This window comes from Marinobacterium maritimum (assembly GCF_039523155.1).
Taxonomy (GTDB): Bacteria; Pseudomonadota; Gammaproteobacteria; order Pseudomonadales; family Balneatricaceae; genus Marinobacterium; species Marinobacterium maritimum.
This window is the reverse complement of the sequence record NZ_BAAAET010000001.1, coordinates 57510-115180: the sequence shown is the minus strand read 5'-3', so window position 1 is coordinate 115180 and position 57671 is coordinate 57510. Positions and strand designations below refer to the sequence as shown.

At 58.9% G+C, this 57671-nt stretch carries 49 protein-coding genes and 1 pseudogene (2 of these 50 cut by a window edge); 11 read left to right on the top strand and 39 right to left on the bottom strand.

Going from position 1 to position 57671, the window contains the following annotated elements; translation table 11 throughout:
- The 7 genes in view from ABD013_RS00515 to ABD013_RS00485 are tightly spaced (at most 56 nt apart) and all read right to left on the bottom strand, a layout consistent with a single transcriptional unit that may run on beyond the window.
- Window positions 1-814 carry the 5' portion of an acyl-CoA dehydrogenase family protein gene (locus tag ABD013_RS00515; protein ID WP_343800645.1) on the bottom strand. It extends 407 nt beyond the left edge of the window, so only the first 814 of its 1221 coding nucleotides appear in the window; its start codon is at window positions 812-814; its stop codon lies beyond the left edge, outside the window.
- Between the two features lie 24 nt (window positions 815-838).
- Window positions 839-2008 carry an acyl-CoA dehydrogenase family protein gene (locus ABD013_RS00510; RefSeq protein WP_343800641.1) on the bottom strand — a complete coding sequence of 390 codons (1170 nt, stop codon included), beginning with the start codon at window positions 2006-2008 and terminating at the stop codon, window positions 839-841.
- 9 nt (window positions 2009-2017) lie between these two features.
- The gene (locus tag ABD013_RS00505; RefSeq protein WP_343800638.1) at window positions 2018-3193 is read right to left on the bottom strand and encodes a lipid-transfer protein; all 1176 of its coding nucleotides are present in this window, start codon (window positions 3191-3193) and stop codon (window positions 2018-2020) included.
- A 16-nt stretch (window positions 3194-3209) separates the two neighbouring features.
- Window positions 3210-3620: a MaoC family dehydratase gene (locus tag ABD013_RS00500; RefSeq protein WP_343800635.1), complete on the bottom strand. Its 411-nt coding sequence runs from the start codon at window positions 3618-3620 to the stop codon at window positions 3210-3212.
- Entirely contained in the window at window positions 3601-4734 is a 1134-nt protein-coding gene (locus ABD013_RS00495; protein ID WP_343800632.1) for an acyl-CoA dehydrogenase family protein, read from the bottom strand. The genes ABD013_RS00500 and ABD013_RS00495 overlap by 20 nt, the downstream gene beginning before the upstream one ends.
- A 9-nt stretch (window positions 4735-4743) precedes the next feature.
- A complete protein-coding gene (locus ABD013_RS00490; RefSeq protein ID WP_343800628.1) occupies window positions 4744-5715 on the bottom strand; it encodes an OB-fold domain-containing protein in 972 nt (323 codons plus the stop codon).
- A 56-nt stretch (window positions 5716-5771) separates the two neighbouring features.
- Window positions 5772-6554 (bottom strand): SDR family oxidoreductase, encoded by a 783-nt coding sequence (locus ABD013_RS00485; protein WP_343800625.1) that lies wholly within the window; start codon window positions 6552-6554, stop codon window positions 5772-5774.
- Window positions 6555-6627: 73 nt separating this feature from the next.
- Between ABD013_RS00485 and ABD013_RS00480 the strand changes: the two genes are divergently transcribed.
- A complete protein-coding gene (locus ABD013_RS00480) occupies window positions 6628-7482 on the top strand; it encodes an enoyl-CoA hydratase (protein WP_343800622.1) in 855 nt (284 codons plus the stop codon).
- Window positions 7483-7622: 140 nt separating this feature from the next.
- On the opposite strand, the gene ABD013_RS00475 is transcribed toward ABD013_RS00480, so the two are convergent.
- From ABD013_RS00475 to ABD013_RS00415, 13 genes are all read right to left on the bottom strand, one after another.
- Window positions 7623-8867, bottom strand: a complete 1245-nt coding sequence (locus ABD013_RS00475; RefSeq protein WP_343800619.1) for an NADH:flavin oxidoreductase — start codon at window positions 8865-8867, stop codon at window positions 7623-7625.
- 13 nt (window positions 8868-8880) lie between these two features.
- Entirely contained in the window at window positions 8881-10077 is a 1197-nt protein-coding gene (locus ABD013_RS00470) for an acyl-CoA dehydrogenase family protein (RefSeq protein ID WP_343800616.1), read from the bottom strand.
- Window positions 10074-11267: an acyl-CoA dehydrogenase family protein gene (locus ABD013_RS00465; protein WP_343800613.1), complete on the bottom strand. Its 1194-nt coding sequence runs from the start codon at window positions 11265-11267 to the stop codon at window positions 10074-10076. Before ABD013_RS00465 ends, ABD013_RS00470 begins: the two co-directional genes overlap by 4 nt.
- Before the next feature lie 72 nt (window positions 11268-11339).
- Window positions 11340-12719 carry a DUF1329 domain-containing protein gene (locus ABD013_RS00460; RefSeq protein ID WP_343800610.1) on the bottom strand — a complete coding sequence of 460 codons (1380 nt, stop codon included), beginning with the start codon at window positions 12717-12719 and terminating at the stop codon, window positions 11340-11342.
- A 17-nt stretch (window positions 12720-12736) separates the two neighbouring features.
- Entirely contained in the window at window positions 12737-14377 is a 1641-nt protein-coding gene (locus tag ABD013_RS00455; protein WP_343800607.1) for a DUF1302 domain-containing protein, read from the bottom strand.
- 127 nt (window positions 14378-14504) lie between these two features.
- Complete coding sequence (locus tag ABD013_RS00450; protein ID WP_343800604.1) at window positions 14505-15335, bottom strand: SDR family NAD(P)-dependent oxidoreductase; 831 nt, start codon at window positions 15333-15335, stop codon at window positions 14505-14507.
- A gap of 76 nt (window positions 15336-15411) precedes the next feature.
- Entirely contained in the window at window positions 15412-16569 is a 1158-nt protein-coding gene (locus ABD013_RS00445) for a helix-turn-helix transcriptional regulator (RefSeq protein ID WP_343800601.1), read from the bottom strand.
- Window positions 16570-16669: 100 nt separating this feature from the next.
- Window positions 16670-17605 (bottom strand): electron transfer flavoprotein subunit alpha/FixB family protein, encoded by a 936-nt coding sequence (locus ABD013_RS00440; protein WP_343800598.1) that lies wholly within the window; start codon window positions 17603-17605, stop codon window positions 16670-16672.
- An 11-nt stretch (window positions 17606-17616) separates the two neighbouring features.
- Window positions 17617-18366: an electron transfer flavoprotein subunit beta/FixA family protein gene (locus ABD013_RS00435; RefSeq protein ID WP_343800595.1), complete on the bottom strand. Its 750-nt coding sequence runs from the start codon at window positions 18364-18366 to the stop codon at window positions 17617-17619.
- Window positions 18367-18381: 15 nt separating this feature from the next.
- Window positions 18382-19479 carry an alkene reductase gene (locus ABD013_RS00430; RefSeq protein WP_343800592.1) on the bottom strand — a complete coding sequence of 366 codons (1098 nt, stop codon included), beginning with the start codon at window positions 19477-19479 and terminating at the stop codon, window positions 18382-18384.
- Between the two features lie 10 nt (window positions 19480-19489).
- Entirely contained in the window at window positions 19490-20260 is a 771-nt protein-coding gene (locus ABD013_RS00425) for an SDR family NAD(P)-dependent oxidoreductase (RefSeq protein ID WP_343800589.1), read from the bottom strand.
- A 205-nt stretch (window positions 20261-20465) separates the two neighbouring features.
- Window positions 20466-21506, bottom strand: a complete 1041-nt coding sequence (locus tag ABD013_RS00420; RefSeq protein WP_343800587.1) for a 2Fe-2S iron-sulfur cluster-binding protein — start codon at window positions 21504-21506, stop codon at window positions 20466-20468.
- Window positions 21507-21533: 27 nt separating this feature from the next.
- Window positions 21534-22760 carry an acyl-CoA dehydrogenase family protein gene (locus ABD013_RS00415; protein ID WP_343800585.1) on the bottom strand — a complete coding sequence of 409 codons (1227 nt, stop codon included), beginning with the start codon at window positions 22758-22760 and terminating at the stop codon, window positions 21534-21536.
- A gap of 262 nt (window positions 22761-23022) precedes the next feature.
- On the opposite strand from ABD013_RS00415, the gene ABD013_RS00410 reads away from it, so the two are divergent.
- Together ABD013_RS00410 and ABD013_RS00405 are read left to right on the top strand one after the other, a co-directional pair.
- A complete protein-coding gene (locus ABD013_RS00410) occupies window positions 23023-24003 on the top strand; it encodes a WD40/YVTN/BNR-like repeat-containing protein (protein WP_343800582.1) in 981 nt (326 codons plus the stop codon).
- A 2-nt stretch (window positions 24004-24005) separates the two neighbouring features.
- A complete protein-coding gene (locus tag ABD013_RS00405) occupies window positions 24006-26450 on the top strand; it encodes an efflux RND transporter permease subunit (RefSeq protein WP_343800579.1) in 2445 nt (814 codons plus the stop codon).
- Between the two features lie 36 nt (window positions 26451-26486).
- On the opposite strand, the gene ABD013_RS00400 is transcribed toward ABD013_RS00405, so the two are convergent.
- Complete coding sequence (locus tag ABD013_RS00400) at window positions 26487-27353, bottom strand: LysR family transcriptional regulator (RefSeq protein WP_343800576.1); 867 nt, start codon at window positions 27351-27353, stop codon at window positions 26487-26489.
- Between the two features lie 92 nt (window positions 27354-27445).
- Here ABD013_RS00400 and ABD013_RS00395 point away from each other — a divergent pair, with 92 nt between their 5' ends.
- Window positions 27446-27946: a lactoylglutathione lyase family protein gene (locus ABD013_RS00395; RefSeq protein WP_343800573.1), complete on the top strand. Its 501-nt coding sequence runs from the start codon at window positions 27446-27448 to the stop codon at window positions 27944-27946.
- 417 nt (window positions 27947-28363) lie between these two features.
- The gene (locus ABD013_RS00390) at window positions 28364-30298 is read left to right on the top strand and encodes an FAD-dependent monooxygenase (protein ID WP_343800570.1); all 1935 of its coding nucleotides are present in this window, start codon (window positions 28364-28366) and stop codon (window positions 30296-30298) included.
- Between the two features lie 224 nt (window positions 30299-30522).
- On the opposite strand, the gene ABD013_RS00385 is transcribed toward ABD013_RS00390, so the two are convergent.
- Window positions 30523-31404 carry an alpha/beta hydrolase gene (locus tag ABD013_RS00385; protein WP_343800567.1) on the bottom strand — a complete coding sequence of 294 codons (882 nt, stop codon included), beginning with the start codon at window positions 31402-31404 and terminating at the stop codon, window positions 30523-30525.
- Between the two features lie 288 nt (window positions 31405-31692).
- On the opposite strand from ABD013_RS00385, the gene ABD013_RS00380 reads away from it, so the two are divergent.
- A complete protein-coding gene (locus ABD013_RS00380; protein WP_343800563.1) occupies window positions 31693-32022 on the top strand; it encodes a cupin domain-containing protein in 330 nt (109 codons plus the stop codon).
- Between the two features lie 193 nt (window positions 32023-32215).
- Here ABD013_RS00380 and ABD013_RS00375 read toward each other — a convergent pair whose 3' ends face one another.
- From ABD013_RS00375 to ABD013_RS00355, 5 genes are all read right to left on the bottom strand, one after another.
- On the bottom strand, window positions 32216-32560 hold the full coding sequence (locus ABD013_RS00375; RefSeq protein ID WP_343800560.1) for a DoxX family protein: 345 nt from the start codon (window positions 32558-32560) through the stop codon (window positions 32216-32218).
- A gap of 347 nt (window positions 32561-32907) precedes the next feature.
- Window positions 32908-33303: a GNAT family N-acetyltransferase gene (locus ABD013_RS00370; protein WP_343800557.1), complete on the bottom strand. Its 396-nt coding sequence runs from the start codon at window positions 33301-33303 to the stop codon at window positions 32908-32910.
- A gap of 394 nt (window positions 33304-33697) precedes the next feature.
- Complete coding sequence (locus tag ABD013_RS00365; protein WP_343800555.1) at window positions 33698-34147, bottom strand: hypothetical protein; 450 nt, start codon at window positions 34145-34147, stop codon at window positions 33698-33700.
- 97 nt (window positions 34148-34244) lie between these two features.
- Window positions 34245-34661 (bottom strand): hypothetical protein, encoded by a 417-nt coding sequence (locus ABD013_RS00360; protein ID WP_343800552.1) that lies wholly within the window; start codon window positions 34659-34661, stop codon window positions 34245-34247.
- A 641-nt stretch (window positions 34662-35302) separates the two neighbouring features.
- Entirely contained in the window at window positions 35303-36388 is a 1086-nt protein-coding gene (locus tag ABD013_RS00355) for an FAD-dependent oxidoreductase (RefSeq protein WP_343800548.1), read from the bottom strand.
- 305 nt (window positions 36389-36693) lie between these two features.
- Here ABD013_RS00355 and ABD013_RS00350 point away from each other — a divergent pair, with 305 nt between their 5' ends.
- The gene (locus tag ABD013_RS00350; RefSeq protein ID WP_343800545.1) at window positions 36694-37644 is read left to right on the top strand and encodes an IS110 family RNA-guided transposase; all 951 of its coding nucleotides are present in this window, start codon (window positions 36694-36696) and stop codon (window positions 37642-37644) included.
- Window positions 37645-38027: 383 nt separating this feature from the next.
- Here ABD013_RS00350 and ABD013_RS00345 read toward each other — a convergent pair whose 3' ends face one another.
- The 10 genes from ABD013_RS00345 to ABD013_RS00300 form a co-directional block, all read right to left on the bottom strand.
- Window positions 38028-38648, bottom strand: a complete 621-nt coding sequence (locus ABD013_RS00345) for a hypothetical protein (protein WP_343800542.1) — start codon at window positions 38646-38648, stop codon at window positions 38028-38030.
- A 486-nt stretch (window positions 38649-39134) separates the two neighbouring features.
- A complete protein-coding gene (locus ABD013_RS00340) occupies window positions 39135-39578 on the bottom strand; it encodes a nuclear transport factor 2 family protein (RefSeq protein ID WP_343800539.1) in 444 nt (147 codons plus the stop codon).
- Window positions 39575-39964, bottom strand: coding sequence for a nuclear transport factor 2 family protein (locus tag ABD013_RS00335; protein WP_343800536.1), 390 nt, complete (start codon window positions 39962-39964; stop codon window positions 39575-39577). The genes ABD013_RS00340 and ABD013_RS00335 overlap by 4 nt, the downstream gene beginning before the upstream one ends.
- 67 nt (window positions 39965-40031) lie before the next feature.
- Window positions 40032-40925, bottom strand: a complete 894-nt coding sequence (locus tag ABD013_RS00330; protein ID WP_343800533.1) for an SDR family NAD(P)-dependent oxidoreductase — start codon at window positions 40923-40925, stop codon at window positions 40032-40034.
- A gap of 108 nt (window positions 40926-41033) precedes the next feature.
- A complete protein-coding gene (locus ABD013_RS00325; RefSeq protein WP_343800530.1) occupies window positions 41034-42641 on the bottom strand; it encodes a FadD3 family acyl-CoA ligase in 1608 nt (535 codons plus the stop codon).
- 1 nt (window position 42642) lies between these two features.
- Complete coding sequence (locus tag ABD013_RS00320) at window positions 42643-43401, bottom strand: SDR family oxidoreductase (RefSeq protein ID WP_343800527.1); 759 nt, start codon at window positions 43399-43401, stop codon at window positions 42643-42645.
- An 11-nt stretch (window positions 43402-43412) separates the two neighbouring features.
- Window positions 43413-45134: an FAD-binding protein gene (locus ABD013_RS00315; protein ID WP_343800524.1), complete on the bottom strand. Its 1722-nt coding sequence runs from the start codon at window positions 45132-45134 to the stop codon at window positions 43413-43415.
- On the bottom strand, window positions 45131-46861 hold the full coding sequence (locus tag ABD013_RS00310) for an FAD-dependent oxidoreductase (protein ID WP_343800521.1): 1731 nt from the start codon (window positions 46859-46861) through the stop codon (window positions 45131-45133). The genes ABD013_RS00315 and ABD013_RS00310 overlap by 4 nt, the downstream gene beginning before the upstream one ends.
- 216 nt (window positions 46862-47077) lie before the next feature.
- Window positions 47078-48772, bottom strand: a complete 1695-nt coding sequence (locus tag ABD013_RS00305; RefSeq protein WP_343800519.1) for a class I adenylate-forming enzyme family protein — start codon at window positions 48770-48772, stop codon at window positions 47078-47080.
- 40 nt (window positions 48773-48812) lie between these two features.
- Window positions 48813-49889, bottom strand: a complete 1077-nt coding sequence (locus ABD013_RS00300) for an MBL fold metallo-hydrolase (protein ID WP_343800516.1) — start codon at window positions 49887-49889, stop codon at window positions 48813-48815.
- A 152-nt stretch (window positions 49890-50041) separates the two neighbouring features.
- Here ABD013_RS00300 and ABD013_RS00295 point away from each other — a divergent pair, with 152 nt between their 5' ends.
- The 4 genes from ABD013_RS00295 to ABD013_RS00280 all read left to right on the top strand — a co-directional run bounded on the left by ABD013_RS00295 (window position 50042) and on the right by ABD013_RS00280 (window position 55733).
- On the top strand, window positions 50042-51373 hold the full coding sequence (locus ABD013_RS00295) for a spinster family MFS transporter (protein ID WP_343800513.1): 1332 nt from the start codon (window positions 50042-50044) through the stop codon (window positions 51371-51373).
- A gap of 120 nt (window positions 51374-51493) precedes the next feature.
- A complete protein-coding gene (locus ABD013_RS00290; protein WP_343800510.1) occupies window positions 51494-52588 on the top strand; it encodes an aromatic ring-hydroxylating dioxygenase subunit alpha in 1095 nt (364 codons plus the stop codon).
- A 217-nt stretch (window positions 52589-52805) separates the two neighbouring features.
- Entirely contained in the window at window positions 52806-54197 is a 1392-nt protein-coding gene (locus ABD013_RS00285; protein ID WP_343800507.1) for a DUF1329 domain-containing protein, read from the top strand.
- 18 nt (window positions 54198-54215) lie between these two features.
- The gene (locus tag ABD013_RS00280) at window positions 54216-55733 is read left to right on the top strand and encodes a DUF1302 domain-containing protein (protein WP_343800504.1); all 1518 of its coding nucleotides are present in this window, start codon (window positions 54216-54218) and stop codon (window positions 55731-55733) included.
- Window positions 55734-55907: 174 nt separating this feature from the next.
- Here ABD013_RS00280 and ABD013_RS00275 read toward each other — a convergent pair whose 3' ends face one another.
- Both ABD013_RS00275 and ABD013_RS00270 read right to left on the bottom strand, forming a co-directional pair.
- Window positions 55908-56651 carry an enoyl-CoA hydratase-related protein gene (locus ABD013_RS00275; RefSeq protein WP_343800501.1) on the bottom strand — a complete coding sequence of 248 codons (744 nt, stop codon included), beginning with the start codon at window positions 56649-56651 and terminating at the stop codon, window positions 55908-55910.
- A gap of 19 nt (window positions 56652-56670) precedes the next feature.
- Window positions 56671-57671, bottom strand: a pseudogene (locus ABD013_RS00270) (coniferyl aldehyde dehydrogenase); its annotated part runs 448 nt beyond the window's last position; the annotation flags it as partial.

Here is a 57671-nt window from a genome sequence, read left to right as displayed (position 1 = left end):
CCAGAATGGTCATCAGGTCGAAGTGGGTCGGCAGACTGAATTCGCCAAATTTGGACATGGCACTGCGCTCATGCTGCAGCAGGCGTTTGGCCAGGGTCCAGCCGCCGTTCAATGGCCCGATCAGGTTATCCTTGGACACCTTGACGTTGTCGAAGAACACCTCGCAGAAGGAGGACTTGCCGCTGATCAGGTCGATCGGACGGGCCTCCACCCCTTCGGCATGCATGTCCAGCACCAGCAGGCTGATCCCATCCTGCTTCTTGGCGCTACTGTTGTCGGTGCGCACCAGGGCGTACATCCAGTCCGACTTGTCGCCGTAGGAGGTCCAGATCTTGCTGCCGTTGACGACGAAATGGTCGCCCGCATCCACCGCCGAGGTGCGGATGTTGGCCAGATCGGAACCGGCATTGGGCTCACTGAAGCCCTGACACCAGCGCACTTCACCACGGGTCATCGGCGTCAGCAGGCGCTGCTTCTGCTCTTCGGTGCCGAATTCCAGCAGTACAGGGCCCAGCATCCAGATACCCAGGTTGATCTGCGGCGGGCGGCACTTGAGGCGTTTCAGCTCCTGCTGCAGCACCGCATCCTCCTCCGCCGACAGGCCGCCACCGCCATAGGCCGCGGGCCAGGCCGGACAGAACCAGTTGCGATCACGCATGCGCTCAAACCAGAGGCGCTGGTCTTCGTTGGCAAACTCGACTTGGGAGCCGCCCCAGACCAGCTCGCCGCTGGCGGCCGCCCCGCGCAGCGACTCGGGGCAGTTGGCCTCGAGCCAGGCGCGGGTTTCGGCGCGGAAAGTTTCGATAGCACTCATTATTGTTATCTCCTCGTGCCGGTATCAGCGCGCCGTGCGCGGCATGCCCAGACCGAACTGGGCGATCAGTTCACGCTGGATCTCGTTGGTGCCGCCGCCAAAGGTCAGCGTCACCGATGCACGAACTTCAAATTCGAGTTCGCCCAGCAGCAGTGACGCGGCCGAACCTTCACGGATCATGCCGTTGGCACCGACCACATCCATCAGGCGACGCAGGATCTCGATGGCTGACTCGGAGCCGTACACCTTGGTGGTCGAGGCCAGAGCCACATCCATCTGCCCCGCTTCTAGGCCGGCGGCGATACGGAAGTTGATCAGGCGCATCGCTTCCAGCCGCGAGTAGCATTCGGCCAGTGCCGAACGCACCCAGGCCTGATCCATGGCACAACGACCGTTTTCATCCTTCGCCTTGGCCCACAGATAAACCCTGCGGAACAAGCCTACCACCTTGTCGGACCAGGAGCCGAGACCCAGGCGCTCATGGTTGAGCTGGGAGGTGATCAGTTTCCAGCCGCCGTGCAACTCGCCCACCAGCATCTCGCGTGGCACGCGCACATTGTCATAGTAGGTCGCGGCGGTGGGGTTGGAACAGGTCGGGATCACCGTGTGGGAGAAGCCCTCTTCCTGCGTATCCACAATCAGGATGGACACGCCCTTGTGGCGTGGCAGATCCGGATCGGTGCGCGCCGCCAGCCAGACAAAGTCTGCCGACTCGGCACCGGAGGTCCACAGCTTGTTGCCGTTAACAACGAAGTGATCGTCCTCGACACGGGCCGAGGTCTGCAGCATCGCCAGGTCGGAACCGGCATTGGGCTCGGAATAGCCGATGGCGAAGTTGATCTCGCCGCTGGCGATACCGGGCAGGAACTTCTCCTTCTGCAGCTCGGAGCCATGCTCCATCAGCGCAGGTCCCACAGTGCTGATGGTCACGAATGGCAGCGGCGCACCGGCGATGTTGGCCTCTTCGAAGAAGATCAGCTGCTCGGTCGGGCCATAGCCCTGACCACCGTGCTCCTTGGGCCAGCCCACGGCCAGCCAGCCATCCTTGCCCATCTGGCGGATGGTGCCGCGAAACTCGTCACCGCCCTCCTTGCCGCGCAGCGAGCTGCGCAGCTCAGGGGTCATCAGGTTGCTGAAGTAGTCTCGGACTTTCAGCCGCAGCGCATGCTGCTCGGGTGTCAGATCGACAAACATGTGACCTCCTTAGCTTGCGCTCAGAATCAGACCGCTGGTCGGTACGCCGGTACCGGCGGTAACCAGCACGTTCTCGACATCATTCACCTGGTTAACCGAGCTGCCACGCACCTGGCGCACCGCCTCGGCAACACCGTTCATGCCGTGGATGTAGGCCTCGCCCAGCTGGCCGCCATGGGTGTTGATCGGCAGCTTGCCGCCGCGGGCATGATGACCGGCACGGATGAAGTCCTTTGCCTCGCCGCGCTTGGCGAAACCGAACTCTTCCAGCTGCGGCAGCACGAACGGGGTGAAGTGGTCGTAGATCACCGCGGTCTGGATATCATCCGGGCCCAGACCGGACTGGTTGTACAGCTCGCGCGCGACCACGCCCATCTCCGGCAGGCCGGTGATGTCTTCGCGGTAGTAGGAGGTCATGATCTGCTGGCCATCGGCGATGCCCTGGGAGCCGGCCTTGATCAATACCGGCTTCTGCTTCATGTCCCTGGCGCGCTCGGCGCTGGTGATCACCATGGCGACCGCACCATCGGATTCCTGGCAGCAGTCGAGCAGGTGCAGCGGTTCACAGATCCAGCGTGAAGCCTGGTGCTCCTCCAGCGTGATCGGCTTCTCGTAGAAGAAGGCGTTGGGGTTGGTCGCAGCAAAGTCACGCACCGCCACGGCCACACGACCGAAGTCTTCGGAAGTCGCGCCATAGGTATGCATGTAGCGCTGCGCGAACATGCCCACCCAGGCCGCCGGGGTGTGGAAGCCGTGCGGCATGTACCAGCCGTAGTTAACGTTCTCAAAAATTGGCGTGTCGGCAAAACCGTAGCTGCCGGTGCCGAAACGGTACCAGGAGCGTTCGTTCATGGCGCGGTAGACCACCACGGTCTTGGCCACACCGGTGGCCACCGCCATCGCCGCATGCATGATCGGCGCACAGGCGGCACCACCACCGTGCGGGATCTGGGAGAAGAACTTTACGTCCTTGCAGCCCAGCAGGCGGGCGATCTCGTACTCGGGCACCTTGTCCACGGAGTAGCTGCTGAAACCGTCCACTTCGGACGGATCGATACCGGCGTCTTCCAGAGCGGCCAGAGTCGCTTCCATCGCCAGACGCAGTTCGGTACGGCCGGAGTTCTTGGAAAATTCGGTGGCGCCAAGGCCGACAATCGCAGCCTTGTTGCTGATCAGTTCATTCATTGCACTCTCCTCCGGCTCAGGGCAGCGTCACCGCCACCGTACCGGTGACGTGGTTGCCCATGGAATTCTTGCCCTTCAGGGTGACTTCGGCGGTGCGGGTATCCGCATCCAGCGCCGTCACCTCGCCCTTGAAGGTCATGGTGTCACCCGGGTAGTTGGGCGCACCCAGGCGGATCTTCAGGTCCTTGAAACGACCTTCAGGACCGCACCACTCCTCGACAAAGCGCTCCACCAGACCACTGGTGGTGAGGATATTCATGAATACGTGCGGCGAGCCCAGCTCCTGAGCCGCATCCTTGTCGTGGTGGCCCGGAAAGTAGTCACGGGTCGCAATGGCGCCACCGGCAATCAGTGCCACGGTGACAGGGATCTCCAGTGGCGGCAGCTGCTCACCGAGACTGACATCTTCAAAACGTCTGGTTTTCATTGAGGTCATATTTCCATCCCAAGGTATCGTGAGTTGCCAGCCAATCGCCGAGACGCTCAAGCGTTGCACGGCTGCCGCCCAGGCCCAGGCTCAGGGCGCGGCTCCAGTAGAGAAAACGGTGAATCGGGTAGGTCAGGTCGACACCGATGCCGCCATGTACGTGCTGTGCCTTGTGGCCTACAACATGACCTGCCTCGCAGGCCAGCCAAGCGGTTGCCAGCGCTTCGGACGGTGCCGGCAGACCGGCATCGATGCGGTAGCACAGCTGCCAGAGCGCGGAACGCAGCGCTTCGACCGCGACATGGCAGTCCGCCATGCCCATCTGCACCGCCTGGAACTGGCCGATGCGACGCTCGAACTGGGTACGCTCGTTGACATACTCGACGGTGCGGCGAATCTGTTCCCGACTGACACCCAGCTGCAGTGCTGCCTGAGCCGCGATGGCGCGCACTTCCAGCCACTCGGTCGCTGCCAGCGGCAGCACCGCTTCCGCCGGCAGCTGCACCTGGTCGAATTCCAGGTCGGCAGCGCTCTCGCCCTGAGTCAGCACACCCGACACCAGTGTTACCCCGGGGGTGTCAAAGCTGACGCAGACAGGGCGCACGCCCTCATCAGTCTCGACCAGCACCACCGCAGCCGAGGCTTCAGCTGTACCGGGCACCGCATGGGCGATACCGTTGAGCAGCCAGCCGTTGGCGTTCTGCTCGGCCGTCAGGGCCAGGCCGGTAGAACGACTCTGATCACCCACCGACAGTGTCAGCACCTGTTCGGCAGACGCGGCGCCTTCGAGCACACCAGCAAACTGCTCCGGTGCGAACTCGGCCAAAGCCGCAGCCGCCACCTGATGACGCCACAGCTGCACCAGTCCCAGGCCCTTGCCCTGAGCTTCCAGCACCAGCATCAGCTCGGTCATGCCCAGGCCACTGCCGCCTGCGGCTTCGGGGATGTACAGCGAGTGCAGGCCGGTCTCGACACAGGTCTGCCACAGCTCCTGCATCAGCGTGGCGCCGGAGTCATCGAACTCGCGCAGTTTCTCGTCGCTACAAAAGTCCGTGAACAGCCCATCCGCCATGTCGGCGATGGCGCGCTGATCTTCGGTCAATGAAAAATCCATGCGTCCTCCTCAGGCAGACACCGGCCGGAACAGCGGCAGGGTCAGCTCGTCGTCAAAGGTGTGGAACTCGACCTGCACCCGCTGGCCGATCTTCAGTTCGGACGGCTCGATACCCACCAGACCAGCCGGCAGGCGGACACCTTCATCCAGCTGGATCAGACCGATGGGGTTGGGGTAGTCGAACGGAGGCACTTCCGGGTAGTGCATCACCACAAAGGAGTACAGCTCGCCGCTGCCCTTGCTGACGTGGTAACCCAGCTCGAAGCTGTGGCAGTGACTGCAGACCGGGCCCGGCGGGTGCTGCAGCTTGTTACAGCTGTTGCACTGCTGGATACGCAGCTCGCCTGCCTCGCAGCCTTCCCAGAAGAAACGGGTATCGTCACTGATACCCGGCTTGGGGCGCTTGATCTTGGGAACCGCAGATTCACCCTTTTCGACCGGTTTGGGCTGGTTGGCCGGCTTGAACTTGATCACCCGGAACATCAGCTCGCCCACTTTCTCATCGCCCTCGGGCTTCTCGGAGAAGAAGGACATCACCTGGGTAACGAAGAAGCCTGTGCCGAGTGCGGTGGCCTTCTCTTCGCTGACTTCCTTGATCAGGGTGGTGTAGTAAAGCTTTTCGCCCATGCGCACGTAGCGGTCGAAGGTCAGTTCAGAATTCACGGCCACGACTGCCGGATAGCCCTGATCCTCGATCAGCTGCAGCACCTCGTAGGGGTTCTCATCGGTGGAGCCCGGCGGGTAGTTGTTCATGTGCATACCTTCGAGGCACCAGGCCTGAAGCATCGCCGGAGGCGCTACTATTTCACCAAACTCGGTGGTCGCGGCATATTCAGGATCGGTGTAGAGCGGGTTCTCGATTCCCATCGCTTCACACCACTGCCGAACCATCGCCGGGTTCACTTCGTCCCATGCGTAGATGCGGCCATACTCCCGCCCCACCATGGAACGTACTTCCGATAACCATGCGTAATCAGTCAAGATACGTCTCCTTGCTAACAATGGGGCCGCCCGGTCGCGGGCGGCGCCGGGTTGTTTCAGTCGTTGGCCATACCGGCCTGCAAAAATGCGGGTTTCTCGCCGCCACCGTTGAGCAGCAGGTTGCTGCCGCTGGTGTAGGACGCGATGGGCGACGCCATGTAGAGGCAGGCGTTACCGATATCTTCGGGACTGCCCAGACGACCGGCCGGGATGGTATCGGCCACCGCCTGGATGCCGGCGTCGTCGCCGTAGTGCAGGTGCGACTGTTCGGTCCGGATCAGCCCCGGGCTGACGGCCACCACACGCACTTTCGGCGCCCACTCCACCGCCAGCGAGGCCGCCAGCGACAGAATGCCCGCCTTGGCCGCGCCATAGGCTGCCGTACCCGGAGAGGCGCGAAGCGCACTGATACTGCCGATGAAGATGATGCTGCCGCCCTGCTCCTGCTGCTGCATGTGGCGGTTGGCCAGCTGAGCCAGATTGAGCGGTGCAATCAGGTTGAGGCGCAGAATGCCTTCGTGGAAGCGTGGCGAGACGTCACCGGCCAGCGCATGAGGAGCGCCCCCGGCATTGTTGACCAGCACATCGAGGCGACCATATTCGTTAACAACGGTCTGCATCAGTGCTTCGGCGGCGTCGTAGTCACGCACATCCAGCGGCATGAATATCGCCTCACGGCCATTCTCGACCGGCAATTGCTCGGGCTCGCCACGACCGCATACAATGACAGTCGCACCGGCGCCCAGAAACGCACGGGCGATACCGGCACCGATACCCTTGGTGCCGCCGGTGACCAGCACCACCTGCCCGCTGTAATCGAAGTGAACTGACTGCGTCATATACGCCTCCTTTTTTAACCAATGCAGCCAGTCTAATAAGCCCCCCAGCTCTCACTCTTCGTCTGAACGGACGATGTTTATCTGGCGTCAGCTGACACAATCGCCGTCAATATCCATTGTCAGCGAGGCGATTGCCGTGTCCGACTCACAACGTCCTGAAGAAACACTGCTGCTGGAACGTCCCGAGCCGGGAATTGCCCTGTTGCGCCTGAACCGCCCCCAGGCCACCAACGCATTGAGTCTGGAGCTGCAGCAACAACTCAACCGCCGCTTCACCGAGTTGGCCGCTGACGACAGCGTGCGCTGTATCGTGCTGACCGGTGGAGACAAGGTGTTCGCGGCAGGCGGAGATATCACGGGATTGATCGATGCCGACCCGATCGAGATCTACAAGCGTCACACCGAACGGGTCTGGGCACCGATTCAGCACTGCCCCAAACCGGTGATCGCCGCCATCTGCGGTTACGCCTTCGGCGGCGGCTGCGAGCTGGCGATGCACGCCGACATTCTGATCGCGGGCGAAGGCGCCAGCTTCTGTCAGCCGGAGATCCGCATCGGCATCATGCCGGGCATCGGTGGCACCCAGCGCCTGGTAAGGGCTGTAGGCAAAACCAAGGCGATGAGCATGGCGCTCACCGGTCGACCGATTACCGCGCAGGAAGCCTGGGTGGCGGGGCTGGTCAGCGAGGTCTGTCCGGACGATCAGGTGCTGGAAATCGCCCTCAAAACCGCGCGCACCATCACACGCATGCCACCGCTGGCCGTTGAACAGATCAAGGAATGCATCCTGCACGGCATGGATGCGTCGCTGGAAAGCGCCCTGGCGCTGGAGCGCAAGGCCAACGCCGTGCTGTTCGCGTCACGCGACCAGCAGGAAGGAATGCAGGCGTTTCTGGAAAAGCGCCATCCGGAATTTACAGGGGAATAATCACCAGCGAATCAATGACTCTCGTCTGACTTGCACTTGAACCATCTCACACATGGTCTTTGGCTCCCGGCGGCCGCACACCCCGGGAGTCTTTTTTTGCTTACCCAAAGCCTTAGAAGCATCGCTTGCAGGGCAAGCACCTACAAGGTGCTTGTCTCCGAACGCGCCGGCTGCTGGTTTAACGCCAGATCATTCGGTGGATTCTCGATACAACGGGTGCCGCCGGGGTGGTAGATATAGGGCACGCAGCCATTGCAGTTGGTGCAGCCGCTGGTCGTGACCAGTCCCTGCTGGAACTTGCGCACCAGCTCCGGGTCGTGCAACAAGGGGCGCGCCATCACCACAGCCTCGAAGCCTTCCGACATTGCCTGCTCCACATCATTCATGGAGCGGGCGCCGCCCAGGTAGGCCAAGGGAATATCCAGCTCGGCACGGATGCGCCGCGAGTAATCGAGAAAGTACATCGGCCGGAATTTCACCTTAGGCACGCCCTTCTGCGACAGTTTGATCATCGCCAGTGTCAGCTTCTGGTCGGCCAGCACCTTGCTCATCTCGTCCAGGTTCATGTTACTGCCAAACATGAACCAGCCGGATTCGATATTGCGCCCACCCGACAGCACCAGCATGTCGGCCCCCGCTTGCTGCAGTACCCGGCCGGTGACGATGGCATCCTCGACGGTAGCCCCCTTGCGCACGCCGTCAGCCACGTTGATCTTGGCCAAAACCGCCATATCCTGGCCCACGGCCTGTTTCACCGCCTTGAGTACCCGCGCCGGGAAGCGGGCCCGGTTCTCGGCACTGCCGCCGTATTCATCCTTGCGCCTGTTCGACAGCGGCGAGATGAACTGATTAAGCAGATAACCATGCCCCATATGCAGCTCGACGGCATCGAAACCGGCCTCACGACAGATTCTGGCCGCTGCGACAAACTCGTCGGTCACCTGGGCCATATCCTTCTCTTTCATCGCCCGCTGCAGGAAGTTGCCGCACAAAAGCCCCGCCTTGTTGATGCCGGAGGAGGCACTGATGGTGCGTCCCTTCACCTTGATCGAGGTGATAAACGAGCCACCATGAGTCAGCTGCATGGAGATCTTGCCGCCCTCGGCGTGGACAGCATCCGTGAGCACTTTCAGATCCGGGATGATCTCTTCACGCAGCCAGATCTGGTTCGGCAGGGTACGCCCCCGCTCGGACACGGCACCATAGGCGACGGTGGTCAACGCCACCCCGCCCCGGGCCATGTCGCGATGGTGCTTGACCATGGCACGCGTCGGGGTGCCCTCAAGGCTCATCGCCTCGTTGGCACCGGCACGAATAAAACGGTTTCGCAGCGTGATCGGCCCCAGCTGATAGGGGGTAAACGCCTGCTGACGGTAATCGGACATGAGCTTTCCTCGCCTAGTGCCACTTGGGTTCGCGGGGCATCTGCAGGCCACGTTCAGCGATGATATTGCGCTGGATCTGGTTGCTTCCGCCGTAGATGGTGTCTGAGCGCACGAACAGGAACAGCGATTGCAGACGGGTCAATTCATAGGGTGCAGCTGTCAGCAGTTGTCCCTGCTGACCACAGATATCGATAGCCAGTTCACCCAAGCTGCGGTGCCAGGTGGACCAGAACAGCTTGTAGATCAATGCCTCGCCCTGCAGGCTGCCATCACTGCCGCTCTGGCCGGACAGCATGCGCAGGCTGTTGTAGCGCATGATCTTCAGCTTGGCATGGGCCTGAGCGATGCGCTGCCGGATAGCAGGATCTCGGTCCTTGCCGTTCTCCCGGGCGATACGGATCACTTCGTCCAGCTCGTTCTGGAACTGCATCTGCTGGCCCAGCGTGGACACACCGCGCTCGAAACCCAGCAGCCCCATCGCCACCTTCCAGCCGTCACCCGGTTCGCCGACAATATCGCCGGCATCGCACTCGACATCGTCGAAGAACACTTCGTTGAACTCGGATGTACCGGTGATCTGCTCAATGGGGCGTACCTCGACACCCGGCTGCTCCATCTTCACCAGAAAGAAGCCCAACCCCTTGTGGCCCACTGACTCAGGATCGGTTCGGGCAATCACGAAGCAGTAGTCGGACTCATGTGCCAGCGAGGTCCATACCTTCTGACCGTTGATGATCCACTTGTTGCGCTCGGCATCGAAGCGGGCCTTGGTCTTGACGTTGGCCAGATCGGATCCAGCCCCCGGCTCGGAGTAGCCCTGACACCAGAGTTCGGTGCCGGACAGGATGCCGGGCAGGTATTTCGCCTGCTGCTCAGGAGTGCCAAAAGCAATGATGGTCGGGCCAGCCAGCCCCTCACCGATATGACCCACACGCCCGGGCGCACCGGCACGGGCGTACTCCTCGAAAAAGATCACCTGCTGCTCGATGCTGCAGCCACGACCGCCATGCTCCGGCGGCCAGCCGACACAGGTCCAGCCGCCTTCTGCCAGCCTCTGCTCCCAGCGTTTGCGCTCTTCCGGGAAACTGTGCTCGTCACCGGGACCGCCACGGAGTTTCAGTTGGGCGAACTCGCCGGTCAGGTTGGCGGCCAGCCAGTCGGCCACTTCGGTGCGAAAACGCTCGTCTTCGGCGCTGAAGCTCAGTTTCATGCGGCGGCTCCTTTGTCAGGTTGATCAACATCCAGCAACAGCTTGGCCAGGGTTTCACGGTGCTCACTGGCCGTGCCCAGCATCAATTCGCTGGCCTTGGCCCGCTTGAAGTAGAGGTGCACGTCGTACTCCCAGGTAAAGCCGACACCGCCATGCATCTGCAACGCCTCACCGGCATTACGGAAACAGGCCTCTGAGCAGTAGGACTTGGCGATCGCCGCGGCTTCGGGCAATTCGGCGGCCATTGCGCGCCTCTGCCAGGCTTCATCGGCGATGCAAGCGGCGTAATAACAGGCGGAGCGAGCCACCTCGGTCCTCAACATCATGTCGGCGGCCTTGTGCTTGATCGCTTGAAAGCTGGCGATCGGGCGGCCGAACTGCTCACGCTCCTTGGTGTACTGAACCGCCAAATCCTGCACCTGCTGGGCCGCACCCATCTGCTCGGCAGCCAGTGCCACCGTCGCCAGTTGCAACACCTGCTCCAGCACCGCGCCAGACTGTCCATATTCCCCCAGACAGGCGTCCACCGGCAGCAGCAGGCTGTCGATCCGGATGCGCCCCAGATGACGGGTCTGGTCCAGTGTCGGCGTCCACTGGCGCTCGATGGCGTTTGTATTAACAAGGGCACTGGCATCGACGACAAAGAGGCTCACACCGTCACGCCCTGTCGTTCCGGGCTGACGCGCCACCAGCACCAGGATGTCGGCGCTGTGACCATCGACGACCAGATGGTAGTCACCGGACAGACGATAGCCGCCCTCGACCGGTTCGAAGGTTGCGGTCACGGCGTCGCAGCCCGGCTGCTCCTGCCCGATCCAGGCCAGGGTTGCGGTCTCGCCACCCAGTATTCGCTCCAGCCATGGAGCAGACTGTTCCTCGCTTCCGGCCCGCTGCAACGCGGGCACGGCCTGACACACGGTGGCAAAATAGGGCGAGCAGACCAGATAGCGACCCATCTGCTCCATGACCGCCACCAGTTCCACATACCCCAGCCCCATGCCTCCCAGTGACTCGGGCAAAGTAATCGCATGCAGGTAGAGGTCGTCACAGATCTGCTGCCAGAGCGAGAGGTCATAGCCACGCTCGGTGACCATCGCCTCTCGCACGGCGGCTGAGGTTGAGCAGTCGGCGAAGAAGCTCGCGGCGGTCTCGCGGATCATCTGCTGCTCTTCAGTAAAGCGGAACTCCATGGTTCATCGCTCCCTGTTAGTTAAAAGTGTTGGTTGCCAAAATGGGCACCCTGGAGGGTGCCCGTGGGTGGTTTAAAGCCCTGCGCGACGCGCTGCCTGAGGACCGAAGTCCCGATCAGACAGGGTGCCGCGATTAAGCGTGTATGCCTTGGGCTGTTCGTTGACCAGGTTGAACGCCAGATAGCTGCCCGCCTGAAGGTCATGGTAGAAACCCACGCCCGCCTGCCAGGTCTGCGCCTCGTAGGCATAGAAGTAGTTCAGCATCGAGGTGCGCCAGAGGCCGCCACGGGCGTCGTAGTTGTCGGCCATCACCATGAACCAGGTGTCCTCGTCGATGTACATGTGACGCTTGCCATAGATATGGCGGTAGTCACCCTTGAGGTTGGCTTCCAGCACCCAGACGCGGTGCAGCTCGTAACGCATGTGCTCCGGGTTGGCATGGCCCGGCGTCAGCAGCTCGTCATAGCTGATCTCATTGGAGTGCAGGCGGTAGGTGTTGTACGGGATGTACATCTCCTGCTGGCCGACGATCTTCCAGTCGTAGCGCTTGGGCGAACCATTGAAGATGCGTACCTCATCCACGGTGATGGACCCGCCAGTACCCGGGAAGGACATGTCATAGCCGTACTCCGGCGACTGACGCACACGGCGGGTACCCGGGTCGTAGCGCCAGCTCTGGCGCGGTTCGTTGGTGTGGTTCCAGAACTCCATGCCGGTGTTGATCTCGCCGCGATCACGCTCGGGCAGGATGGTTTCGTTCAGGTAGAAGGAGGACTGCCCCTCGGTCGGCCCGCTGGTACCGGTCTTCAGGTGCGGTGCCAGATTGCGTGACTTCACCCGGCCCCAGTTGATGTTGCCGTCTTCCAGCACATAGGCGTTGTCGGAGATCAGCTCCTCGGTCCAGGGCCGATAGGTGAAGATCGACGAGGTCCACAGCAGCTCCAGCCCGCTTTTCGGGAAGGGAAAGAGAATGCCACCGGTAGTGCCTTCGACGCCCTCGCCGTTATCCACCAGTTTGGCATGCTCTGCATTCTGGCGGGTAACCTCGCACACCTTGTCCGGGAAGCGGAAGTCACGACGTGACTCATAGATCGGCATCCGGAAGGTATCCGGATACTTCTCGAACAGGGCTTTCTGCCCCGCCGACAACCTGTCGGCGTACTGATCCATGTTCTGCGCCGTAATCACGAACTGAGGCTTGTCTTCAGGATACGGATCGACCGGATGGTTACCGGTGCCTTCGAAGTTAACCTGGGGGGGGACGCCCAGCCACTTGCCGCTCCATTCAGGAATGGAGCCCTCGGCATTACCGGCCTTGAGCGCTCCGACACAGGTACGGGTGGTGCCCAGCTCGGCCAGCTCCTCCGCCGTGGCGGCCGCCAGAGCAGTACCGCTGACCAGTACAGTGTGCAGCGCCAGGCCCGCTGCCAGCATGGAATAATTCAGTTTCATCTCAACATCCCTGCAGATTAGAAGGTGTATTTGGCACTGAGCGAGACATAGTCGCGGTCAGCCATGGTGCGGCCCTTGTCGAGATTGGCCGAGCTGAGGTAGTTCACCCAGGTAAGGCCCATCTGCATATTGCCGAGGTATTTGAAGTCGGCGCCCAGCGTCAGACGCTTCTCGTCCCTGCCAAGCCCGGCACCGGCAAAACCGCTGCCATCGATGTTCTGGGTCCAGATCGCCTTGGTGGTCAGGTCCCAGCCGCTGAACAGGTTGGGGTAGTCCATGAACACGGCGGCGGCCAGAACGGCGTTATCGCGGGTCTGTCCGTCGTATTCATAATTGTTATAGGTCCCGGCCTGCCCCGGCAGTCCGCCGGTGACCACCAGGTCTTCAACATCGTGGATGCGCGAGTGCACCACTTCAGCCATCACCGTGGTCTGATGTGCCAGCGCGCTCGGACCTATGATGTAAACGCCGTTCAGGTTGGTCTGCAGATAGCTGCCCCGTGCCGGGGCACCGTTGTCCAGATAGACGGGCGCACCATCGCGGTAGCTGATATCACCACCGATCTGCACATCGCCCACCTTGGAGCTGATGCTCAGACCAGTCAGCTTGATATCGTCGAAGTAGCCCAGCTGATAACAGGCATTGCCGCCAACGCTGGCGGTACAGCCGTTAAAGTCACTGAACGAGGAGTAGCGGGTATCGCCAGTGAAATCCATCAGCAATGCCCCGACACGGTCGTGATAGCGGTAGTGAAACAGGCCAATCTCGGTACTGTCGCCCATCAGGTAGCGGGCACCAAGACCCCACTGACCGCTGTCACTGGGCTTGATCTCGCCAGCATAGTTGAGCACCCAGGGACTGGGCAGGCTGGCAATCTCACCGGCGCCGAAACGCAGGAACTGGGCTCCCGGACCAAAGTAGTCACTGCCGAAGAAATCCCCCACCGGATTCAGTCGCGTCTTTTCCCAGTCGTACTGGTAGAAGCCGGTCAGGGTCAGGTTGTCGGTCAGGGTCAGACTGGCGGACAGCTGGCCCACCGGCAGATATCCTTCCTTGGCTTCGGTGCCAGGAACGTTGAATACCGCCGCATCCACCGGCAGTTGGCCCTGACTGATGTTGGGGAAGAACAGGCTCTCGCCCCAGGCCACGATATGACGACCGGCCTTCACCGACAGATAATTGTCGTCGCCGATGACGAAGTTGCCGTAGACGAAGGCGTCCAGCAGACGCGGATCATAGCCACTGATCTCGCGGGTTTTGTCGGTAAACCGGTTGACCGGCCCTACCTTGTTGACGGTATCCAGCGAGTCGTTGTCATTGCTGCTGCGATAGACATCATCGTAGAACACGCTGCCACGCAGCAGAGCGCCCACATTGTCATGGCGCAGACGGATCTCGCCCAGTGCGTTGACGCGGTTGTTGATCAGGTGGCCGCGATCGAAGTTGCGGGTGGCGTCATCCGAGTTTGGGTCATTGAGATAGACATCCGACGGTGAGGATGTTCTTGCGGAAGCGGTGTATGAGAGCGTAACCGACGCATCCAGCGTGGTGTCGTCCCCAAGATAGACAGTCTCAAATGCCTGAGCCTGACTGACAGCGAGCGCCAGTGCCAGGGGTGCCATTCCCCCGGGGCCTGCAAAGGTCCTTTTGGTAATCATTCGTGCCCTCCAGTGAGCATGATTCTTGTTGTTGTGTGGTGGCCACAGTCGGGCCACCAAAACATGCTCGGGGAGTGGCAAGTCTGCCTCATCGTTCATCCAGACTAGATCCCCCAATCAGATCGAATCAGACCTGAGGCACGATGTCGTGCTCACGGGCAAACGGCTGCGCCTGGATCGTCTGATACTGATAGTCATCCGCTGCCGGCTGCTGAGCCAGCCAGAGCAGTACCTGTGCCGGCAGCTCGGGCGAAGCCGAGCCGTTGCGCAGGGCGATCAGGCCCTTGTCGCCGATGGTGGCCTGGAGGGTTTCGGTGGTGACGACACCGGGATTGACGGTAAAGGCGCGGATACCCTGATCACCCAGCTCACGGCATAGAATGCCGGACAGCCGAGAAACGGCGGCCTTGCCGGCCCCGTAGGCATAGCCCCAGCCACCCTTGCCGGCCGAAACCGGCGGATCGCTCTCGCCGGCACCGGAGGTCATGTTGATGATGGTGGCTCCACCCTGCTGCAGCATCCGGGGCATCAGCCGCCGGGTCAGCAGGAAGGGCGCCATGATGTAGCCTTGGGCAACACGCTCAAGGGTTTCGGGTTCGAGGGACATGAACGGCAGATTCAGATCACTGCCCTGGTAGACCGCATTGTTGATCAGCACATCGACACGGCCGAAATGCTCCAGCACCTGGTCGGCCACGTCAGTCACCGATGCCGAGTCGAGCAGGTCCATGCGGAAGACTTTCACCTCCACGCCGTATTCACGCGCTTCAGCAGCGGTGGCGTTGAGGCTGCCGCTCAGAGAGCGGCCGTCGGCATGGCGCACCGCGTGGGTATGGCTTTCACCCTCTTCCAGGGTGCGGGCGCTCAGCGCCAGGTCGTAACCGGCGCGGGCAAAAGCGATGGCGGTGGCGCGACCGATGCCACGACTGGCACCGGTGATGAAAGCGACGTGTCCCATGACTGTAGCTCCTCTTTTTATTCAGAGTGCTACAGCCCGGGCCTTTTCACATACCCCAAGAGGACGAGGTTGAAAATCAGTGCTCCTGATCACCCTGCCCCAGCGCCGCCACGCTGTTGAGGAAGATACGTACCAGTTCGGTCTGACGACGCACACCGGTCTTGGAGAAGATCGCTCGCAGGTGGGCACGGGCGGTATTACGGCGAATATTGAGCGCCTCGGCCGCTTCTTCCAGCGACAGGCCGTTGGCCAGCTGAACCGACAGCGCCGTTTCGGCCGGCGTCAGACCGAACAGTTTCTTGGCCACTTCGTTGCTGGCCTGTGACTTGCCGACGGCATCACGGATATACACTACTGCAGCCGGCTGTCCCTTGCCTTCGGCCCAGGCCGTGGATGGAATCGACTCGACCACCACCCCCAGGCTGACCTCACCGGATGGACGGGTAACGGACATCGCCTCGGGAAGTGCGTGCTCACCCTCGCCCCGCTTGTGTTCGAATGCGTCCTTGATCAGGCGGCGCAGCTCACGGTTGTCACTGGGATAGCTCGCCTCCAGGCGTCCACCAACGATCTTGAGGCCGTCGCCGGATTCAAGAATCTCCTTGGCGAAGACATTTTCTTCCAGGATCTGGCCATTTTCGTCGATCAGTACGGTAGCGATGGAGAGACGACTGATCGCCTTGGAGTAGAGACTGCCCAGCGTCTGACTTCGGTCCAGCAGGTTGCGAACATTGAGCGACCGACGGATGTGAGGCAACAGGAACTGGCACAGGGCCTTGTCATTGTCAGAGAAGGGTTCTGAATTTTCTGGACGGGTGAGTCGGAACCTCAGAGTCCCCGAATCCTGGGTGGAGATATCCACCGCCATCACGTGATAGACATCGTTGCAGGCGCACCAGTGGATCCGGTAGGGGCTGTCATGCCACTCCTCGGGGCTCATCAGGTCCTCTTCGGTGAAGACCTTGTCGGGCGCCTGGTTGACGAACGGCGTCAGGTTATGGCGGTACGGGAAGTAGACCACCTTGCCGGAGTCCTGCATATCGCCCACCGAGACCATCAATCCCAAGTCATCTTCGTCCTGAGAATCGGGCATTTTCAGAATCAGGGTGACATAGTTGGCGGAAAAAAGTGCACGCAGCTGTTCCAGGGCATCGTCCCAATAGGCGTTGTCCATGCAAGCTTCGTACAAGGCGGACAGCAGACTATCGAACTGCTCTACGTCCAGTCGGTTCATATTCTGTACCCCTGTTATTGTAGTCGTAGGGTCTGACGAGCCCGTGCCGTTATTCGGTTGCACGTAAGGGGCAGCAGGCTCGTGTATATCGCGTTTCGGTTTACAGTTGCTGGGTCAATTCGGGCACGGCCTCGAACAGATCCGCTTCCAGGCCGTAATCGGCAATCTGGAAGATCGGCGCATCGGGGTCCTTGTTGATGGCGACGATTACCTTGGAGTCACTCATGCCGGCCAGGTGCTGGATGGCACCGGAGATGCCGACCGCCAGATAGAGCTGCGGCGCGACGATCTTGCCGGTCTGACCGACCTGATAGTCGTTGGGTACGAAGCCGGCGTCTACCGCCGCACGTGACGCACCCAGTGCGGCACCCAGTTTGTCGGCCAGCGGTTCCAGTACCTGACGGTACTTGTCACCGTCACCCAGGCCGCGACCACCGGATACCACCACCTCGGCAGAACCCAGTTCGGGACGGTCGGACTTGCTCAGTTCACGACCGAGCAGCGCCGACAAACCTGTGGCTGCTGCAGCGGCGACCGAGACCACCTCGGCACTGCCAGCCTGCTCCACCGCGTCAAAAGCGGTCGGGCGAACCGTCAGCACCTGTACCGGCTCGGCAGACTCCACGGTCAGCATGACGTTGCCAGCATATATGGGGCGCACGTAACTGCCAACCGCCTTGATCTCAATGACATCCGAGACCTGCGCCACATCCAGCAGCGCCGCGATACGGGGTGTCAGGTTCTTGCCGAAGGTTGAGCTCGGCGCCAATACCGCCTGGTAGCCACCCTGTTGAACGGTTTCCACCACCAGCAGCGCCAGCTCTTCAGCCTGCTGACCAGCATAATGGCTGGCATCCGCCAGGAGTACGCGACTTACGTCGGACACGGCGGCCGCCTGCTCAGCCACGGCGGCACAGCCCTCACCGGCGACCAGCAGGTCGATCTCGCCGCCAAGACGCTTGGCCGCATCAACCACATTGAGTGTCACCGCGTTCAGCTGCTGGTTGTCATGTTCTGCTATTACAAGAGTCTTCATCATCATCACCTTCAGATCACACGGGCTTCCTGGCGCAGCTTTTCGATCAGCTCGGCCACATTCTCAACCTTGATACCGCCCTGGCGTGCCGCCGGCGGCGCGTAGTTGACCGCCTTCAGGCGCGGCGCCACGTCGAGCCCCAGCTCGGCGACCGGCTTGGAATCGAGAGGCTTCTTCTTCGCCTTCATGATGTTGGGCAGGGAGGCATAACGCGGCTCGTTGAGACGCAGGTCGCTGGTGACCACCGCCGGCAGATTCAGCTGCAGGGTCTCCAGACCACCGTCGATCTCGCGGGTGACCTTGATCGCATCGCCTTCAGGCAGGACTTCAGAGGCAAAGGTACCCTGCGGCCAGCCCAGCAGCGCCGCCAGCATCTGGCCGGTCTGGTTTGAATCGTCGTCGATCGCCTGCTTGCCGCAGATCACCAGCTGCGGCTGTTCATCCGCCACTACCTGCTTAAGGCACTTGGCTACTGCCAGCGGCTCCAGCTCGGCATCGCTTTCCAGATGGATGGCACGATCAGCTCCCACTGCCAGCGCAGTGCGCAGCACCTCCTGGCTGGCCTTGGGGCCGATGCTTACCACCACTACTTCTGTTGCGGTACCGGCTTCCTTCAGACGTACTGCCTCTTCCACGGCAATCTCGTCGAACGGGTTGATTGCCATCTTGACGTTGTTAAGGTCCACACCACTGCCATCGGACTTCACTCGTACCTTGACGTTGTAGTCGATGACGCGTTTGACCGGTACTAATACTTTCATTGCGTTTTCCTCAGCTTACTCTGCTGCAACGGGGTAGTCGGTGTAACCTTCCGGCCCCGGGGTATAGATGGTTTTACGATCGAAGCGGGCCAGCGCCAGCCCTTTGCGGATACGGGTAACCAGATCCGGGTTGGCGATGAAGTGACGGGCAAAGGAAACCGCTTCACCCTGGCCTTCACGCAGCGCTTCGGCCGCGGATTCCGGCTCGAAACTGTCGTTCAGGATCAGGCAGCCGTTGAAGTGTTCGCGCGCCAGGGCAAAGGCATCGATCTCAGCCACAGGCGCACGCATGATGTGCACGAAGGCCACACCAATTCGTGCGGCTGCCTGCAGCAGACCCGCATGGCTGGCGGCGCTGTCTTCATCGGAGGTGTCGTTGTAGGTATTGCCCGGGTTGATGCGGAAGCCGACCCGATCTGCACCGATGGCATCGCTCATCGCCTGCAGACACTCGGCCGCAAAGCGCACCCGGTTCTCCAGGCTGCCGCCGTAACGATCACTGCGCTGGTTGGTCCCCGAGCATAGGAACTGCATTGGCAGGTAGCCGCTGGTGCAGTGCAGTTCGACACCATCGAAGCCCGCTTCGCGCGCATTGATCGCCGCCTGACGGTGCTCCTCAACCACCGCCTCGACCTCTTCGGTGGTCAGCGCGCGCGGCATGTCATAGGGCTGCATACCGGCGGCGTCGGTAAACACCTCGCCCTGCGCCTGAATGGCGGACGGCGCGACAGTCTCAACACCTTCCGGTTTGATCCTGTGACTGCCAATCCGCCCCGAATGCATGATCTGCAGAACGATCTTGCCGCCCCTCTCATGCACCGCATCGGTCACCTTGCGCCAGGCCGCAATCTGCTCGGCGGTCTGAATGCCCGGCTGGCGGCAGTAGGCCTGACCGGTGACGCTGGGCCAGGTGCCTTCGGCCACGATCAGCCCCGCCTCGGCACGCGCGGCGTAGTGTTCGACCATCAGATCGTTGGGCGTGCCGTCAGCGTCGGCGCGATTGCGGGTCATCGGCGCCATGACGATGCGATTGGCCAGCTCGATGGCACCGATACGAACCGGCGAGAACAGAGGCTCCGCTCCCACCAGGGTTTCCTGTTTGGCTGTTTGCATACGCCTTACCTCAGTCCAGAGCGGTAATCAGCACCGCTGAACGTCCACCGTCGACCGGCAGGGTGGCACCGGTGATATAGGAGGACTGATCGCTGGCCAGGAACAGAATGGCATTGGCCAGCTCTTCCGGCTGACCGACACGGCCCATCGGAATCAGCTTCTCGGTGCTCTTGCGTGAATTCTCATCGGCCAGCATTCCTTCAGTAGCCGGGGTTTCCACCACCGCCGGGATCACCACGTTGACGCGCACGCCATCGGGCGCACCTTCGGCCGCAGCGGCACGGGAGAAGTTGGTAACCGCGGCCTTGGAGGCGGAGTAACCGGACATCCAGGGCGTACCCAGCTCGCCGCAGATGGAGGACAGGTTGATGATGGAACCGCCGTGCGCCTTCATCAGCTTCAGCGCGGTGCGGGTACCCCAGAAGGTGCCATCCACGGAGGTGGTGAAGTTGGCACGCCACTGCTCGGTATCCATCTCTTCGATGCTACCCCAGGTAAACGCCATGGCGTTGTTGACCAGCACATCCAGCTGGCCGTACTCCTGAGCGACCTTTTCAAGCGCACCCACGAAGGCTTCTTCATTGCTGACATCGACCTGCATTGCCGCCGCTTCACCACCGCCGGCATGAATGCGGTTGACCACTTCATCCAGCGGTTCCATGCGGCGACCGCAAATAACCACACGCGCACCTTCCTGCGCAAAACGCTCTGCCGTAGCGGCACCAATGCCACTGCCACCACCGGTAATGAATGCGACCTTGCCCTGTAGACAGCCCTGCATAATGTGTCTCCTGAGTTGTTGTTATCCAGAGAACAGACTCGCTGCCGCGTGCCTGAGGCACCCGACAGACAGGCGGTTACACCTGCGCAGTCAGTATTTTCAGATTAAGAGGGTGGCCGATGGCTGCCATCGTCCAATAAGACTAAATAGAAAGGACCGGCTAAAGCCGGCCCCAAGTTATTGAATTGAATGAGAAGGAATCTGTTCAGGTGTATTTCAGATGCACCCTGGCGGTCTTCGGCACCGCCTGGCAGGTCAGCGTCAGCCCCTTGGACAGGTCACGCTCATCCAGCACATCGTTGTGCAGCAGCTTGACCTCCCCTTCGGTCACCTCGCACATGCAGGAGGCACACATGCCCGCCATGCAGGAGTACGGCAGCTCGATTCCGGCTTTCTCCGCCGCATCAAGGATGGTTTCATTACCGCCGCACTGCAGCTCGTAGTGCTGGCCATCCAGCTCGATACTGACCTGCGCCTCGTCGATCTCGGCAGACTCGGTCAACGCCTCGCGCTGCTCCTGATCCCGCGACTCTTCTGACGGCAGCGAGATGAAGCGTTCCACATGGACGCTCTCGGACGGCAGCTTCAGCTCCTGCAGCGCCGCCTCCGCCGCATCCATGAACGGACCGGGACCACAGATGAACGCCTGCGCCGATTCCATCCCCCGCGCCAGACGGCGCAGCAGACTGACATTCGGCCGTCCCTGCACCGAATCGAGCAGATGAATCACGTCGAATCGATCCGCATACTGCTCGCCCAGCTCCTTGAGCGCCTCGCGGAAGATGATCGATGCCTCATCGCGGTTGGCGTAGATCAGGCGTACCTGACCCCGCCCCCGCAACAGCACCGAACGCAGGATCGAGAATACCGGCGTGATACCGCTGCCCCCGGCGAACAGCAGGAATTCGCCATCCAGTGACTCTGGCACGAAGACACCGGCCGGCTGCATCACCTCGATCGCGTCACCGGGCTGCACGTTGTCACAGATCCAGTTGGAACCACGCCCCTCCACCACACGCTTCACGGTCACCCGAAGCTGAGCATCCACCGTCGGCGCACTCGACATCGAGTAGCAGCGCAGCAGATGCTCGCCCTGCCAGGGCAGGCGCAGGGTCAGGAACTGGCCGGGCCGGTAGCGAAAACGCTCGACCTGATCAGCCGCGAGGGCAAATTGCAGCGAGACGGCATCGGCGGTCTCCTGCACCACCTGCTCAACGCGCAGGCGGTGGTAGCGGGACGTACTCATAGCGAGTCTCCTCAATTCTCCAGGGTGTTAGATGTAGGGGTCAGTGTTGGGCAGACCCAGCATCATGGCACCGCTGGCACGGGCGTAGGCATCCGAGTTGTTGGCAATGTGGCCACGCGCCTGGTGGATATCACGGAAGATCCGCTCAATCGGATTGCTGCGGTACAGACCCGATGCAGCACAGGCCCGCAGCAGCTCGCTGACACGCTCGGCACAGAGCTTGGGTACCAGTGACGCCTGGGCTCTTTGCATTAGACGCTCTTCCACCGGCATCTGTTCACCGGTCTGGGCGCAGTGCACGATGCGGGCGTAGTTGCGGAACAGCACCAGCTTGAGCTGATCGACGGCGATCATCGCTTCGGCTACCGCCAGCTGGGCATTGGGGTCATCGGCAGTCTTGGCACCATGCTTGCCGACATGCGCGGCCGCGCGGCTGCGGAACTCTGCGATCGCACCTTCGGTTGCGCCCAGACAGGCCGAGGAAACGGCACGCTGGAACACCTGGGTGAACGGGATCTTGTAGATCCAGCCCGGATTGACTTCACGACCGGGGCAACCCGCATCGGAATGGTTATTGGTGCGATGGGTACGGTGCTCGGGCACGAAGGCATCTTCCACGACAATATCGTGACTGCCGGTGGCACGCAGGCCATGCACATCCCAGTTCTTTTCAATACGGAAGTCGCTGCGCGGTAGCAGGAAAGTGGTGTGTTCCAGCTCGTCCGGGTTGTCCTTCTTCGGCAGCAGACCACCCAGGAAGATCCATTCGCAATGGTCGACACCGCTGGAGAAGCCCCAGCGACCGGAGAAACGGTAGCCGCCATCGACTTTCTCCGCCTTGCCCACCGGCATATAGGTAGACGCAATCAGGGTACCGTCATTGCCGTTGGCCCAGACATCCTGCTGCGCCTGTTCCGGGAACAGCGGCAGCTGCCAGTTGTGCACACCGATCACGCCGTAGATCCAGGCGGTGGACATGCAGCCCTTCGCCAGTGCCATCTGCACGCGGTAGAACACGCGCGGGTCCTGCTCGTAGCCGCCCCAGCGCTTCGGCTGCAGCACGCGGAACAGACCGGCTTCGGCCATCTCCTTGACAGTTTCACGCGGCACCATGCCCGCCTCATCAGCGGCCTGAGCACGCGCCAGCAGGCGAGGCACCATTTCCTCGGCCGCCTGGACCAGGCGCACCGCATCCGGGGTCATGTAATCTTCTTCCTGTGTCGCTGCAATAAAGTTGTTTGTTAACACGCCCATCGCACGAGTCTCCTCGATTCTTATTTGAATTCAGCGGGCCTGACCGGCTGCCCCGACCATCTCCCTACAGGACGCAGATTCACACAGCGCACAACCCCTCTCATCGTCAATTCGGACTAACAGTGCCGCCACCATCTCTAGCCCGTTTGGACGATGCTGCTGCAGCCACGCTGCGAATAATGGGAAGCGTACTCTTCGAGCTCCAGGCCAGTAGTACAACAACAAAACCTGCCTGAAGGCCTCAAAACAAAGGAGTTTAGCCATGCGCGTAACCCTGGGCATTGCTGTTTCACTGATCGTGGCAGTCGCCGGCATTTTCGCGTTCTCGCACCGGGATACCCCGTCACTGGGTCCCCGCCAGATACCGGTGAACAACATGAACCTGACCAGCATCGTACAAACCGATGCCGGACTGGTGACCGCCGGTGAACTGGGCCATATCCTGATCTCGACCGATCAAGGCAAGAACTGGAAACAGGCCTCTCTCTCCCACCAGCGGCACGCACTGATTACGCGCCTGCACTTCAAGGATGATCGCACCGGTCTGGCCATCGGCCATGAGGGCTGGATTCTGAAAACCACCGACGGTGGCCTTAACTGGCAGGAAGTCGCCTTTAACCCAGGCGGTGAACCCCTGCTCAGCATCAATTTGCTGCCGTCCGGCATTTGGATGGCAATCGGTGCCTTTGGCCAGGCCGTGGTCTCCAGCGACGAGGGCAACAGCTGGTCCCGCATGCCGCCCCCCAATGGCACCGACTGGCATCTGAACAACCTGCTGCCATCCCAGGACCACAACACCTGGCTGATTGTCGGCGAGGCGGGCACCCTGTTCCGCTCCACCGATAGTGGCGAGAGCTGGGAGGCAGTGCCCGAGTTCTACAATGGCTCGCTCTACGGCGGGCTGAACCTGCACGGCGAGACCTGGATCGTCTACGGCATGCGCGGCAACATCTTCCGCAGTGAAGACAACGGCCAGAACTGGGTTTCTGTCGGCGGTGAGCTGCCGGCGTCGATGTTCACCCACCAGATGATGGAGAACGGCGACCTGCTGCTCGGCGGCCAGGGCGGCGTGCTGCTGCTCAGTGAAGACGACGGCCGCAGTTTCCGCTTCCTGCACAAGAGCGGCCGCATGTCGGTCACCGATATCGCCCGGCTCGATTCCGGCCAACTGCTGCTGAGCAGTGACCGCGGCCTGCTGCCATCAGTGTCGCTCGACCAATTGAAACACCCCTCTGGAGCCTGATCATGTCGCATCAACACTCTTCCGCCGTGCAAAAATTTGTTGACGCCTCGGCCCGTTTTCTGATCATCGGACGCAAGCCGCTGGGCTTTCTGTTCCTGCTGATCACGGTCATGCTCGGCTTCTCCGCCCTGCAGACCCGTTTCGACCCCGGCTTCAACAAGCTGATTCCGCTCAAGCATGAATACATGCAGGCGTTCCTGAAGCACTCCGCCGAGTTCACCGGCGCCAACCGCGTCATGGTCAGCCTGGAATGGACCGGTGATGGCGATATCTACAACGCCGAGTTCATGAGCAAACTGCAGCAGGCCACCGATGAGGTGTTCTTCACGCCCGGCATCAACCGCACCACCGTGCGCTCGCTGTTCACCCCGGAAGTGCGCTACATCGAAGTGACCGAATACGGTTTTACCGGCGGCGTGGTGATCCCGTCCCGCTTTACCGCCGATGCCGAGGGCCTGGCTCAGGTACGCTCCAACGTGCAGAAGTCCGGCCAGGTCGGCAACCTGGTGTCCAATGACCTGAAATCCGCCATGGTGCAGGCCGAACTGCTGGAGATCGACCCGGAGACCGGCCTGAAAACCGACTATGCCGCCGTGGCCCGCCATCTGGAAAAGATCCGCGCCCAGATCGGCGATGACAACATCAACATCCATATCATCGGCTTCTCCAAGGTGATGGGTGACGTAATGGACGGCCTGATGACCGTGGTGATCTTCTTTGCCGTGGCCTTTGCCGTCACCTTCCTGCTGTTGTGGCTCTACTCCCGCTCCATGCGTCTGACCCTGCTGGCCATCGTCGTGGCTCTGCTGCCGGTGGTCTGGCTGCTCGGCATCCTGCCGCAGATCGGGTACGGCATCGACCCCATGTCGGTGCTGGTGCCTTTCCTGATCTTCTCCATCGGCGTGTCCCACGCGGTGCAGATGACCAACGCCTGGAAACTGGATGTGCTCTCCGGCATGAGTGCCATCGAAGCGGCCGAAAGCTCCATTCGCAAGCTGGCCATTCCGGGCACCGTGGCCCTGCTGGCCAACGCCCTGGGCTTCATGGTGATCATGGTGATCGACATCCCCATCGTGCACGAACTGGGCGTGACCGCCTGCCTTGGCGTGGCACTGATGATCGTCACCAACAAGATGTTCATGCCGATCATCCTGTCGCACCTGCGACTGGAAAAGATGGCGCTGAAGGATAACGGCAGCAGCGAGCGTCACCCGCTGTGGTGGAAGATCTCGGCGCTGTCGCAGCCGAAGCCGGCCCTGTTCAGCCTCGGCATCATGCTGATCCTGCTGGTCGCGGGCACCTGGCAGTCCCGTTCCCTGCTGACCGGTGATATCGGCACCGGTGCCCCTGAGTTGCGTGCCGACTCGCGCTACAACCAGGACAACGACAAGATCATCAGCGACTACTCCATCGGCATGGATGTGCTCTCGGTCTATGTGGAAACCGACCGCGACTCCGAGGCCTGCCTGGACTGGAATGTGATGAACGCCGTCGACAAGTTCGACTTCCACATGCGCGGCGTACCGGGCGTGCAGTCAGTCAGCACCGTGGCCGGCATGGCCAAGCTCTATGTCTCCGGCAACAACGAAGGCAACCCGTTGTGGCGTACCCTGCAACGTTCGGAAATGGCGCTGCGCTCCGGCAGCCAGGCGGCCAACCCGGAGCTGGGCCTGAACAACGAGCTGTGCAAGACGATCAACATGATGGTGTACCTGGACAACCACCAGAACGACACCCTCAAACACGTGATCGGCGAAATCCAGGGCTTCATCGACAGCGTTAATGTCGAGGGTGTGGAATTCCGCCTGGCCGGTGGTAACGCCGGCGTGGCCGCCGCCACCAACGAAGCGGTGGAAACCGCCGAGGTGCAGATGATCGCCTCCATCTTCGGCGCCATCACCCTGCTCTGCTGGCTCACCTTCCGCTCCTGGCGCGGCGTGCTTTGCGTCATCGTCCCGCTGATGCTGGTGACCATCCTGTGTAACGCCCTGATGGCCCTGCTCGGCATCGGCCTGAAAGTGGCCACCCTGCCGGTGATCGCGCTGGGCGTGGGGGTCGGCGTGGACTACGGCATCTACATCTACGAACAGATGCAGCATTCGCTGAAACGCGGCATCGACCTGCGCACCGCCTTCTACGAAGCGATGCGCCAGCGCGGCACCGCCGCGGTGTTCACCGCCGTGACCATGACCATCGGCGTGGGCACCTGGGCGTTCTCGGCGCTGAAGTTCCAGGCCGACATGGGCATCCTGCTGGCGTTCATGTTCATGGTGAACGTGCTCGGCGCCATCTTCCTGCTGCCCGCCCTGGCCTGCTGGCTCAATGTGCAACCGAGCAAGGTAACCGAGCCAGGTAACCGCTCAACGGATGCACTCCGACCACAAGCTCGGGCAGAAGCCGGCAACAGCAAAGCGACCAAGCCTCAGATGGCTACCAGCGACGCCTGAGCCCAGCAGGTGGCGGCAACAACGTCGCCACCTGTATCACAGCCAACGCTGAACAGCAGCCATCACCGTGTCCATCCGCTTCGGCAAAACCCTGTGTCGCTGAACACAGAGATACAGGGTTTCACTCACCGGCGTAGCAAGGCGGTGCACACTGATCAGCTCTGGCCTGTGAAAGGCCTCGACTGCATAGGCCGGCAAAACGGTAAAACCCAGACCCAGGCTGACCGGTTCAAGAATCAAGCCAATCTGATTTGAAAATCCCCGGCGACTAAACTGATTGCAGTGCTGGAATTGAGGATAATTGGCGCCCAGCAACAGACTGGCGTGATGACTGCCATCCGGGTGGTCAATAAATCCCAGCGCCATAAGGGTGTCCCAAGCGGCATCTTTATCAGCCGGTGTCACCAGCATGAGCGGCTCTTGCCCAACGGGTGTGCAGGACAGATCAGCCGAACAGGATTCTGACGTCATGAAGCCAAGATCAATATTCCCCTTCGCCAGTGCATCCTCTACATCGGCATTGGGCGCAAAGCGATAGTCGATCGTGAGACCGGAATAACTGGCTTGCAAGGACAGCAACTGCGGATAGAGTTTAAGCCCGACACTCCCCGGAGACATCAGACGCACAGGGCCTGCATAGGGCGAGTCCAGGCGCACCTTCTGCTCCAGATTCGACAACGCCAGCAGTATATCCTGCGCCTCGGCGTACAACCTTTCGCCAGCCTCCGACAATGAGAACTGCTTCCCCTGTCTCACCAGCAGCGCTACACCAACCTGCTCCTCCAGCTTGCGTACATGCTGACTTACGCCCGACTGCGTCATATGCAGCTGCTCCGCCGTACGGGTGAAGTGACCGACTTCAACCAGTGTGCAAAAGCTGAGTAGCCAGGTCGTATTTATCATTACATTGAATACTCATTTAGATAACAAATAATAATTTCACGTAATCATATAAGCCCGATAACCTGTTGTCAGCTCACACAAGAGGACAGCTTATGAACACCCCATACCCGAGAAATTTTTCGCACATTGGTATTTCGGTCCCCGACCTTGAACGCGCCGTTCAGTTTTACACCGAGGTCCTGGGTTGGTATCTGATCATGAAACCAACTGATATCGAGGAAGACAGCAGCGCCATTGGGGAAATGTGTACGGACGTATTCGGCGCCGGCTGGGGCAGCTTCCGCATCGCCCACCTGTCAACCGGCGACCGGATTGGCGTTGAGCTTTTCCAGTTCAAGAACCAGACGAACCCGGAGAACAACTTCGAATACTGGAAAACCGGCATATTCCATTTCTGTGTCCAGGATCCAAACGTCGAAGAACTCGCTGAACGCATTGTGGCTGCCGGTGGCAAGCGACGCATGAAAGAGCCGCGTTACTACTACCCGGGCGAAAAGCCCTATCGCATGATTTACATGGAAGATCCCTTTGGCAATATCCTGGAGATCTACAGCCATAGCTATGAACTGATCTACAGCGAAGGCGCCTACTGATTCACGCCAAGTGCCACCAGCGGCGCCTGATCCAAAACAGGCGCCAGCTTCTAGGCTTCAACCCTCAGCACACAGACACCAGTGTAAACTTCTGCCTCGTCCGGGATACGGCTACATAGATCAGGTGGGGGGCATCAACAAAACTCAGAGAATGCTTCGCGTTTTGCCTGATTCCCCAGTCTGGCGACACGATATTCCAGGCCATCCTTTTCCATCCATCGTCTATCCTTTTCAGTAGGTTCCTACAGTACGCCTGCGGGTATCAGAGTGGTGGTATCCGGTTGGATCAGGTGTAAAGGGGTCAGTCATAGGGTCTATACATGATCTTGCATTGGGCAGCGCTCTCTCAAATTCCATCAGGATATTAACTAATAATTATTGCACCAACAGCAGGGCCAGAAGCGAGGAGATCGAGTAATGCAATATCATCTGAATGGGTTCAAACCCGGCAATTACGAGGTTCCCGATGAGGTTAGAGAGCCTTACCCCAATCCACCGATTGTGGACCTGCCTGATGAAGTGGATGTCCTGATCATTGGCACCGGTCCTGCGGGTTTGACGATGGCACGGCAGCTTGCTGAGTTCCCCGACATCAAGACATGCATCGTTGATATGGCACCTGGTCCCTTGCTGTTCGGGCGCGCGGACGGCATTTCCTGCCGCACCATAGAGATCATGGAAGCCTTTAACAGCAGCGAAATGGTGGTGAAAGAGACCTATCAGCTGAAACAAAACACGTTCTGGGAGCCAGACAAGGACAATCCCGAGAATATAAAGCTCACTCACAAAATCCCGGATGCCCGGGCCGGGCTCTCTGAATTTACCCACGGCATCGTTAACCAGGCCCGTCTGCATGAGTTGCTGCTGGACGGTATGGAAAGGTCCGTCACCCACCTTCGCCCTCATTACAGCCGTGAACTCGCTGAGATGACGATTGACGACAGCTTAACCCAGGACCTTGAAGCCTATCCCATTACCGCGACGTTCAAACGAACCGACGATGCGGGGGCCGGCAAAACCGAGATCGTTAAAGCGCGTTACGTCGTAGGCTGCGACGGTGCCCGAAGCAAGGTTCGCAAGAGCATGGAAATCCCCCTGCAAGGCGACTCTGCCAACAAAGCCTGGGGCGTCATGGATATTCTGTTGAACACAGACTTCCCGGATATCCGTGTCAAAAGCTTTATCCAGTCCAAAAATCATGGCGCTGTCATGACGATTCCGCGTGAAGGCGGCTACCTGTGCCGGTTCTACGTAGAGCTGGATCTGCTCGGCAAGGACAAGCGTGCAGCGGATGTGAAGTTGACCGAGAAAGATATCATTGCCAAGGCCCAGAAGATTTTTCACCCCTACACACTGGATGTGAAAGAGGTGGCCTGGTGGTCGATCTATGAGGTTGGCCAACGCATTGCCGAGCGCTTTGATAATCGCCCTGTGGACAGCTCAGAAGACGTCATCCCCCGTGGATTTGTGGCCGGTGATGCCTGCCACACGCACAGCCCCAAAGGGGGCTGGGGCTTAAACACCTCATTGCCCGATACCTTCAACCTTGGTTGGAAGCTGGCAGCCGTGCTTCAGGGCAGAAGCCATCCCAGGTTGCTGAGCACCTACGGCCCAGAGCGACGTAAAGTGGCGCAACAGCTGATTGATGCAGACCGTGAGCTGTCCAGACTGGTTGCCACACGACCGACCGCAGGCGACGACTCCGCACAGGCCAAAGTCGACACGGCCAAGATCGAAGCCTTTATGAAACGGCAAAGCGGTTTTGTCTCCGGGACATCCATCGAGTATTTCCCGTCCTATATCTGCACGGGTCAGGAAAACCAGCATCTGGCCACAGGCTTTCACATTGGGCAACGTTTCCACTCGGCTGAAGCCACGCGCGTCGCTGACGGTAGAGTCCAGCACCTGGGGCATCTGATCAAAGCCGACGGTCGCTGGCGTATCTTCCTGTTTGGCGACACTCAAGACCCGACTGATCCTGCGTCAGCGGCCTATCAGTTCATTGACTTCCTGGCCAACGATGCGTCTTCCCCGGTACAGAAATACACCCCGAAGGGCGCTGACATTGACTCGGTCCTTGATACCTATGCTGTATTCCAGCAACAGGATTTGTCGGTGCATGATCTGCATGACTACCTCTGGCCTGCAAAAGGAAAGTACGGGCTGCGTGACTATGAAAAGGTCTTCCACGCGGAAGAAGGTAATGACATCTATGACCTTCGCGGAATTGACCGCTCTGCGGGCTGCGTCGTGGTTGTAAGGCCCGACCAGCATATCGCCAATATCTTGCCCGTGAGTGCACACGAAGCGCTTACGAAGTTTTTTGAGGTTTTTATGATTGAACAGAAGTAACGACCGCGTCGCGTGTAAAACGCACAGCTAAGCCCGTCGGGTAAAACCTGACGGGCTTTTTATCTATTCTATAAAAGGGGTCTGTCCCCTTTACCCCAGATATGGGCATCCTGCCTGACGTTCATGTTCATGGTGAACGTGCTCGGCGCCATCTTCCTGTTGCCGGCCCTGGCTTGCTGGCTCAATGTTCAGCCAAGCAGGCTTTCAGTCCAAATGGCGGCGCATTATTGTGCCGCCTTTTTTGTCTCCACGACCCGCACAGCATCGTGCTGCTGGAAGAACCCGAGCATATCCTCAAACACCGGCCGTCGATCGCGCAGGAACCAGGTCAGGCTGGCCATGATCCCCACGTGATCCATCCCCTTGTAGGTATGCGTCATCACCTGCCCCGATGTTGCCCGGATCCGCTCACTCAGCCGATCCATATTACGTCGCCACACCACCGAATCGGATTCGCCCCACATCAGCAGCATGGGTGGCTCACCGCCATCGATAAATGTGGTGGTCTGCATCTGTGGATAGCGCTCCGGCGGCCCGAACATATCGATCAGGTCGTCTTCGTCAGGCACAAAATCATAGGGACCGGCCAGCCCGGCAAAGGCCTGAACGATATTCGTCGGCTTGCCCTGTGCCTGCAGATAGCGCTCATCCGCCGCCAGCAGCGAGGCGATATGGGCACCTGAAGAATGACCGGCGATGAACAACCGATCAGGATCACCGCCAAAGCGGTCGATATGATCATGCACCCAGGCCAACGCACGAGCACCATCATGGACAAACTCGGGGAAGCGAACCTGTGGATACTTGCGATGATCCACAATCACCGTGACATACCCCCTGCTGGCAAAAGCCTCGCCGACAAAGGGATACATCGACTTGTCACCATCGGTCCAGCGACCGCCATAAAAGAACACCAGTACCGGCTCATCAGCATCAGCCTCCGCGGGTCGGTAGATATCAAGCCGGTGCAGCTCATCCGGCCCGTAGGCCAGATCGCGCACCACCGGCGTATCGCCGATCTTGGCCGGCAAGTTGGCAAGCCCCAGGCCCAGCTGAGTACACCCGGTGAGCAGCAGTGCTCCAAGCGATAGGGAAAGCGCTTTCATGATCCTCCGGCATCTAAAGTGTGTATACCCGTCTCTACTCTATATGCCGTGGATTGGAGCAGCGCAAGCATGAAATGAGGGGATGAAATAGCGCTATACCCTTGCCCTGCCTATTCTTCAGAAGTTCCATGCACGGCTTTAACGTCGCTAAACACCAAATAATAAGCACCCAAAATACTGGAGGATGCTATGGCCATTCAAATCTCCAAATGCTGTGCCGCTGTTATCGTTGGGTTAACCTGCTCCGCCCCGGTTCTGGCTGCTGATGACACACCTCCTGATAAAGCGATGGGTATCACGGGCGGTGGAGAAGCCGTTGGACTGGTCGACCTTGCCCCACATGAATTGGAGGGTGCCGTTGGCGATTATGACCTGCGCGCGCGTATCGTCGGGATTGCGCCGGGAGGTGCGATACATAATCACCCGCACCACGGACGTCCGGGCATTGTTCGCGTGACCAAGGGGACAGTCATTGAATATCGTGGTGAAACCAGTCGCACGCTGATGGTTGGCGACGCCTGGTACGAGAATGCGGATACCGTTCACTGGTTCCGCAATCCCAGTGATACAGAAGATGCCGAGATCTGGGTGGTCGATCTGGTGCCAAAGGAGAAGTAGCGTCTGAATAGTTATTCTTAACGAAGCGGCTGATTCAAAAGGTGGGCCAGGTTACCGACCTGGTCTACCAGCGTGTAATCACGAAAGATGAAGTGCCACTCTCCTTCTATCCGTGCGGGGGGCGTCTCATCGCCCATCTGGAGTAGATACGCTACCCTGCGGCACTATCGGCAGACTGATTCTGCTGCCGGTATCAAGCGCGGCGTCTGACCAAGGCGAAAATGTCATCGCGTCCGATCCAGCCACGTATTGCTGCCAGCACCAGAATCAGGCTTGCGACAACCATCATGACCCATTCGGCATTGATTACATGCGTAGCAACAGCGCCAATCATCAGTAGCGCCAAACATCCCCCGGCCAGCGCCGACAGACGGTGAATGAGCAGCCCAATTCCGCCACAAACCTCCAGCACGCCTGTTAAATACATGAACCACAACGGGTAACCCCAGCGCTCAAACGCCATGATTTCGAATTCCAGTCCGGCAAGTTTGGCGCTTCCCGAAGCCAGGAAAATGAGGGACAACACTATGCTCAGCACTCGAGTCCTCATCACTTAGCCCTCCATGAATAACCGATCATTTGAAAACGGTCTTGCCTCCAGTATAGAGGCAGGTTTGTCGTTAGCCCGCCGTGGCCCTAATGACGGCTGTCGCATGGCCAGTACTCCATTTGCCACACAGCTGCTTAATGGGCGCCTGGTAGGATCATCACTCCTGGTGTTTCAGCATTTCGAGCTTTCGCCTAAACTATTCAGTGTGGTGCTGGTATTTTTTCCTGGCCATCCTGCACCTCCTCGTCAGGGGTAAACCTGACTATAGAAGGTGTCTACTGCTCGTGGGTAACTTGGGCATGTAAGCACTAATCAGCCGGCGTGTTAGCAGTCGGCTACATTTGCTTGTCATGACCTAGATATTTTTCCATTAAGAAATTAACCAAGGACACCCCCTTTCTCTGTATTTCGTTCTTCTTGACTACAGAAAAACCACGATTCTCAAAGAATGGCTTGGCAATGAGCGAAGCTTCAACATATAGGCGCTTAATATTTCTTCTCCTTGCTTTCGCAAGCAAATGTTCATACAGGGAAGATGCCACACCCGCTCCCTGATAATCAGGATGAGTATAAGTGCAGTCAATGTGACCATCTGCATCCAGTTCAATAAAACCGGCTACACGGGTTCCAATTATTGCTATGAACGGCTTTTTCGTATTCAGTCGCTCCGACCAACGCTCATAGTCAACAGGGGTAGGAGCCCAAGCTTCTTTTTGTTCCGCTGTATACATCGAGGGATCAATTGCATGTACAGATTGATAAAACAGGTCGGCAATCTCCCTGGCCCTTCTTCAGAATATACGACTATATCCATAGTGGTCCTAAAACCCGCCATCACCGGTTTCAAAACCACAGCGAAGCGAAGGATTTGGCATCCGCTGCATGGCCTGGTTATACCATTGATTTTTGATCAACAGGAGGTTTATTTTTCTCATCGTTTTTCCTCAGGATATTGGTAAGCAACCGCTTCACTTCATTGAATTTTAACGAGAATTGTCCAAGATTCTTTGCAGGATAAGCTGAATTATTTATTCCATTTAGGATAATTAGCGATTTATGAGATCAACCCTTTCATTGTAAATATGTTTGTCCCGTTCTTCCATCAATAACGCGGGAGCGATCAATTCAGGCAGCGGGTGGCTTATGCTTTCCTCTGCCATGACGGGTTAGCGCGCTAAATTTTTTCATGCAGGCTATAACAAAAGGCAGTACGCCAACAAAAATCAATGTAGAAACAGTGCCTGCTATGATTACGCTTATTAAATCATCTTCAGAAAACTGGTTTGTAATGGCAAAATCAATATATAAATAATAGATTGTCAGAGGTATTACAACTGCCGCACCAGCAGTTGCTAAAGCCATACCACTCTTATGATTTAGCCTGACAATGATCATTGCTGGAACGATAGCGGTGACAATCTCGACGACAATGGAAGAAAGCAGGTGAAATAACCAAGGGTGGTCGCGAAAAAACCCTTCATTCGATATTGAAACCTCAGTTCCAACATAACCGATTAGTCCCATACCAACAAAACAATAGACTAATCCAAGTATAAACGTTATAGAAGCTAGCATCTTTCAATGTTCCTTTAATTATTTTAATCCGTGAATTTCGGGGGCAGATCCTGCTGTTAGGCCGTGGCTGGCTTTGTTAAAATTATAGGGCGCAGTCTTAGCACTTGAAGAAAAAATTCACAAATGCCAAGGCGAACCCGCCTATCCACACAAGTAACATCCCAGCAAATCCAATGATGATAACGATAGAGCGTGAGAACCAACGTATGCCGCGCGAACGTCTGATGATGTAAGTGAAAAGTAAACCGCCAACGATGATGCCTACCGCGACAACAAGCCAACCAATCGCATCAACGAGTGGATCCTTCTGGCCAAACTCACGTGGGCACTGACTGGTCGCGTGTGCAGATGAGGAGCAAATCAGCAGTGGTGCAAGGAGCCCTGCCCCTTTTGAGCGAATCCAAGAAATTCCCATGCGCCTTAACATTGTATGAACTGTTTTGTATTTGTTGATTATAGAATTCACACCGATCCTAATCCTCCACTTTTTCACTAATTCATCTCTGAAGTTCATAGGGCAGTTAACACCGGGTAACCTGCATTGCGTACGGAGCGACTTTTGGGGGTAAAGTGGCGCTGCCACCCAAGAAGTCGCATAGCATGCAAAGTCAGCGTTGAAGACTAGTCATGAGTTTAATTTTTACCCATAAACCTTGATTCCATTTTTTGTTACTACCATTTCGAATTTTGAAATACTAGAAAAATAGTTAATAATGGTGTCTTGCTCGTTTGTAATTAATTCTACCCATACGATATCATCGTAAGCGATATAGTAGAACTGACCATCGACTAAGTCCTTCTGTGCAACGTCCTTCGAATTTGGTACGCCATCTTCATGTATCATTCATCCTTCCAAGTTAACATCCAGTTTGAGCCCTTTAAAAAATGCTCAATTGGGTCTATTGACGAGAATAAATTTATCCACTTTGTATTCGACATATAAGAGACGGAATATTCGAGCAGTCTGGATTTTCTTTTTTTCCCTCTCCGATAACTTAATACCTTATCTATTTTTCATACTTAGAATCTGATGCATAACGACAGAATAAATGGACAGAAATACGTAGCTTTTTGCTTCCGGTAAATATTCTTAGGGCCGGGGCGACTTTTATTACCTTACTATACTTCTTCATTCTCAATATGACGATTGTTGTACTACCAAATACCCGATATGATTTTGAAGAACCATCTAGCCAATGACGGATGCTTTGCGGCACACTCCCAGTATTTGTTCCTTGCCTTTCGAATAACATGGCTCTGAGTAGACAGCATTCTGTAATCGAAATCAGTAAATAAAAGGACTCTTCGAGCTCTTTTCGCAAGGATTGTCTCGACCTTGGAATCACCTGTTAGCAGAGCTTCTGCAAGAGTGACGCCATCCCAAATTGCAAGGTTAAGTCCTTGACCACCAACTGGGGATTGAACATGAGCTGCATCACCGATTAACCAAATGCGCCCCTTTTTAGGAGTACGGACTCGTTTCAGCGCAACATTGAAATGGCGCTCATAGCGAAGCTCAGCATCAGTGAATAGTGCTGTGAGTTGCTGAGCAGCATTTTCACCGTTAAGAATCCCTTGAACTAGACCAGGAGCAGGCTGAGAGAGAAACAGTCCCTCTCCATTCGTTTGAAGAAAAAGCTGTGCTTGCACATTTTCAGGCCATTCAGTTGTGGTTATTTCAGCAACTGACCAATTCCCAGGATAATTACGACCAACAAACGGTATTTCAGCAGCTTCTCTCACAGCACTGTGCGCACCATCCGCCCCTATAACACAATCGTAAGCGCCCAATGCAAATGATTCGCCACCTTTAGTCTGAGCTTTTACACAAATGGAACTGTTGCTTTCTTCGTATGAATGAAACTCCGTGCCGTACTCAACGTCTACACCTCTTATGGAAAGAGCTTTTTCCAAATGTCTTTCAAGTTCACCTTGTGGGTAGAGATACGCTGGTGGGTTATCTTCAATTAGCGGAACCGGCACATTCGCAACTAATTCACCATCATCGTAAAAGGCAAAATTTCTCATCGGAATTGCCGTTTCGACAGTTTTGGGTGATATATCGAATTTGGACAACTGCTCCCAAACACCAGCGGCCACACCGGTTGCTTTCTCAATCACTGATCGACCCGAGCGTTTATCAATGATCCTGACTTTAGTCCCACGAGTTGCGCACTCTAAGGCAAAAGCCAATCCGCCCGCGCCTGCCCCAACGACTAGAATCCTCGGATTAGAAACCATTTTTTGAGACTTCCATGTAATTTAGCTCCTTAGGTACAACGCTGCCAGCAGGGGCAGACAAAGCGCGCAGCGGTTTGGCTGTCCCTCTGGCTGGCCTTGTATGGATAATTCCGTGTGTTTTCCGGGTAAATTGGGACCCACCCTCAACGGCCATTGAGGGCCTTCATGCAGCAGCTCGGTGTAGCGCCGGCCCCTCTTGCGAGAGACCGATAACAAGTGTGTAGCGCTGCATGACTCTTTAGCGATAACTCGAACAGTCATCGGGGCCCCGAGCCCGCATAGCAAGGCAGAGTCAGCTTATTACCATGAACACGGAAAGCCAAATCAACATCAACGTCGGCGTAGACGTCGGCAAATCCAAACTCGATATCGTCCTGCACCCGCTGGACCTCCATTTCCAAATTTCGAATGACGAGGAAAGTATTCTCAAGGTCGTTCACGTGCTGAAGAAACGCAACATCGAACGCATCGTGGTTGAAGCCACAGGGCGCTATGAACACGCTTTCGTGTTTGCCTGTGACCAGGCCAATCTTCCCATTGTCGTGGTAAACCCAATCAGCATCAGGCGCTATGCCCAAGCCATTGGCGTACTGGCTAAAGCCGACAAGATCGATGCCAGTGTCATCGCCCGTTTTGCCGCTACCATACAGCCCAAAATTAAACCTATCCCTGATAAACAATCCCGTTTGATCAAGGACTTACTCATTCGCCGCAGCCAACTGCTTGAGATGCAAACCATGGAGAAAAACCGACTCCAGATCTTGCCCAAAGCCCTACATCGTTCCATCAAAACACTGCTGCGCTCGTTACAAACCCAAATCAGTACCATCACCAAACAGATTGATGAAGCGGTTATGCAGGTCAAGCACTGGCGTGTCAAAACCGAGATCCTGACCAGTGTACCCGGCGTTGGAAAAGCCCTCGCCTATACCCTGCTCAGCGAGCTGCCAGAACTCGGCAAACTCAACCACAAAGAGATCGCTGCACTCGTCGGTGTCGCGCCCATGAACCGCGAAAGCGGTACCTGGAGTGGCAAGCGGCGCATCAGTGGAGGCCGTCACCGCATCCGCACCGTCATGTTCATGGCGATGCTGTCATCCATCCAATGTAACCCCGTTTTCAAACGCTTCTACGAGCACCTGAAAGCCCAGGGGAAGTTACCCAAAGTGGCCATCATCGCGTGCATGCGCAAGCTCATTGTAGTGCTCAATACCATGCTAAAAAACGAAGAACTCTGGCGTCAAAAAACAGCCTGATTATTTATGCTGGACACCACAGTCACCTGTTAGCTGATTTTCTCTAAAGTATAGATAATACCTTGTCGAGGTAAGACCCCACCTTCAACTTTAAAATTTTTGTGTGTATCGCCTTCTGATATCGTTTTAAGATCATTAGATAACGATGGATACACCGTAAATCGATAGCCAGATGGAAATACTGCATTAACATTTAAATCAATTATTGGATATTTTGTATGCTGACAGTCATATACTTTGTCAGAAAAAACTGTTGAATATTCAAAGGTTGACTCAATATAATCATTTGACGGAACCGTTACGGTATAGCTAACTAACTTACCGCCATTTTCAAGATCATCAATCTTTATATTCTTGTTGTTTGATACATTGCTTGGATCATATTAAATCAATGCTGTACCGTCACTTGATAGGCATTGAGCTTTTTCAATTTCTTGATTTTCAGAAGACAATGGTTCCATACTGATTTTCACGGGATCAGAGACAGGTTCCTTACTGACATTATGTAATTCATAATGATTAGTAGCTGTCATCTTGATTTTTCCATTTTCCTCCGAAAATACAAAAGTCCAATGTGCCTTTTTTCGTATTGCCTTATTTTCAATAATTTCTGTTTTAACAATTTGAAATATTTCTTCTGGAATTAGAGTTTTAAATAAAGCATCAAATACGTTTACATTGACCGCTTCTCTGAGCTTTCCAAGCTCTTTTTCATGCTTTTCTTTTTGATCCTGTTCTAGCTTTCTAGCAACAAATATCGTTGCAAATAGAGCAACTGCCAACCCATAAAAGAAATTTGCGATTAACTTATATATTTGTACCGCCGCAGGAACAACCACGACTGTTTTGTGCTCTGTTTTATTAGGACCAGTTGCGACTTCTACACTTTCATATGTAACCGCATAGTTATTTCCTTGAAAATCAAGAAATACGCCAATTAGAACCACCATCAATATTAAGATCAGCCAACCATATAGCTTATAATCTTTATTTTCGTTACTCATTAATACTCCAAAATTTTTATGAGTGATTTCATCTAACAGTCTGTTAATGACTGTCTTCGACCTCATAATAATTATTATCGGGTATACCTTTTAGTTATCCTCAGCACCGGATAACTCTTTGAAAAACCTGGACTCTGTACCAAGACATCCGAGCAAAAAGATATTATTCTCAGAGCCGAGTCACTAAACGGGTACACCCCTGATAATCATATGGACGCTTTGGTACACATCTCGCTTGCAGGCAGCACATAGGCCTGTGAGAGACAGAAACAAGCTATGAAATGAAGTATTTATAAGGTAAGACAACGCTTCCATCTCCCTTCCGTTGAAAATGATCAGGCGTACATATGTAGTTGGCCATGCGCTGTCCGCATAACCTTGAATCCTTTAAGCCTCAATCCTGCCCCATTAGCGTCTACTTTTCCAGACATTACTTGGGCTTTTACACACAGGAAATAGCCGGTGCTGGCACCGGCCTTGCTGTAATCAACTAACAGCGTGGGATACCAGGTCTTGCAGCCGCTCAAACCGCGTAGCCAGGATCTTCCACTGGCCATCAATGCGCTGATAGCGGTCGTAATAGACCCCACCCAGTTGCAGGGTCGCACCGGTTTCGGCATCCAGATTGAAATAGAACAGTCCCCAGCGGCCAGTCGCTTCGTCTTCGCTGATCAGCTCAATCTCGGGGTTACTGCCATGGTGCAGGTCTTTTACCCGTTCGTGGCAGGCCAGGCGCTGGTAGAGTTCCACGAAGCTGTCGCGATCGCTGAAACAGCCGATGGGGCCGTAGTCGATCCGGATTTCGCCTGCGGCGAAGCAGTCGCGGATAGTTTCGACTTCCTTCAAGTCACAGGCATTGAGGTAGCGGTGCTTGAGCTGGCGGATCGCTTCCAGCGCCTCTATGCGGGCGATGCGTTGTTCCAGGGTCATGGCTGCGGGTCCGCAATGAAGTTGAGCGGCCCCCAATAGGCTTTCATCGAGCAGATCTGGCCCTGGGTGTTGAACTCCATCACATCGATCACTTCAATGTACCCTGGCTGCTCGCCACCAAGGACTTCCACCCGGAACGGCACAGCCCCCCAACCGCTGTCGGTGGCGCGTACAGGTCCTTCCAGTCGAGCACTGATCTCCATCTGTCCCATTCCTTCACGGTAGAAGCGAGCAATGGCGTCGATACCTTCGTGGACGGGCTCGCCGACCGGGTCTTCGACCACGGCATCCTCGGCATAAAGCGCCACAATGCCTTCCACATCACCTGCATCTACCAGTTCGATATAGCGGGTCATGGTGTCCCGTACCTGTTGTGCACTGATCATGATTGTTCCCTATTCCTGTTGTTGGGTAACGGCTGTTGGTTGACGGATGGTGGTTAACGGGTGCTGCTCAGTCGATCCGTGCCGGGTGCAAGCTCAGCGGTGCGCCCAGCAGACGGCGGAAGGATGGCGGCTGGCGGCCGCCTGCATCGGTGATGCCGTATTTCTGTGCCAGTTCAGCACTGATCAGGGTCTGGCCGGACAGGCGTTGCAGCTCAGGATCGTCCAGCAGCGCAAGGATTACCCGGCCGTTGAACTCAGGCGTTTCGCCGTTCTGCATGATGTCACCGTAGGCATCGGGGCGCGCCTTTGCTGCGATGGAGGAGCGTTCGGTGCGCTGGGGGCCGAGCCAGAGCGAGACACAGGCCACGCCGGTGCCTTCAAAATCCACCGCCATATCGGCGGCCATCTTGTCGCCACCGGCCTTCTGGGCGCCATAGGCCGGGCCGTGCATGTAGCAGCCGGCACCATAGGACGAGGTAAAGGCGACCAACCCTCGGCCGCTCTTCAGCAGCAGCGGCGCGGCGTAGTAGCTGGCCACGTAGGAGGATCTCAGGCCCACATCGAGGATGGCGCTCATATCGAGTGGCTTGCTCCAGAAGGGGCCGGGGTCGATCAGGTTCTCATGCAGTGCGATGGCGTTGTTGACCAACAGGTCGAGTCGGCCCTGCTCTCGCGCAACCTGTTCAAACAGTGCCTGTACCTGGGCATCGTCGGCGTGGTCACAGGGCACGGCGATGCCGGTGCCACCGGCCTGGGTAATGGCATCGGCGGTTTCGGCCAGGGTTCCGGGCAGGGGCTGTCCGTGCAGGGTCATCTCGCTGCGGGTGGCGGAACGCCCGGTCACGTAGACGGTCATGCCCGCCTCGCCCAGCGCAATGGCGATGCCACGGCCGACGCCACGACTGGCTCCGGTGACCAGGGCCACGCGAGGATTGGCATTAGCGTTGGCGGCTTCATTCATGGTTTGCTCCTTCTTGTTGTTGTGTTGTCCGTGCCGGCTTTTAAAGCAAAAAGGGCCGGTGAACAGATGTCACCAGCCCTTGTGGATGCGCCTCAGCCCTCGTAATAGTCAGGCTTCGGCGTAGTCACGCTTGAGTACCAGCTTGTCCACCTTGTTGGAGGCGTTGACCGGCAGCGCCGAGACGAAACGCACCTGGCGCGGCACCTTGTAGTTGGCCATCTGTTCGCGCGACCACTGGATCAGCCCCTTTTCATCGAGGCTGCTGCCGTGGCGCTTGACGATGAAGGCGCAGCCCACCTCGCCCATGCGCTCGTCCGGCACGCCGATCACGGCGGCCTGGGCCACTTCGGGGTGCTCGACCAGCGCGGCTTCGATCTCGGCCGGGTAGCAGTTGAAACCGCCGACGATGAACATGTCCTTCAGCCGCCCGGTGATACGCAGATAGCCGTTCTCGTCCAGCGAGCCGACATCACCGGTGTGCAGCCAGTTGTCGGCGTCGATCGCTTCAGCCGTGGCTTCCTTGTTCTGGTAATAGCCCAGCATGATGTTGGGGCTGCGGATACAGATCTCGCCGTCCTCGTTGGGCCCCAATTGCTGGCCGTCCTGATCGAAGATCGCCACTTCGGTGCCGGCAATCGCCTTGCCGCTGGTGCCGGCAATTACTTCGGCAGGATCATCAGGGTCACAGATGGTGGCGATGCCGCTGCACTCGGTCAGGCCGTAGGCGGTGGTGACCACCTTGAAGCCCAGCTCGTTGCGCATCCGCTCGATCAGGATCGGCGGGATGGACGAGGAGCCGGTGGACGCCGCGCGCAGGCTGCTCAGGTCTTTCTGCGCCAGCTGCGGGTGGGCCAGCAGCGACAGGTAGAGCGTCGGCGGCCCCGGCAGTACGGACACCTTGTCGCGCTCGATCCGTTCCAGCACCTCATCGGCATCGAACACCGGATGCGGCAGGATGGTAACGCCGCACATCAGGCTGCACAGCCAGCCGGCCTTGTAGCCGAAGGTGTGGAAGAAGGGGTTCACGATCAGGAAACGGTCGCCCGGCATCAGCCCCAGGGTGCGCGCAAACTCGGCAAAGGCGCGCAGGCCCGCACCGTGGGTGCTCATCACGCCCTTGGGCTTGCCGGTGGTGCCGGAGGTGAACATCAGGTCGGACAGGCTGTCCGCAGTCAGTTCACCGGCTCGCACCCGTGCAGCGGACTCGCTGACCATCTGTCCCTGCTCGATAAAGGCATCCCACTCCAGGCTGTTGGCCAGCGGTGCACCCTGACGCGGGCTCATGACGATGGTCATGTCCAGCTGGTCGGCGCAGCTCTCGGTCAGCAGCGCCGGATAGTCGGTGTCGAGGAAGTCACCCACCGAGAACAGGATGCGGCTGCCGCTGCGCGTGATGATGTCGCGGGCTTCGGCGGCCTTCATGCGGGTGTTGATCGGCACCAGCACGGCGCCGGCCATCTGCAGGCCCAGGGTGGCCAGAATCCAGCGAGCACAGTTGGGCGCCCAGACCGCCACCCGATCGCCGGGGCGAACGCCCAGCTGCATCAGGCTGCGGGCCACGCCCAGTACGCGGCTTGAGAGATCGGCGTAGTCGATCTGTTCGCCGCCGTCTTCGATGGCGATACGCCCGGCGAAACGGCGCGAGGCCTGGAAAACCAGTTCCGGTGTAGTCTGTGCCATCAGGGGGATGTCGAGTTGTGTTTGCATGCTGGTCATATCAGATACTCATGATGAATTGCCCGCTGTCCACGCGCAGCTCGATGCCGTTGATTGCTCGCGCCTCGTCTGAGGCGAGGAACACCACGGCAGCGGCCACATCTTCCGGCTGGCACATGCGGTTCATCGGGTCCTTGTCGATGGTGAAATTGACCGGGTCGATCCCTTCCGGGTAGGACGACCGGGTCATCGGCGTCAGCACGCCGTCCGGGTGTACCGAGTTGCAGCGCACGCGGTATTTCTGCTGACGGCAGTGTGCCGCCACCACGCGGGTCATCGCCGCCACCGAGCCCTTGGAGGCACTGTAGGCCAGGTAATCGGCTCGCCCGGCCAGTGCGGCGATGGACGATACGTTGATGATCGCGCCGCCCTGCTGCTTGAGCAGCTCCAGCCCCTTCTGGCAGCCGAGGAAAACGCTGTCGGAGTTGATCCGGTGCAGCAGCTGCCAGTCCTCGTAGGAGGTGTTCTCGATGGTGCCCGGCTTGAGGATGGCGGCATTGTTGACCAGCACGTCCAGTCGGCCTTCCTGCTCGCGGATGCTGCTGATCACGCTGTCCCAGTCATCGGCATCGGCCACATCCATGGTCATGAAACGGGCGGTCTTGCCCAGCTCCTCGGCGGCCGCACGGCCACGGGATTCCTGCAGGTCGGTGAGAATCACACGGGCACCTGTTGCGACCAGTTGCTGCGCCACGGCCAGGCCGACGCCGCTTGCGGCACCGGTGACCAGTGCAACCTTGTTGTCCATTGAACTGTTCATGATTCGATTCCTTATGCTGAAGCTCTGGTTTCGGCTCTGGTTTCGGCCCGGGTTTCGGCTTGAGTTGCCATGTGTTCGGCACTGACGGACGCACTCGACGCCGCCGCGCCGGCACGCCGGCCCGAGAAAACACAGTCGGCCAGTGACAGGCCACTGACGTACAGATTCGAGGGAATGCCTACGGCGCTACGGCCCGCGGCATAGAGCCCAGCGATAGCGTCACCCTGCTCGGACAGCACCTGGCCGTTGCCTTCATCGACCTTGAGCCCGCCCAGTGTCAGTGCGCCCAGCGGCAATACGCCGGAAGTGACCGAAATATCCAGGGCATAGAAAGGCCCCTGATGCAGTGACTGGCAGGAGTCGGCCGACTTGCCCATGGGATCGGGCCGGCCGCTGCCGATCGCCTGGTTGTAGGCACGCAGCGAAGCTTCCAGTGCGGCCGGTTCCATGCCGGTCTTGCGGGCCAGGTCGGCCGGGGTTTTGCCCTTCTTCGCGGCCAGCAGCATCATCGCCAGCGCCGGTACCGACTGGAACCACCAGTAGCGGCCAAACAGCGCCTGGCTGATCGACTGACGGCGCAGCGGCTTGTCGAGAATCAGCCAGGCCTTGCCCTCCTGCTCTTCGCAGATCGCATAGCCGAGCTTGGCGCCGTACACCTCCTCGTTGCAGAAGCGCTCGCCTCTGGCATTCACGGCGATCCCCTTGGGCCATTTCTGTGGCGGGTTGATGAAGCGCCAGGCGGACACATTGTTCAGGTGGTTGCTGGCAGCGCCGACCGACTGTCCCAGACGCAGGCCGCTGCCATCACAGCCGGTGGCGCCGATCTTGAAGTTGTGGCGGTATTTGGGCGCGTACTGCTTGACCAGTTCCTTGTTGAAGATGAAGCCGCCCGTGGTGAGGATCACGCCCTTGCGCGCCCGTACCAGTACCGGCTGGGCATGTTTCTGCTCCAGCTCGGCCAGTCTCTGACGCAGGCGGTTGCAGTAGCCCGGAGCCAGGTTCTGCAGCTTCTCCGCCTTCTGCCCCCATTTGGCATGCAGTTGCGCGGCCTTGCTGCCTGCCGGCAGCGACCAGACCTCGGCACCGATCACCCGGTTGTCGGCATCGACCACCAGCCGGCGCACCGCAGACTGGGTCAGGCTGCGGACACCGCGCTGGCGACAGGCGGCCTGCAGGTGCGAATAAAGCACCACACCGCCATGCCCCTTGCCCACGGTGCGGTGACCGCGTGGCGGAGGCGGCAACTCGCCACGGAAGGCCGGCACCAGTTCGTTGCCGGAGTAATAGAGGTAGTAGCCATCCTGTGGATAAGAGGTCTTGCCGCCGGGCGGCATGCTGTGGGTGTAGGGTGTCCCCATCGCCTCCAGCCATTTCAGGTTGGCCACGCTGTTGTCGCAGAAGCGCTTCAGGGTCTGGTCACTGATCACGCCCTGGGTCTCGTGCTTGAGATACTCGAACATGGCGTCCGGCGTGTCGGCAAAGCCCGCCTTCTGCTGGTGTTCGGTGCCGCCACCGGCATAGACCACGCCACCGCTCTTGGCACTGGCACCGCCGCCGAGGAAACGATCGGCGACAATCACGTCGGCACCCTGATCATGGGCTTCGATGGCGGCGCAGGCACCGGCCGCACCCCAGCCCACTACCAGCACATCACACTGCTGATCCCAGTTCTGCTGCTCGGCCGAAGCGACCTGAAGCGGTGCGCCGATCTCAGTTACGCTCGCTCTGCTCATGCGTCCACCTTGTCCAGTGTTGTCTGCTTCGCCAGGTCATGCGCGGCGATATAGCCGAAGGTCATCGCCGGGCCCAGGGTCGCGCCGGCACCCGGATAGGTGGTCCCCATGACCGAAGCCGAGCAGTTGCCGATGGCATAGAGCCCCTTGATCTCGCTGCCATCCTCGCGCACCACGCAGCCGCGCTCGTTGGTCAGCAGGCCGCCCTTGGTGCCGATGTCACCGGCATCCATCCGCATGGCGTAGAAAGGCCCTTTCTTGATCGGCGCCAGGCAGGGGTTGGGCTTGACGTTGCTGTCGCCGTAATAGCGGTCGAACACGTTGCCGCCGCGCTGGAAATCTTCGTCGTTGCCGCTGGCAGCAAAACGGTTGATTCGCTCCACGGTATCCTTGAGGCCGGCGGCATCCACGCCGATCTCGGCGGCCAGAGCCTCAAGGCTGTCAGCCTTCCAGTAGACGGTCTTGTGCCAGGCCTTGGGCAGACGGCTGTCCGGCATCACCTGCGACGGCATCAGCGGACCCATGGCGTAGTTGAAGCGGAAGTGACCATCGAAGATCGCCCAGGCTGGCACGGTCTTGCCGTTGGTCTTGATGTTGTCCTTGTACATTTCATCGACGAATTCGAGGTAGCCCACGGCCTCGTTGACGAAGCGCTTGCCCTCGCCGTTGACCACGATGGCGCCGGGGAAGGCACGCTCGGCAAAGACGCCGCGGGCCTTCTCTTCCTTCGGCACACTGATGGTCGGTGCCCACCAGGCCCAGTCGAGCATCGCGGTGGCAGCACCCAGCGCCTGACCGGCTTCCAGCGCGGCACCGGTGTTGCGGCCCGGCGGCGTGGCACTCCACTCCACTTTGGTCGGCTTGGGCAGATACTTGTCGCGCAGCGCCTGGTTCTGCTCGAAGCCACCGGAGCCCAGGATGACGCCCTTGCGCACCTGAATCACCTGCTCCTGGCCGTTGCGTTTGACGATCAGCCCGCTGATGCGGCCATTGGTTTCGATCAGTTCGCTAAAGTCGGTGTTGAGCCAGAGCGGCACCTTGCGATCCATCAGTGAGGCACGCAGGGACGCGATCAGTGCATTGCCGAGTGCGGCACGGCGGTCGCGTTTGGTCTTGCGGCGCTGCTTGAAATCGAGCTTATAGCGCAGCATCAACCAGACGATCATCAGACGCCAGCCGCGCTCCTTGGCCATCGCCTTGTGCGCATGGCGTGCGGTCCAGCCGATCTTGCCCAGCAGCAGGGTGGTCGGTGATGCCGGCTGCAGGTGCTCGACTTCATCACCCAGCGCCGTGGTATCGAACAGCTCCGGATCCAGGGTACGGCCACCGGGCGCCGCGCCGGGCAGGTGCTGGTAGTAGTCGGGGTAGCGCTCGGCCACGGTGTAATTGAGGCGGGTGTTCTCCTGCAGGTACTGCATCATCTTCGGCGCATTATCGAGGTAGGCGCGCAGGCGTTTTTCGTCCACCTGATCACCGACCGAGGCCTTCAGGTAGGTCAGCGCCTTGTCATAGCTGTCCTCGCCGCCCCTGGCCTTGAAGAAATGATTGTTGGGGACCCAGATGCCGCCGCCGGACAACGCCGAGGTGCCACCGTACTTGTCACTCTTTTCGACGATAAGAACACTCATGCCCTGGTCGGCCGCAAAGATCGCGGCGGACATGGCGCCGGCGCCAGACCCGACCACCACCACGTCGTAGGTGTCGGTGACGTTTGCCTGTGAAGTCATCTGCACTCTCCATATTATTATTTTCAACCCGGAACAGCCCTCGAGCCGGGGCGGTACGCCGGGCCCATTGGCACATGCAGTCCATGATGCGCAACGGGTACAGGGGCAGGCATCGTCAAACCGGACTAATCGAAATCGAGCTGGGGAGAAATGCAGAAAGCGGGAGCCCGTCAGCCGGGCTCCCGCTTGAGAAAGGACCGCTGCCTTAGCAGGATGTTAGAGAAACAGCTGCTTCTTGATCTGTTGCTTGAGCAGCTTGCCGGCGGGGTTGCGCGGCAGCTTGTCCTGTTGGACGGAGATCATCGAGGGCACCTTGTATGACGCCAGATGTTCGCCAACAAAGGCCTGAAGCTCAGCCTCTTCCAGCTCCTCGCCGGGTTGAATCGCCACCACCGCGACCACGGCTTCGCCGGTTTCCTCGTCGGGCACGCCCAGCACGGCGGCTTCACGCACCAGCGGGTGGCGCAGCAGGCAGGATTCCACCTCGGCCGCCGCAATATTCTCGCCGGCGCGATTAATCACATCCTTGAGGCGATCCACGATGTAGACCAGTCCCTGCTCATCCAGGTGACCCAGGTCACCGGTGTGCAGCCAGCCATCGCGCAGCGCTTCGGCCGTGTCGCCGGGGTTGCCCAGATACTCGCTCATCAGCGTGACCGAGCGCAGGCAGATCTCGCCATCCTCGCCCTGCGGCAGCACCGTCCCGTCCGGCGCACGGACCTGTATCTCGACCAGCGGCGAGCGCAGCCCCGAGGCGGTCGGGTGCAGACGGAAGATGTCGCCGGAGATGCCGGCCCCGACACCATTGGACTCGGTCATGCCGTAGCCGATGCCGACCAGCTGTTCCGGCAGAGCGTCAAGCACTTCGTCGATCAGTCCCTGTGGCAGACCGGCGCCACCGAAGCCCAGACCGGCGAGACCGCCCTTGACCGCCTCGGTGTGGAACTCGGGTTCGCGCAGCAACTGCATCACCATTGAGGGCGCGCCGTTGAACTGGGTGACCTGCTCGCGGGCCATCAGCTCCACCGCCGTTTTCGGGTCCCACTTGTGCATGAACACCAGGCGACGACCGGTCCGTACCGCGGTGAGCAACTGGGCATGCAGGCCGCTGACATGGAACAGGGGCACGGCGGTCAGAATCACCGGCGGCCGTGCCATCTTCTGCACCCGCGCCAGAGCCTCCGGCGAGGTCATCGCCGACACGGCACTGATGTAGTCGATGTTGAACAGCGCCTGGCAGACCGCCCGCTGGCTGGACAGGACCGCCTTGGCCCGGCTGGTGGCGCCGGAGGTGAACAGGATCAATGCCGGGTCTTCAGGCGCCGGGTTCACATCCGGCAGCGCGCCGACCGGGCGCGAGATGACATCGTCGTAGCCATTACAGCGATAGCCATCATGTTCAGGCACAGGGCCCACCAGCAGTATGCGCGTCTGCTCGGCGATGGTGTGGGTTTCGATTCTGCTCAGGCGGTCGGTATCACAGGCCAGCACCGCCGCATCCAGCCCGTCGAGTGCATCACGCAGCTCCTCACCCAGACCGAAGCTGTTAAGCGGTGCCGGCACGGCGCCAAGGCGCGCCGCCGCGATGAAGACCGCCACCCATTCGGGGCGGTTGCGCATGGCGATGGCAATGCGGTCCCCCGGCTCGATCCCCTGACCGTACATCCAGGATGCCAGCGCATCCACATGGGCGTAAAAGCGGCGGAAGCTCCAGCGATCGCCCTGATAGACCATGAAGCATTCGTCATCGTCACGGCGCGCCTGCCGAATCACCTCAACCAGGTTGGTCGGGGCATTCTTGTATACCTTGCAGGCCCCCTGTTCCGTATCGACGCTGGCCAGTTCGAAGGGCGCTCCCGGCGCCGTCAGCTGGGCCTGAACGGCCGCAGCCTGTTCCGCAATGGCATTCATCTTTTGTCCTCTTACTCTTATTGTTGTAAACCGAATTCAATCACTGGGCGCTGTAACGATCCAGCCCATCTTCGCCCCGCAGGCGAAGCAGCTGCCCGGTTCGACACAGGTAACTCAGGTGCGCCAGGGTCTCACCCAACCCCAGCATAAGCTCGATCGACTTGAGTTCGCGAGTAAACAGCCAACTCATCGCCTCCCAGGCGGTGAAGCTTTCCCCCCGCCGCGCCGGGCCCATCAATACGTCAAGCTGACGCCGGTGATGGGCATGCAGTTGATCGACCCGGGTGTGCAGCCCGCGGAAGACGCGACCGTGCGCCGGCAGTACCAGGGTGTCCTCCGCCAGGGTGCGCAGCTTGTCCAGCGAACGCAACCAGAGACTCAGCGGGTCCGCTTCCGGCTCCACATCGCTGACCAGCACATTGGAACTGATGCCGGGCAGGATCTGATCACCCGCCAGCAAAATGCGGTCATCCTCGGCATAGAGGCAGGCGTGCTCGGGCGAGTGGCCCTCTCCGGTCACGACTCGCCACTGACGCCCGCCGATGGTCAGGCTTTCACCGTCACGCAGACGGATAAAGCTGGGCGGAAAGTCCGGTACGAAGGGGTCACGCCGGTGCGAGCCCAGCATTTTCTCGAATCTTTCCAGCGGCATGCCGGCCCGGACAAAGAAAGCCCGCTGCGAATCCTCCTTCACTTCGGAGTTGCTGCTGGCCAGCGCCCGCATGGTGAAATATTCACCGTGGGTCATGTACAGCGGTGCCTCGAACTCGCGCATCAGCCAGCTGGCCAGGCCCGCATGATCGTAATGGAAGTGGGTGCAGATGATTCCCTTCAGCGGCTGCTGCGGGAAATGGCGTTCCGCCATCGCCTGCCAGCAGGCACGCGATGTATCGGTATTCAGGCCGGTGTCGACCAGATACCAGCCATCCTCATCGGCCAGCAGGTAGACATTGATATGGTCCAGCGCCATCGGCATGGCGATGCGCGCCCAGTAGACGCCGGTGGCCACTTCGACCACCTCCGCCGGCGCTTCCGGAGTCACAAAGGGATACTCGAGCGCATCCTGTTCAGCCGCCTTGCGGGCGCGGGTCTGCGCCTCGATCTCACGTTCCGCCATGGCTCTCTCCTGTTGCAGTGGTAGGGGCAGAGCAGTTCCAGCTTTCATCTGACGCCATCCCCCCTGCAGTCACTACGTCCAAAAGGACGATGCCGCAACTTGCCGGCTCGCTACTCTTGGCCTCAACAACAATAAATTCAATGGAGCCCACCATGTCGATCATGCCACCCAAAGTGACCTTCAGGAGTCACTTCACCTTGATCCTGCTGGCCCTGGTGTACGTGTTCTCGTTTATTGATCGTAACGTGATTGCGATCGTGATCGAACCGATCAAGCAGGAGTTCGGCGCTTCGGACACCCAGATAGGGCTGCTGACCGGCCTGGCGTTCGCCGTGCTCTATGGTGTTTTGGGCATTCCGCTTGGCCGCATGGTCGACCGCGGGGCCGACCGTCGCAAGATTATCGCCACCTGCTGCGGCCTCTGGAGCCTGGCGACCATGGCCTGCGGCCTGGCAACCAGCTTCTGGCAACTGCTGCTGGCCCGCATGACGGTCGCCGTGGGTGAAGCCGGCGGCATGGCCCCCTCGGTCTCGATGGTCTCGGATCTGTATCCAAAACACCGCCGCTCGACGGCGCTGAGCATTTTCATGCTCGGTCCTCAGGTTGGCCTGCTGATCGCCATGGTGGTCGGTGGTTATATCGCCCAGACCTACGGCTGGCGCACCACGTTCATCGTTTTCGGCATCCCGGGCGTGCTGATAGCCGCCACCCTGTGGCTGTTCACGCGCGATCCTGGCCGAGGGGTATTCGACAGCGAAGAGGAGCGTCGCCAGGCCAAGGCCGCCCGTGATATCAAGGCCGCTCCCCAGATCAAAAGCATCTTCCGAGTGCGCGCCTTTGTGCTGCTCTGCGCGGGCGTGGCGATGACCGGTGTGGTGGGTTACGGCTTCGGCATCTGGGCGCCGACCTTTCTGCTGCGTACCTACGAAATGCCGCTGGCCCAGGCCGGCTTCCTGTTTGGCCTCTCCAGCGGCCTGTTCGCCATACTGGGCACCCTGTTCTGCGGCTGGATCTGTGATCGCCTGATTCGCCGGAATACCCGCTGGCAGCTTCTCCTGCCGATGCTGGGCATCCTGATCAGCCTGCCGATGGGGATCGCTTTTCTGCTCTGGCCACAAACCTCAAGTTTCAGTGTCGGCAGCTTCAATATCCCTTACGCCATGCTGTTCTGCGCCGGTTTCGCCTTTTTCCAGAGCTGGTGGCCGACCCTCACCTTTGCAGCCGTCAGCCACCTGCTGACCAGTTCACAGCGCGCCATGGGCGCCGCCTTCGTCAACCTGTTCATGACCCTGATCGGTGCCGGGCTCGGCCCCGTGCTGTCCGGCACCCTCAGTGATCTGTACACCGGCAGCATGGGCGCCGATGGTCTGCGCTGGGCACTGGTCACCGTGCTCTGCCTGCTGCTGATCCCCACCCTGCTCTACGCACTGGCGATCAGGCCTTACCAGCGCCGTCTTGAGCAGCTCGATGCCAGCCTGATTTGATCAGCACTCCATTGACGCAGATCAGGCACATGCCCCCTATCGTCCAAACAGAGTATGCCCCGTTCCGAGCCGAAATTCAGAATCGGACGGGTGATAACAACAAGATCAAGGAGTTTCTCCATGGCAACATCCCAGGACTACCGGCTCGGTGATTACGCCTTTCCCCGCGGCTGGTTCATGATTGCGACCTCTGACGAGATCAATACCCACAAGCCTTTGGCTGTACGTTTCTTCGGCCGCGACTTCGCCCTCTACCGCGGTCGCGCGACCGGCAAGGTGGTTCTGCTCGACGCCTACTGCCCGCACATGAAAACCCATCTGGCAGCGCCGAACGACACCTCTTACGTGATCATCGACGGCGGCGGCACCAATATCGAAGGCGACAGCATCCGCTGCCCCTACCACGCATGGCGCTTTGGCCCGGACGGCCAGTGTGACGACATCCCGTACCACGACGGCCCGATTCCGAAGACAGCCTGCGTGAAGTCCTGGACCGTGAAGGAAAGCCTGGGCGCCATCTGGGTATGGCACGACCCTGAAGGCGGCGAACCGGAGTGGAACCACCCGTCATTGCCGGAATGGGATGACGAGGCCTGGGTCCAATGGAAATACGACGATCTGGGTGTGCTGGAACAGCACCCGCAGGAAGTGGTCGACAATATCTGTGACTACGGTCACCTGAGCCCGATCCACGGCTCCACCGTGCAGCGCTATGAGAACGAGTTCAAGGGACACCTGGCGATCCAGCGCCAGTGCGGCCCGCACCGCACCCTGGTCGGTGAAGATGGCCACAGCCCGATCCTGCACACCATTACCACCTACAACGGACCGGGTGTACTGATCTCCTACCTGACCGGCTATTACGAGTCGATTCTGATGATCAACCACACGCCGGTGGAAGATGGCAGCGTACGCGTCTGGCACGCACTGCTGGTGAAATCCCCCAACGGCAACGCCAAGGTCACCGTCGAAGACGAGATCGCCGCGGCCCAGTTCCAGGAAGCGAGCCGCCTGGCCTTCGCACAGGATTTCGAGGTGTGGACCAATAAGGCGCCCTGCCTCAATGGCATGTTCATCCCCAGCGATGGCCCGTTCATGAAGGCACGCATCTGGTACAAGCAGTTCTACAATCCGCGCGACCGCAAGGCGGAATTCCTCGACAAGGTGGAAGGCGTTTATGTGCCGAACGGCATCGAGCCGTATACCGACAGATAACACATTAACGTCTGTTTAATACCCGAAACGGCCTGAAAAGCGATTTTCAGGCCGTTTTTTATGCAAAAACGCGTCCTGTAGATCCAATCCGCCTAGTCTTTTCAGACGATTTTTTATCCAGCCAACTCCAGAACAATCAGCGAACAACAACAATAAAACCAACTGCCACCCACTGCAGACATCTCGTTTGACAGCACGGGTTACATCTGGAGGCAAGATGAGAAAGCAGCAACTGTGGAAGCCCCTGGCGGCTTCAATCGCACTGACACTGTCCGCATCCGCTTATGCCAAGGTTTCCCCGCAAGAGGCTACCAAACTGGGGAGTGAACTCACCTGTGTTGGCGCCGTCGCCAGCGGCAACGAAGCCGGCACCATTCCGCCCTTCTCCGGCAAATGGCTGGGTACCCCCCCGGGCATCGACTACACCCCCAATGTGGGACAACACCCGATTGACCCCTATCCGCAGGACAAGCCCCTGTTCTCGATCGATGGACAGAACTGGAAGCAGTACAAGGACAACCTGACCGAGGGCCAGATCGCCCTGCTCCAGCGCTTCCCCGATACTTTCCGCATTCCGGTCTATCAGGGTCGCCGTGACTTCCGCTATCCGGATCAGATCTGTGAAGTCGCCAAAAAGAATGCCACCGAAGGCGAGCTGGTCGATGAAGGCATGGGCTTCAAGGCACTGATGGGTGCCATTCCCTTCCCGATTCCGTCTGGCGAAAACCAGGCAATGCAGGTGCTGGCCAACCACAACTTCCCCTTCCGCGCCTATACGGAAGTGATGGAACAGCGTGATCTGGCCGAAGTGAATACCAGCGGTGAAATCACCTGGGGTCGGACCTTCAACAACGGCCTGAATATCGTGACGGCACCGGATTATATCGGTAAACCGATCGGTGAAATCATGGCCTACAGCGACACTGGCACCCTGCTGCCGACCCGTGACAAGGGCAAGCGCACCGTATCCATCGAGCCGGTCAACTTCGCCCAGGGTCAGCGCCTGGCCTGGACCTATAACCCCGGCACCCGTCGCGTGCGTCAGCTGCCTGAATACGGCTTTGATACCCCGGCAGCCGGCACGTCCGGCAAGATGACCATCGACCAGGACCGTCTGATGAACGGCTCACCCGAGCGTTACGACTGGGAGCTGAAAGGCAAACGCGAGATCTACGTTCCGGCCAACGCCTACCGCGTGCATGAGGAAAGCGTTTCCTACGATGACCTGCTGACACCCAACCATGCCAACCCGACCTTCATGCGCTACGAGCTGCGTCGCGTCTGGGTACTTGAGGGCAACCTGAAGAGCACCCACCGCCACAAGTATGGCAAGCGCGTGATGTACATCGACGAGGACACCTGGCATGGCGTGATCAGCGATTACTACGACACCCGTGGCGAACTGGTGAACCACGCATTGCTGAATTACTACTACGCCTACGATATGGACGCCTGGCAGGCCGGTACCAGCTTCTACCATGACCTGACCACCGGTGGTTACGTGGCCTACAACCTGTTCCAGGACCTTGCAAAGGGCCCGATCCTGAATGCGGGCGGCCTGGAACCCGACAACTTTACGCCGGCCGCTCTGCGCCGTCGCGCCCACTAAACCCGCGAGGATCATGACATGACAGCATTCAAACCCAACCTGCTGGCCCTCGCTATCCTGAGTGCAGGCATCGCCACTCAGGCCCAGGCCGGTGAAAGCATCGACATGGGCAACGGCCTGACCCTGGACTGGAAAGGCACGGTCAGCTACAGCGCGGCCTCCCGGCTGGAAGATCGCGACTCGACGCTGACCAGCAGCGGCAACCGTAATTTTGATCAGGGCGATCTGACCGCCAACCGCCTGTCACTGCTGATGGAAGGCCGCCTGCACAAGGGCAACAGCGGTCTGGTGATGTCGGCCAGTACCTTCTATGACGACGTCTATCAGGATGACAAGTTCAGCGATGACGCCGAGAAATACCACGGCGGCTACACCCGCCTGCTGGACCTGTACGGCTATACCAGCTTCGAGCTGGGCAACGGCAGCTACCTCGACCTGCGCGCCGGCAAGCACGTAGTGGCCTGGGGTGAGGCTCTGTTCATGCCCAGCATGTCGCTGGCCCAGGGCCCGTCTGACGGCACCAAAACCGGTATCCCGGGCGTAGAGGTCAAGGATATCCTGCTGCCGGAAGATCAGGTCTCCATGCAGCTGGAGATCAACCCGAACTGGTCATTGATGGCCCATGCCCAGTACAACTGGCACCCGGTCCAGGTACCGGAGCCGGGCAGCTACCTGAGCACCAGCGAGGCGGTGGGGGAAGGCGCAACCTGTCTGAGTGCCGCCCCGGGCGAGCCCTGCTTCTTCGGCACCCGTCGTGGCGATATCGAGCCTGACAAGACCGGCCAATGGGGTATCGGCACCCGCTTCCGCACCAGCCTGGAAACCGAGTGGGGCCTCTACTACCTCAACTACCATGACCGCATTCCGTTGACGGAAGTGACCATCAACCCGGACTTCAGCTCCGATTACAGCATTCGTTATTTCGATGATATCGAGCTGTACGGCGCCACCATGACCACCAGCCTCGGCATGGCGTCGATCGCCGGTGAAATCACCTACAAGAAGGGTGCTCCGGTGCTGGTCAATACCAGCTTCTTCGGCAGCCCGCTGCCTTCGGCAACCCGCGCCGATATCATGCAGACCAACGTAAACGCACTGGTCAACTTCGGTCGCTCCTGGCTGGCGGATACGACTACGCTGGTGGCTGAGCTGTCTTACGTCGACATCATGGATGTGGAAGCCCGAGGCATTAACGGTGTCCCCGGCAGTGAAACGGATGAGCTCTACTACTCCGGTCACGGTCTGGCCCTCTCAAGCAGCCTGACTCTGAGCTACCCCGGTTTTACCGAAAACTGGGATCTGAGCGTGCCCCTGGCCTACTCGCACCAGATCAGCGGTCGCACCATCACCGGCGGTATCGGTGGTGAAGGCGATCATCGCTTCAGCATTGGTGCCGACTTCACTCACCGTACCGGTGTTCAGGTGGGCTTGAACTATCTGACCTACATGGGCGATGCGGATGCCGGTATTCCGGTGCAACAGAAACCGCTGACCGATCGCGACAACATCTCACTGAGCGTGAAGTACGCGTTCTGACACAGCACTTAGCAATATTTTTCCTTCACTTTCCGGCCTCTTATGAGGCCGGTTTTTTTTGGGGGCTTCACAGTAGCTCTTCACTGCTAAGACCCTGTCTTCTCCCTGGCAATAACCTGCAAACAAAAACGGCCGCTCGATGAGCGGCCGTTATGTTGTTGAGGGTTTACTCGATCAGCGGTTCACAAAGGCATTCAACGCTTTCTGGGCAGCGTCACCCTGCAGCAGCTGTTCGAACAGATCCATCTCCGCCTGCATCAGGGCATCCAGCCGCTCACCCGAGGCCTGCTGCAGGCGGCGACGCGACTGCTGTACCGCGTCCGGATCCAGCGCGGCCAATTTCGCAACCGCTTTGCTCACCTGCTCTGACAGCTGCTCAACCGGCAGTACCGCATTGATCAGGCCGCACTGGGCCGCATCCGAGGCGGAGCAAGGCTGGCCCAGCACCAGCCATTCAAAGGCTTTTACATGCCCAGCCAGCTGTGGAATCAGCTGGCTGCTGCCCCCCTCCGGACAGAGCCCCAGCGCCACAAAAGGAAACATCAGCGCCGAACCCTCACTGGCATACACCAGGTCACAGTGCAGCAACAGCGTCGCACCTATGCCCACTGCCTTGCCATTCACTTCGGCCACGATCGGTTTGCAACAGGCACGCATCGCCTGCAGCAGGTACAGCGGCGGATCGGTGCGGCGCCCCTGCTCCGGCTCGGCCAGGAAATCGGCAATGTCGTTACCGGCGCTGAAGCAGTCACCTTCGGCACCCAGGCGAATCACCCGCACGTCCGGGTTGGCATCCGCTTCATGCAGCGCCGAGGTCAGTGCCGAATAGAGTTCACGATCAAAGGCGTTGCGCTTGTCAGCCCGGTTAAGGGTCAGGCTTAGAACGCCCTGCTCGGTTGATTGAATCAATGTTGTCATTGGCTTGCCTCCCTCTGTATTAGTCCTTCGTAACCTGAGCACGCATCATCGCCTCGAACTGGTCGTGATGCGGCGGCAACATGCCCCATTCGCCACGGGGATCGTACTGAGGTGCGCGGAAGACGGTGCGGGCGTGACTGAACTCGAGGAAGCCTTCATAGCCATGGTAGTGGCCCATGCCCGATGCACCAACGCCGCCGAAAGGCGCCTCATGCATGGCAGCGTGCATCATCAGATCATTTACGGTGACGCCACCGGACAGGGTGTTGCTCAGCACCTTCTGTTCTTCGTCCGCATCCCCGCCGAAGTAGTACAGTGCCAGCGGGCGGCCACGGCTGTTGATATCACCGATGGCCTGGTCCAGCACTGTGTAGGGCTTGAGCACAAGTGCCGAACCGAAGATCTCTTCCTGCATGATCAGACTGTCGGCAGGCGGGTCGATCACCAGACGCAGCGGACGCTTGCGCGTCTCGTCACTGGCTTGCGGATGAGTGGATTCGATACGGACGCCTCGATCCCGGGCATCGGCCAGGTAGCCTTCCACCCGCTGCAGATGCTGATCGTTCACGGCAGCCACCAGATCCGGGTTGTCATTGACCGTCGGGTAGAAGCTGCGGAACTGCTCCTTGAGCGAGCTGACGGTATTTTCCAGCAACTCGGTCGGCACATAGAGGATATCGGGGCTGATACAGATCTGGCCCCCGTTGGTCCCCTTGGCGATCGCCAGTCGGCGGCAGGCATCATCCAGATCCGCACTGCGACCAATGATTACCGGCGACTTGCCGCCCAGCTCCAGCGTCACCGGCACCAGATTCTCGGCCGCTGCACTCATGATCTTGCGCCCGACTGCCGTGCTGCCGGTAAACACCAGATGGTTGAACGGAGAGCCGGCAAAAGCAGCACCGATCTCGGCATCACCTGTGACCACGCCAACCACTTCAGGGTCCAGGTGGGTACTGACCAGTTCGGCCACCAGCGCCGCGGTTTGGGGCACCACTTCCGAGGGTTTCAGAATGGCCC

Coding starts and splice junctions, on each gene's coding strand:
- ABD013_RS00510 (WP_343800641.1), bottom strand. CDS start 2,008: ATGTTTGTCGATCTGACACCCGAGCAGCATGCGCTGCGGCTGAAAGTC.
- ABD013_RS00505 (WP_343800638.1), bottom strand. CDS start 3,193: ATGAATGAACTGATCAGCAACAAGGCTGCGATTGTCGGCCTTGGCGCC.
- ABD013_RS00500 (WP_343800635.1), bottom strand. CDS start 3,620: ATGAAAACCAGACGTTTTGAAGATGTCAGTCTCGGTGAGCAGCTGCCG.
- ABD013_RS00495 (WP_343800632.1), bottom strand. CDS start 4,734: ATGGATTTTTCATTGACCGAAGATCAGCGCGCCATCGCCGACATGGCG.
- ABD013_RS00485 (WP_343800625.1), bottom strand. CDS start 6,554: ATGACGCAGTCAGTTCACTTCGATTACAGCGGGCAGGTGGTGCTGGTC.
- ABD013_RS00480 (WP_343800622.1), top strand. CDS start 6,628: ATGTTTATCTGGCGTCAGCTGACACAATCGCCGTCAATATCCATTGTC.
- ABD013_RS00475 (WP_343800619.1), bottom strand. CDS start 8,867: ATGTCCGATTACCGTCAGCAGGCGTTTACCCCCTATCAGCTGGGGCCG.
- ABD013_RS00470 (WP_343800616.1), bottom strand. CDS start 10,077: ATGAAACTGAGCTTCAGCGCCGAAGACGAGCGTTTTCGCACCGAAGTG.
- ABD013_RS00465 (WP_343800613.1), bottom strand. CDS start 11,267: ATGGAGTTCCGCTTTACTGAAGAGCAGCAGATGATCCGCGAGACCGCC.
- ABD013_RS00460 (WP_343800610.1), bottom strand. CDS start 12,719: ATGAAACTGAATTATTCCATGCTGGCAGCGGGCCTGGCGCTGCACACT.
- ABD013_RS00455 (WP_343800607.1), bottom strand. CDS start 14,377: ATGATTACCAAAAGGACCTTTGCAGGCCCCGGGGGAATGGCACCCCTG.
- ABD013_RS00450 (WP_343800604.1), bottom strand. CDS start 15,335: ATGGGACACGTCGCTTTCATCACCGGTGCCAGTCGTGGCATCGGTCGC.
- ABD013_RS00445 (WP_343800601.1), bottom strand. CDS start 16,569: ATGAACCGACTGGACGTAGAGCAGTTCGATAGTCTGCTGTCCGCCTTG.
- ABD013_RS00440 (WP_343800598.1), bottom strand. CDS start 17,605: ATGAAGACTCTTGTAATAGCAGAACATGACAACCAGCAGCTGAACGCG.
- ABD013_RS00435 (WP_343800595.1), bottom strand. CDS start 18,366: ATGAAAGTATTAGTACCGGTCAAACGCGTCATCGACTACAACGTCAAG.
- ABD013_RS00430 (WP_343800592.1), bottom strand. CDS start 19,479: ATGCAAACAGCCAAACAGGAAACCCTGGTGGGAGCGGAGCCTCTGTTC.
- ABD013_RS00425 (WP_343800589.1), bottom strand. CDS start 20,260: ATGCAGGGCTGTCTACAGGGCAAGGTCGCATTCATTACCGGTGGTGGC.
- ABD013_RS00420 (WP_343800587.1), bottom strand. CDS start 21,506: ATGAGTACGTCCCGCTACCACCGCCTGCGCGTTGAGCAGGTGGTGCAG.
- ABD013_RS00415 (WP_343800585.1), bottom strand. CDS start 22,760: ATGGGCGTGTTAACAAACAACTTTATTGCAGCGACACAGGAAGAAGAT.
- ABD013_RS00410 (WP_343800582.1), top strand. CDS start 23,023: ATGCGCGTAACCCTGGGCATTGCTGTTTCACTGATCGTGGCAGTCGCC.
- ABD013_RS00405 (WP_343800579.1), top strand. CDS start 24,006: ATGTCGCATCAACACTCTTCCGCCGTGCAAAAATTTGTTGACGCCTCG.
- ABD013_RS00400 (WP_343800576.1), bottom strand. CDS start 27,353: ATGATAAATACGACCTGGCTACTCAGCTTTTGCACACTGGTTGAAGTC.
- ABD013_RS00395 (WP_343800573.1), top strand. CDS start 27,446: ATGAACACCCCATACCCGAGAAATTTTTCGCACATTGGTATTTCGGTC.
- ABD013_RS00390 (WP_343800570.1), top strand. CDS start 28,364: ATGCAATATCATCTGAATGGGTTCAAACCCGGCAATTACGAGGTTCCC.
- ABD013_RS00385 (WP_343800567.1), bottom strand. CDS start 31,404: ATGAAAGCGCTTTCCCTATCGCTTGGAGCACTGCTGCTCACCGGGTGT.
- ABD013_RS00380 (WP_343800563.1), top strand. CDS start 31,693: ATGGGTATCACGGGCGGTGGAGAAGCCGTTGGACTGGTCGACCTTGCC.
- ABD013_RS00370 (WP_343800557.1), bottom strand. CDS start 33,303: ATGTATACAGCGGAACAAAAAGAAGCTTGGGCTCCTACCCCTGTTGAC.
- ABD013_RS00365 (WP_343800555.1), bottom strand. CDS start 34,147: ATGCTAGCTTCTATAACGTTTATACTTGGATTAGTCTATTGTTTTGTT.
- ABD013_RS00360 (WP_343800552.1), bottom strand. CDS start 34,661: ATGAACTTCAGAGATGAATTAGTGAAAAAGTGGAGGATTAGGATCGGT.
- ABD013_RS00355 (WP_343800548.1), bottom strand. CDS start 36,388: ATGGTTTCTAATCCGAGGATTCTAGTCGTTGGGGCAGGCGCGGGCGGA.
- ABD013_RS00350 (WP_343800545.1), top strand. CDS start 36,694: ATGAACACGGAAAGCCAAATCAACATCAACGTCGGCGTAGACGTCGGC.
- ABD013_RS00345 (WP_343800542.1), bottom strand. CDS start 38,648: ATGAGTAACGAAAATAAAGATTATAAGCTATATGGTTGGCTGATCTTA.
- ABD013_RS00340 (WP_343800539.1), bottom strand. CDS start 39,578: ATGACCCTGGAACAACGCATCGCCCGCATAGAGGCGCTGGAAGCGATC.
- ABD013_RS00335 (WP_343800536.1), bottom strand. CDS start 39,964: ATGATCAGTGCACAACAGGTACGGGACACCATGACCCGCTATATCGAA.
- ABD013_RS00330 (WP_343800533.1), bottom strand. CDS start 40,925: ATGAATGAAGCCGCCAACGCTAATGCCAATCCTCGCGTGGCCCTGGTC.
- ABD013_RS00325 (WP_343800530.1), bottom strand. CDS start 42,641: ATGACCAGCATGCAAACACAACTCGACATCCCCCTGATGGCACAGACT.
- ABD013_RS00320 (WP_343800527.1), bottom strand. CDS start 43,401: ATGAACAGTTCAATGGACAACAAGGTTGCACTGGTCACCGGTGCCGCA.
- ABD013_RS00315 (WP_343800524.1), bottom strand. CDS start 45,134: ATGAGCAGAGCGAGCGTAACTGAGATCGGCGCACCGCTTCAGGTCGCT.
- ABD013_RS00310 (WP_343800521.1), bottom strand. CDS start 46,861: ATGACTTCACAGGCAAACGTCACCGACACCTACGACGTGGTGGTGGTC.
- ABD013_RS00305 (WP_343800519.1), bottom strand. CDS start 48,772: ATGAATGCCATTGCGGAACAGGCTGCGGCCGTTCAGGCCCAGCTGACG.
- ABD013_RS00300 (WP_343800516.1), bottom strand. CDS start 49,889: ATGGCGGAACGTGAGATCGAGGCGCAGACCCGCGCCCGCAAGGCGGCT.
- ABD013_RS00295 (WP_343800513.1), top strand. CDS start 50,042: ATGTCGATCATGCCACCCAAAGTGACCTTCAGGAGTCACTTCACCTTG.
- ABD013_RS00290 (WP_343800510.1), top strand. CDS start 51,494: ATGGCAACATCCCAGGACTACCGGCTCGGTGATTACGCCTTTCCCCGC.
- ABD013_RS00285 (WP_343800507.1), top strand. CDS start 52,806: ATGAGAAAGCAGCAACTGTGGAAGCCCCTGGCGGCTTCAATCGCACTG.
- ABD013_RS00280 (WP_343800504.1), top strand. CDS start 54,216: ATGACAGCATTCAAACCCAACCTGCTGGCCCTCGCTATCCTGAGTGCA.
- ABD013_RS00275 (WP_343800501.1), bottom strand. CDS start 56,651: ATGACAACATTGATTCAATCAACCGAGCAGGGCGTTCTAAGCCTGACC.